The 55222-nt window shown below is 45.4% G+C and carries 68 protein-coding genes, 8 tRNA genes, 2 rRNA genes and 2 other annotated features (1 of these 80 cut by a window edge); of the genes, 75 read left to right on the forward strand and 3 right to left on the reverse strand.

The features are described from left to right. From BM003_RS13740 to rpsI, 74 genes are all read left to right on the forward strand, one after another. Positions 1-273 (forward strand): 23S ribosomal RNA (locus tag BM003_RS13740); the annotation flags it as partial. A gap of 71 nt (positions 274-344) precedes the next feature. After that, positions 345-461, forward strand: a 5S ribosomal RNA gene (gene rrf / locus BM003_RS13745). 5 nt (positions 462-466) lie between these two features. Next, a tRNA-Val gene (locus BM003_RS13750) sits at positions 467-539 on the forward strand. A 7-nt stretch (positions 540-546) separates the two neighbouring features. Continuing rightward, positions 547-619: transfer RNA gene (locus BM003_RS13755), tRNA-Thr, on the forward strand. A gap of 9 nt (positions 620-628) precedes the next feature. Further along, a tRNA-Lys gene (locus tag BM003_RS13760) sits at positions 629-703 on the forward strand. A gap of 15 nt (positions 704-718) precedes the next feature. Continuing rightward, positions 719-793: transfer RNA gene (locus BM003_RS13765), tRNA-Gly, on the forward strand. Between the two features lie 14 nt (positions 794-807). Beyond that, positions 808-896: transfer RNA gene (locus BM003_RS13770), tRNA-Leu, on the forward strand. A gap of 13 nt (positions 897-909) precedes the next feature. Next, positions 910-986, forward strand: a tRNA-Arg gene (locus BM003_RS13775). Positions 987-990: 4 nt separating this feature from the next. Then, positions 991-1064, forward strand: a tRNA-Pro gene (locus tag BM003_RS13780). A gap of 85 nt (positions 1065-1149) precedes the next feature. Then, positions 1150-1222: transfer RNA gene (locus tag BM003_RS13785), tRNA-Ala, on the forward strand. Positions 1223-1458: 236 nt separating this feature from the next. Further along, positions 1459-1917 carry a CtsR family transcriptional regulator gene (locus BM003_RS13790; protein ID WP_093674053.1) on the forward strand — a complete coding sequence of 153 codons (459 nt, stop codon included), beginning with the start codon at positions 1459-1461 and terminating at the stop codon, positions 1915-1917. A gap of 353 nt (positions 1918-2270) precedes the next feature. After that, on the forward strand, positions 2271-4721 hold the full coding sequence (gene clpC / locus BM003_RS13795) for an ATP-dependent protease ATP-binding subunit ClpC (RefSeq protein ID WP_093674055.1): 2451 nt from the start codon (positions 2271-2273) through the stop codon (positions 4719-4721). A 122-nt stretch (positions 4722-4843) separates the two neighbouring features. Next, positions 4844-6253, forward strand: a complete 1410-nt coding sequence (gene radA, locus BM003_RS13800) for a DNA repair protein RadA (protein WP_093674057.1) — start codon at positions 4844-4846, stop codon at positions 6251-6253. Positions 6254-6369: 116 nt separating this feature from the next. Then, positions 6370-7476, forward strand: coding sequence for a PIN/TRAM domain-containing protein (locus BM003_RS13805; protein ID WP_093674059.1), 1107 nt, complete (start codon positions 6370-6372; stop codon positions 7474-7476). A 42-nt stretch (positions 7477-7518) separates the two neighbouring features. Next, positions 7519-8208, forward strand: coding sequence for a 2-C-methyl-D-erythritol 4-phosphate cytidylyltransferase (gene ispD / locus BM003_RS13810; RefSeq protein WP_093674061.1), 690 nt, complete (start codon positions 7519-7521; stop codon positions 8206-8208). Positions 8209-8211: 3 nt separating this feature from the next. Beyond that, positions 8212-8694 (forward strand): 2-C-methyl-D-erythritol 2,4-cyclodiphosphate synthase, encoded by a 483-nt coding sequence (gene ispF, locus BM003_RS13815; RefSeq protein ID WP_093674063.1) that lies wholly within the window; start codon positions 8212-8214, stop codon positions 8692-8694. 120 nt (positions 8695-8814) lie between these two features. Further along, entirely contained in the window at positions 8815-10296 is a 1482-nt protein-coding gene (gene gltX / locus BM003_RS13820) for a glutamate--tRNA ligase (protein ID WP_093674065.1), read from the forward strand. A 64-nt stretch (positions 10297-10360) separates the two neighbouring features. After that, positions 10361-10578 (forward strand) — a binding site (T-box leader). Between the two features lie 102 nt (positions 10579-10680). Continuing rightward, entirely contained in the window at positions 10681-11328 is a 648-nt protein-coding gene (gene epsC, locus BM003_RS13825; RefSeq protein ID WP_425441054.1) for a serine O-acetyltransferase EpsC, read from the forward strand. Between the two features lie 5 nt (positions 11329-11333). After that, a complete protein-coding gene (cysS, locus tag BM003_RS13830) occupies positions 11334-12734 on the forward strand; it encodes a cysteine--tRNA ligase (RefSeq protein WP_093674069.1) in 1401 nt (466 codons plus the stop codon). Next, positions 12731-13153: a Mini-ribonuclease 3 gene (locus tag BM003_RS13835; protein WP_093674071.1), complete on the forward strand. Its 423-nt coding sequence runs from the start codon at positions 12731-12733 to the stop codon at positions 13151-13153. The genes cysS and BM003_RS13835 overlap by 4 nt, the downstream gene beginning before the upstream one ends. Beyond that, a complete protein-coding gene (rlmB, locus tag BM003_RS13840; RefSeq protein WP_093674073.1) occupies positions 13153-13890 on the forward strand; it encodes a 23S rRNA (guanosine(2251)-2'-O)-methyltransferase RlmB in 738 nt (245 codons plus the stop codon). Before BM003_RS13835 ends, rlmB begins: the two co-directional genes overlap by 1 nt. Positions 13891-13896: 6 nt before the next feature. Continuing rightward, positions 13897-14406, forward strand: a complete 510-nt coding sequence (locus BM003_RS13845; RefSeq protein ID WP_093674075.1) for an NYN domain-containing protein — start codon at positions 13897-13899, stop codon at positions 14404-14406. A gap of 76 nt (positions 14407-14482) precedes the next feature. After that, positions 14483-15130: an RNA polymerase sporulation sigma factor SigH gene (sigH, locus tag BM003_RS13850; protein ID WP_093674077.1), complete on the forward strand. Its 648-nt coding sequence runs from the start codon at positions 14483-14485 to the stop codon at positions 15128-15130. A gap of 312 nt (positions 15131-15442) precedes the next feature. Next, entirely contained in the window at positions 15443-15640 is a 198-nt protein-coding gene (secE, locus tag BM003_RS13855; RefSeq protein WP_093674079.1) for a preprotein translocase subunit SecE, read from the forward strand. A gap of 56 nt (positions 15641-15696) precedes the next feature. Then, positions 15697-16233, forward strand: coding sequence for a transcription termination/antitermination protein NusG (gene nusG, locus BM003_RS13860; RefSeq protein ID WP_093674081.1), 537 nt, complete (start codon positions 15697-15699; stop codon positions 16231-16233). A gap of 201 nt (positions 16234-16434) precedes the next feature. Continuing rightward, positions 16435-16860: a 50S ribosomal protein L11 gene (rplK, locus tag BM003_RS13865; RefSeq protein ID WP_093674083.1), complete on the forward strand. Its 426-nt coding sequence runs from the start codon at positions 16435-16437 to the stop codon at positions 16858-16860. Positions 16861-16965: 105 nt separating this feature from the next. Then, positions 16966-17658: a 50S ribosomal protein L1 gene (gene rplA / locus BM003_RS13870; protein WP_093674085.1), complete on the forward strand. Its 693-nt coding sequence runs from the start codon at positions 16966-16968 to the stop codon at positions 17656-17658. A 63-nt stretch (positions 17659-17721) separates the two neighbouring features. Beyond that, positions 17722-17867, forward strand: a sequence feature (ribosomal protein L10 leader region). A gap of 56 nt (positions 17868-17923) precedes the next feature. Continuing rightward, positions 17924-18427, forward strand: coding sequence for a 50S ribosomal protein L10 (gene rplJ / locus BM003_RS13875; protein WP_093674087.1), 504 nt, complete (start codon positions 17924-17926; stop codon positions 18425-18427). A 117-nt stretch (positions 18428-18544) separates the two neighbouring features. Continuing rightward, positions 18545-18907, forward strand: coding sequence for a 50S ribosomal protein L7/L12 (gene rplL, locus BM003_RS13880; protein ID WP_093674089.1), 363 nt, complete (start codon positions 18545-18547; stop codon positions 18905-18907). 109 nt (positions 18908-19016) lie between these two features. Beyond that, a complete protein-coding gene (locus BM003_RS13885; RefSeq protein WP_093674091.1) occupies positions 19017-19613 on the forward strand; it encodes a class I SAM-dependent methyltransferase in 597 nt (198 codons plus the stop codon). Between the two features lie 168 nt (positions 19614-19781). Continuing rightward, positions 19782-23303, forward strand: coding sequence for a DNA-directed RNA polymerase subunit beta (gene rpoB, locus BM003_RS13890; protein ID WP_093674093.1), 3522 nt, complete (start codon positions 19782-19784; stop codon positions 23301-23303). Between the two features lie 164 nt (positions 23304-23467). Continuing rightward, on the forward strand, positions 23468-27094 hold the full coding sequence (rpoC, locus tag BM003_RS13895; protein ID WP_093674095.1) for a DNA-directed RNA polymerase subunit beta': 3627 nt from the start codon (positions 23468-23470) through the stop codon (positions 27092-27094). Positions 27095-27178: 84 nt separating this feature from the next. Beyond that, positions 27179-27430: a 50S ribosomal protein L7ae-like protein gene (locus BM003_RS13900; protein WP_093674097.1), complete on the forward strand. Its 252-nt coding sequence runs from the start codon at positions 27179-27181 to the stop codon at positions 27428-27430. A gap of 98 nt (positions 27431-27528) precedes the next feature. Then, the gene (gene rpsL / locus BM003_RS13905; RefSeq protein ID WP_093674099.1) at positions 27529-27942 is read left to right on the forward strand and encodes a 30S ribosomal protein S12; all 414 of its coding nucleotides are present in this window, start codon (positions 27529-27531) and stop codon (positions 27940-27942) included. Positions 27943-27970: 28 nt separating this feature from the next. Next, positions 27971-28441 (forward strand): 30S ribosomal protein S7, encoded by a 471-nt coding sequence (gene rpsG / locus BM003_RS13910; protein ID WP_093674101.1) that lies wholly within the window; start codon positions 27971-27973, stop codon positions 28439-28441. Between the two features lie 105 nt (positions 28442-28546). Then, positions 28547-30625, forward strand: a complete 2079-nt coding sequence (gene fusA, locus BM003_RS13915) for an elongation factor G (protein ID WP_093674103.1) — start codon at positions 28547-28549, stop codon at positions 30623-30625. 144 nt (positions 30626-30769) lie between these two features. Next, a complete protein-coding gene (tuf, locus tag BM003_RS13920) occupies positions 30770-31957 on the forward strand; it encodes an elongation factor Tu (protein WP_093674105.1) in 1188 nt (395 codons plus the stop codon). Positions 31958-32253: 296 nt separating this feature from the next. Then, positions 32254-32562: a 30S ribosomal protein S10 gene (gene rpsJ / locus BM003_RS13925; RefSeq protein ID WP_010024543.1), complete on the forward strand. Its 309-nt coding sequence runs from the start codon at positions 32254-32256 to the stop codon at positions 32560-32562. A gap of 30 nt (positions 32563-32592) precedes the next feature. Then, positions 32593-33231: a 50S ribosomal protein L3 gene (gene rplC, locus BM003_RS13930; RefSeq protein ID WP_093674107.1), complete on the forward strand. Its 639-nt coding sequence runs from the start codon at positions 32593-32595 to the stop codon at positions 33229-33231. A 17-nt stretch (positions 33232-33248) separates the two neighbouring features. Next, on the forward strand, positions 33249-33872 hold the full coding sequence (gene rplD, locus BM003_RS13935) for a 50S ribosomal protein L4 (protein WP_093674109.1): 624 nt from the start codon (positions 33249-33251) through the stop codon (positions 33870-33872). Then, positions 33872-34162 (forward strand): 50S ribosomal protein L23, encoded by a 291-nt coding sequence (gene rplW, locus BM003_RS13940; RefSeq protein ID WP_093674111.1) that lies wholly within the window; start codon positions 33872-33874, stop codon positions 34160-34162. The genes rplD and rplW overlap by 1 nt, the downstream gene beginning before the upstream one ends. Before the next feature lie 28 nt (positions 34163-34190). Then, positions 34191-35024 carry a 50S ribosomal protein L2 gene (gene rplB, locus BM003_RS13945; protein WP_093674113.1) on the forward strand — a complete coding sequence of 278 codons (834 nt, stop codon included), beginning with the start codon at positions 34191-34193 and terminating at the stop codon, positions 35022-35024. A gap of 42 nt (positions 35025-35066) precedes the next feature. Continuing rightward, positions 35067-35348 carry a 30S ribosomal protein S19 gene (gene rpsS / locus BM003_RS13950; protein WP_093674115.1) on the forward strand — a complete coding sequence of 94 codons (282 nt, stop codon included), beginning with the start codon at positions 35067-35069 and terminating at the stop codon, positions 35346-35348. 18 nt (positions 35349-35366) lie between these two features. After that, on the forward strand, positions 35367-35708 hold the full coding sequence (gene rplV / locus BM003_RS13955; protein WP_093674117.1) for a 50S ribosomal protein L22: 342 nt from the start codon (positions 35367-35369) through the stop codon (positions 35706-35708). Positions 35709-35711: 3 nt separating this feature from the next. Then, positions 35712-36371, forward strand: a complete 660-nt coding sequence (rpsC, locus tag BM003_RS13960; RefSeq protein ID WP_093674119.1) for a 30S ribosomal protein S3 — start codon at positions 35712-35714, stop codon at positions 36369-36371. A gap of 2 nt (positions 36372-36373) precedes the next feature. Beyond that, a complete protein-coding gene (rplP, locus tag BM003_RS13965; protein WP_093674121.1) occupies positions 36374-36808 on the forward strand; it encodes a 50S ribosomal protein L16 in 435 nt (144 codons plus the stop codon). Continuing rightward, a complete protein-coding gene (gene rpmC, locus BM003_RS13970) occupies positions 36798-37001 on the forward strand; it encodes a 50S ribosomal protein L29 (protein WP_093674123.1) in 204 nt (67 codons plus the stop codon). Before rplP ends, rpmC begins: the two co-directional genes overlap by 11 nt. 17 nt (positions 37002-37018) lie before the next feature. Then, positions 37019-37291 (forward strand): 30S ribosomal protein S17, encoded by a 273-nt coding sequence (gene rpsQ / locus BM003_RS13975; RefSeq protein WP_093674125.1) that lies wholly within the window; start codon positions 37019-37021, stop codon positions 37289-37291. Positions 37292-37332: 41 nt separating this feature from the next. After that, positions 37333-37701, forward strand: a complete 369-nt coding sequence (gene rplN, locus BM003_RS13980; RefSeq protein WP_093674127.1) for a 50S ribosomal protein L14 — start codon at positions 37333-37335, stop codon at positions 37699-37701. Between the two features lie 44 nt (positions 37702-37745). Continuing rightward, positions 37746-38054 carry a 50S ribosomal protein L24 gene (gene rplX / locus BM003_RS13985; RefSeq protein WP_093674188.1) on the forward strand — a complete coding sequence of 103 codons (309 nt, stop codon included), beginning with the start codon at positions 37746-37748 and terminating at the stop codon, positions 38052-38054. Positions 38055-38083: 29 nt separating this feature from the next. Then, on the forward strand, positions 38084-38626 hold the full coding sequence (gene rplE, locus BM003_RS13990; RefSeq protein WP_093674129.1) for a 50S ribosomal protein L5: 543 nt from the start codon (positions 38084-38086) through the stop codon (positions 38624-38626). Between the two features lie 20 nt (positions 38627-38646). Further along, complete coding sequence (locus BM003_RS13995; protein ID WP_093674131.1) at positions 38647-38832, forward strand: type Z 30S ribosomal protein S14; 186 nt, start codon at positions 38647-38649, stop codon at positions 38830-38832. Positions 38833-38865: 33 nt separating this feature from the next. After that, entirely contained in the window at positions 38866-39264 is a 399-nt protein-coding gene (gene rpsH, locus BM003_RS14000; RefSeq protein WP_093674133.1) for a 30S ribosomal protein S8, read from the forward strand. A gap of 27 nt (positions 39265-39291) precedes the next feature. Continuing rightward, a complete protein-coding gene (gene rplF, locus BM003_RS14005; RefSeq protein WP_093674135.1) occupies positions 39292-39828 on the forward strand; it encodes a 50S ribosomal protein L6 in 537 nt (178 codons plus the stop codon). A 38-nt stretch (positions 39829-39866) separates the two neighbouring features. Next, positions 39867-40229: a 50S ribosomal protein L18 gene (rplR, locus tag BM003_RS14010; RefSeq protein WP_093674137.1), complete on the forward strand. Its 363-nt coding sequence runs from the start codon at positions 39867-39869 to the stop codon at positions 40227-40229. Between the two features lie 18 nt (positions 40230-40247). After that, complete coding sequence (gene rpsE, locus BM003_RS14015) at positions 40248-40748, forward strand: 30S ribosomal protein S5 (RefSeq protein ID WP_093674139.1); 501 nt, start codon at positions 40248-40250, stop codon at positions 40746-40748. Between the two features lie 13 nt (positions 40749-40761). Next, on the forward strand, positions 40762-40950 hold the full coding sequence (rpmD, locus tag BM003_RS14020) for a 50S ribosomal protein L30 (protein ID WP_093674141.1): 189 nt from the start codon (positions 40762-40764) through the stop codon (positions 40948-40950). Positions 40951-40984: 34 nt separating this feature from the next. Then, a complete protein-coding gene (rplO, locus tag BM003_RS14025; RefSeq protein ID WP_093674143.1) occupies positions 40985-41425 on the forward strand; it encodes a 50S ribosomal protein L15 in 441 nt (146 codons plus the stop codon). Continuing rightward, on the forward strand, positions 41425-42714 hold the full coding sequence (gene secY / locus BM003_RS14030) for a preprotein translocase subunit SecY (protein WP_093674145.1): 1290 nt from the start codon (positions 41425-41427) through the stop codon (positions 42712-42714). Before rplO ends, secY begins: the two co-directional genes overlap by 1 nt. A 34-nt stretch (positions 42715-42748) precedes the next feature. Continuing rightward, the gene (locus BM003_RS14035; RefSeq protein WP_093674147.1) at positions 42749-43402 is read left to right on the forward strand and encodes an adenylate kinase; all 654 of its coding nucleotides are present in this window, start codon (positions 42749-42751) and stop codon (positions 43400-43402) included. After that, positions 43399-44148: a type I methionyl aminopeptidase gene (gene map / locus BM003_RS14040; RefSeq protein WP_093674149.1), complete on the forward strand. Its 750-nt coding sequence runs from the start codon at positions 43399-43401 to the stop codon at positions 44146-44148. The genes BM003_RS14035 and map overlap by 4 nt, the downstream gene beginning before the upstream one ends. 16 nt (positions 44149-44164) lie before the next feature. Continuing rightward, positions 44165-44488, forward strand: a complete 324-nt coding sequence (locus tag BM003_RS14045) for a KOW domain-containing RNA-binding protein (protein WP_093674151.1) — start codon at positions 44165-44167, stop codon at positions 44486-44488. Continuing rightward, positions 44481-44699 (forward strand): translation initiation factor IF-1, encoded by a 219-nt coding sequence (gene infA / locus BM003_RS14050; RefSeq protein ID WP_010024579.1) that lies wholly within the window; start codon positions 44481-44483, stop codon positions 44697-44699. The genes BM003_RS14045 and infA overlap by 8 nt, the downstream gene beginning before the upstream one ends. Before the next feature lie 31 nt (positions 44700-44730). Next, entirely contained in the window at positions 44731-44844 is a 114-nt protein-coding gene (gene rpmJ / locus BM003_RS14055; RefSeq protein WP_023511434.1) for a 50S ribosomal protein L36, read from the forward strand. Positions 44845-44863: 19 nt separating this feature from the next. After that, on the forward strand, positions 44864-45229 hold the full coding sequence (gene rpsM, locus BM003_RS14060) for a 30S ribosomal protein S13 (protein ID WP_023511433.1): 366 nt from the start codon (positions 44864-44866) through the stop codon (positions 45227-45229). Positions 45230-45250: 21 nt separating this feature from the next. Further along, positions 45251-45643, forward strand: coding sequence for a 30S ribosomal protein S11 (rpsK, locus tag BM003_RS14065; protein ID WP_093674153.1), 393 nt, complete (start codon positions 45251-45253; stop codon positions 45641-45643). Positions 45644-45802: 159 nt separating this feature from the next. Then, positions 45803-46747 carry a DNA-directed RNA polymerase subunit alpha gene (locus tag BM003_RS14070; protein ID WP_093674155.1) on the forward strand — a complete coding sequence of 315 codons (945 nt, stop codon included), beginning with the start codon at positions 45803-45805 and terminating at the stop codon, positions 46745-46747. A gap of 81 nt (positions 46748-46828) precedes the next feature. Further along, positions 46829-47206 carry a 50S ribosomal protein L17 gene (gene rplQ, locus BM003_RS14075; protein ID WP_093674157.1) on the forward strand — a complete coding sequence of 126 codons (378 nt, stop codon included), beginning with the start codon at positions 46829-46831 and terminating at the stop codon, positions 47204-47206. Positions 47207-47517: 311 nt separating this feature from the next. Continuing rightward, positions 47518-48357, forward strand: a complete 840-nt coding sequence (locus tag BM003_RS14080; RefSeq protein WP_093674159.1) for an energy-coupling factor ABC transporter ATP-binding protein — start codon at positions 47518-47520, stop codon at positions 48355-48357. Then, positions 48333-49205, forward strand: coding sequence for an energy-coupling factor ABC transporter ATP-binding protein (locus BM003_RS14085; protein ID WP_093674161.1), 873 nt, complete (start codon positions 48333-48335; stop codon positions 49203-49205). The genes BM003_RS14080 and BM003_RS14085 overlap by 25 nt, the downstream gene beginning before the upstream one ends. Continuing rightward, complete coding sequence (locus BM003_RS14090) at positions 49195-49992, forward strand: energy-coupling factor transporter transmembrane component T family protein (protein ID WP_245734289.1); 798 nt, start codon at positions 49195-49197, stop codon at positions 49990-49992. The genes BM003_RS14085 and BM003_RS14090 overlap by 11 nt, the downstream gene beginning before the upstream one ends. A gap of 18 nt (positions 49993-50010) precedes the next feature. Continuing rightward, complete coding sequence (gene truA / locus BM003_RS14095) at positions 50011-50751, forward strand: tRNA pseudouridine(38-40) synthase TruA (RefSeq protein ID WP_093674165.1); 741 nt, start codon at positions 50011-50013, stop codon at positions 50749-50751. Positions 50752-50988: 237 nt separating this feature from the next. Further along, positions 50989-51426, forward strand: coding sequence for a 50S ribosomal protein L13 (gene rplM, locus BM003_RS14100; protein ID WP_093674167.1), 438 nt, complete (start codon positions 50989-50991; stop codon positions 51424-51426). Between the two features lie 20 nt (positions 51427-51446). After that, entirely contained in the window at positions 51447-51839 is a 393-nt protein-coding gene (rpsI, locus tag BM003_RS14105) for a 30S ribosomal protein S9 (protein ID WP_093674169.1), read from the forward strand. Between the two features lie 583 nt (positions 51840-52422). On the opposite strand, the gene BM003_RS14110 is transcribed toward rpsI, so the two are convergent. Beyond that, positions 52423-52758 (reverse strand): YolD-like family protein, encoded by a 336-nt coding sequence (locus BM003_RS14110; RefSeq protein ID WP_093674170.1) that lies wholly within the window; start codon positions 52756-52758, stop codon positions 52423-52425. Further along, positions 52755-52931, reverse strand: a complete 177-nt coding sequence (locus BM003_RS17715) for a hypothetical protein (protein ID WP_177184801.1) — start codon at positions 52929-52931, stop codon at positions 52755-52757. The genes BM003_RS14110 and BM003_RS17715 overlap by 4 nt, the downstream gene beginning before the upstream one ends. Positions 52932-53122: 191 nt before the next feature. Between BM003_RS17715 and BM003_RS14115 the strand changes: the two genes are divergently transcribed. Beyond that, the gene (locus BM003_RS14115; protein ID WP_093674172.1) at positions 53123-53554 is read left to right on the forward strand and encodes a DUF2383 domain-containing protein; all 432 of its coding nucleotides are present in this window, start codon (positions 53123-53125) and stop codon (positions 53552-53554) included. Positions 53555-53598: 44 nt separating this feature from the next. Here BM003_RS14115 and BM003_RS14120 read toward each other — a convergent pair whose 3' ends face one another. Beyond that, a protein-coding gene (locus BM003_RS14120) for a hypothetical protein (RefSeq protein WP_093674174.1) crosses the window boundary here: on the reverse strand, positions 53599-55222 show its end. It continues 2111 nt past the right edge of the window; the window shows 1624 of its 3735 coding nt (coding positions 2112-3735); the start codon falls outside the window, past its right edge — the gene reads right to left on this strand; it ends in the stop codon at positions 53599-53601.

Genomic DNA, 55222 nt, shown 5'->3' on the forward strand with positions numbered 1-55222 from the left:
AGGAAATTTGAGAAGAGCTGTCCTTAGTACGAGAGGACCGGGATGGACACACCGCTGGTGTACCAGTTGTTCCGCCAGGAGCATACGCTGGGTAGCTATGTGTGGACGGGATAAGTGCTGAAAGCATCTAAGCATGAAGCCCCCTTCAAGATGAGATTTCCCATGATTTTAAATCAGTAAGACCCCTTAGAGATGATGAGGTTGATAGGTCTGGAGTGGAAGCACGGTGACGTGTGAAGCGGACAGATACTAATCGGTCGAGGGCTTAACCCAGAACTTTGGATGAATTGACAATGCTTATACTTTCGTTACCGGTTTTGAAGGCTCATGTGAGCCGGTTTTAGTCTGGCGGTCATAGCGAAGAGGTCACACCCGTTCCCATCCCGAACACGGTCGTTAAGCTCTTCTGTGCCGATGGTAATTGGGGGCTGTCCCCCTGTGAGAGTAGGTCACTGCCAGGCCTTATGGAGGATTAGCTCAGCTGGGAGAGCGTCTGCCTTACAAGCAGAGGGTCATAGGTTCGAGCCCTATATCCTCCATTTTTATGCCGGTCTAGCTCAATTGGTAGAGCAACTGAATCGTAATCAGTAGGTTGGGGGTTCAAGTCCTCTGACCGGCACTGTAACATGAGCCACTAGCTCAGGGGTAGAGCATCTGACTTTTAATCAGAGGGTCGAAGGTTCAAATCCTTCGTGGCTCACCATTTGTTTATTACTATGCGGAAGTAGTTCAGTGATAGAACATCACCTTGCCATGGTGGGGGTCGCGGGTTTGAATCCCGTCTTCCGCTCCATTATTTTTATATATGCCGGGATGGCGAAATTGGCAGACGCACAGGACTTAAAATCCTGCGGTAGGTGACTACCGTGCCGGTTCGAGTCCGGCTCTCGGCACCATTTTTAGTTTTTTGCGCCCTTAGCTCAATTGGATAGAGCGTCTGACTACGGATCAGAAGGTTGGGGATTCGACTTCTCTAGGGCGCACCATTATCGGGAAGTGGCTCAGCTTGGTAGAGCACCACGTTCGGGACGTGGGGGTCGCAGGTTCAAATCCTGTCTTCCCGATTGATATTACAAAACAATCGAGGTTTTCTCGTGGCTTTTTGTATCGTTCGTCAACGATAGTCTTGATCGTTGTGCGCATTTAAATGGGGCCTTAGCTCAGCTGGGAGAGCGCCTGCTTTGCACGCAGGAGGTCAGCGGTTCGATCCCGCTAGGCTCCACTTAATCGATAGTTCAAATCGACTGAGCGTTTGTCGATTATAAACAGTGTTTTTGATCATTGATCAAGAACACTGTTTTTTTGCATAATATTTTTTTGTGGTACAGAAAACATCTTGAAATCCCCTTTCTGGTGATCGTCAATTAAGCCGGTTGATTATTTATTTAAAATCGTTCATAATGAGTTTATAGTCAAAGTTAGTCAAAGTCAGTCAAAGTCAGGGAGAGAGGTGCCCCGATGAGAAATATTTCAGATATTATTGAGAAATATATAAAAGAGATACTTGATTCCAGCGATATTATTAAACTTAAGCGAAGTGAATTAGCCGAGAAATTCCAATGCGTTCCTTCACAGATTAATTATGTTTTGAAGACACGATTCTCAATTGAGCGAGGATATGTGGTAGAGAGCAAGCGCGGCGGAGGCGGCTACATTCAAGTGATCAAAGTTCGTCCGGTCACCGATGCCGAACTCATTGATGAAATGATCGGGTTAATTGGTTATAAGGTCACGCAGAACATGGCGGAATCCATTATTATTCATTTGCTTGAAGAGGATGTGATCAGTGACAGGGAAGCACGATTGATGCTAACGGTTATTGACCATACTGTTCTTGACATAGATATCCCTTTAAGAGATGAACTGCGCGCGAATCTTATGAGAGCGATGCTGCAATCACTCACATACAGCAGATAGAGTGGACGATGCTGATTGTGCATTTCGATACGATCTTGAAGTCCTCATCTTGGTAAATGCTTGCCTGATCGGATATAATAAGATATTAAATCTAGCTTGGATCTTTGAGACGAGGCATCGGCTTTAAATATCTTAATACCTGTTCAAAGAGGATTTGAAAAACTTATGCCGAATATAATTAATATTGATGGCATCTGAATAGTTAGCAAGCAGGTATTGAGGTTTTGGAAAACAGGTGGAGGATGATCAAAAAAACCGCTATTTGAATAGTGTACAGGTAAAAGGTTTTTTTGAAGTATTATAAATTGATTAAGGCCAGTGAATAGAGACAGCAACTAAAGGAGGCCACTATTATGATGTTTGGACGATTTACAGAACGTGCTCAGAAGGTACTCGCACTTTCTCAAGAAGAAGCGATGCGTCTCGGGCATAATAATATCGGAACAGAACATATTCTGCTCGGCCTCGTGCGTGAAGGTGACGGTATTGCTGCCAAGGCGCTGCTTGCTTTAAATCTGGATCCTGAAAAAATCCAAAAAGAAGTAGAAGCTCTGATTGGTCGTGGCAGTGACGATGTACAAACGCCTCACTATACACCGCGTGCGAAACGCGTGATTGAACTCTCGATGGATGAAGCGAGAAAAATTGGGCACTCTTACGTGGGCACTGAGCATATTTTACTTGGACTTATCCGCGAAGGAGAGGGCGTTGCAGCTCGTGTTCTTAATAATCTTGGCGTCAGCCTGAATAAGGCGCGTCAGCAAGTACTGCAGCTTCTTGGAAGCCATGAGGCAACATCCGGGAATGCTCAAGGCCGAAATTCCGCACATGCGAGCACACCGACACTGGACAGCTTGGCACGCGACTTGACAGCGATGGCAAGTGAGGGTTCGCTTGATCCGGTCATCGGACGAAGCAAAGAAATCGAACGTGTTATAGAAGTGCTCAGCCGTCGAACAAAGAATAATCCTGTTCTGATCGGCGAACCAGGTGTTGGTAAAACGGCGGTTGCCGAGGGCCTCGCACAAGAAATCGTGAATAACGAAGTACCTGAAATTCTTAGGGAAAAGCGTGTCATGACTTTGGATATGGGTACGGTTGTTGCAGGAACAAAGTATCGAGGCGAATTTGAGGATCGACTGAAGAAGGTTATGGACGAAATCCGCCAGGCAGGCAATGTCATTCTGTTCATTGATGAACTGCACACATTGATTGGAGCAGGGGGCGCTGAAGGTGCCATTGATGCTTCTAACATCTTAAAGCCGTCGCTGTCACGCGGTGAACTGCAATGTATCGGCGCAACAACTCTGGATGAATATCGTAAATATATTGAAAAAGATGCTGCTCTAGAAAGACGGTTCCAGCCTATTAAAGTCAAAGAACCAACGACAGAACAGTCAGTACAGATTTTAAAAGGGTTGCGTGACCGCTATGAAGCTCACCACAGGGTTAAAATTACCGATGAGGCGATTAGCGAAGCAGTACGTCTCTCAGATCGCTACATTTCCGATCGTTTTCTTCCGGATAAGGCGATTGATTTAATCGATGAGGCGGCTTCCAAAGTCCGGCTGCGCTCTTATACGGCCCCGCCAAATCTTAAGGAGCTTGAGCAGAGACTGGAAACAGTCAAAAAAGAAAAAGATGCGGCGGTACAAAGCCAAGAATTCGAGAAGGCCGCGTCGCTTCGTGATCATGAACAAAAATTAAAAGAACAAGTCGATATATGCAAGAAAGAATGGAAAGAAAAACAAGGCAAAGAAAATACACAGGTACTTCCGGATGATGTAGCGCTCGTCGTTGCGAACTGGACGGGTGTACCGGTTATTAAGCTTGAACAGAAAGAAAGCGCACGGCTGCTGAACATGGAATCCATCCTTCATGAGCGTGTTATTGGTCAAAATGAAGCGATCAATGCCATATCGCATGCCATACGAAGAGCGCGTGCCGGGTTGAAAGATCCTAAACGACCGATCGGCTCCTTTATTTTCCTAGGCCCAACCGGTGTCGGAAAAACCGAACTTGCACGAGCAGTCGCAGAGACATTATTTGGTGATGAAGAATCAATCATTCGAATTGATATGTCGGAGTATATGGAGAAGCACACCACTTCTCGTTTGGTAGGGTCGCCTCCAGGCTATGTCGGTCACGAAGAAGGCGGGCAATTGACTGAAAAAGTCCGTCAAAAGCCTTATTCAGTGATTCTGTTTGATGAAATTGAAAAAGCACACCCTGATGTCTTTAACATTTTACTTCAGGTGCTTGATGACGGGAGATTAACCGACTCAAAGGGAAGAACTGTAGATTTTCGCAATACGGCGATCATCATGACGTCGAACGTTGGCGCAAGTCAGTTAAAGAAGAATAAGTATGTGGGCTTCTCAGTAGGTGAAGAGGGACATGAATATAAGGCAATGAAAGAAAAGGTAATGGGCGAATTAAAACGAGCGTTTCGTCCGGAGTTTCTTAACCGAATTGACGAGATCATTGTTTTCCACGAACTGAAGAAAGATCAGCTGATGGAGATTGTGACTCTGCTGGCGAACCAATTGAAAAATCGTTTATCAAACCAGGGCATTGTCATTGAACTGACGGATGCGGCAAAAGCGCAGATCGTTGAGGAAGGCTACGATCCTGAGTATGGTGCCCGACCGCTTCGCCGCGCCCTGCAAAGACGGGTGGAAGATAAGTTATCTGAGGAGCTGCTTAAAGGGAACATCAAGAAGGGTACAAATGTCGTCATTGATTACAGCGACGGTGAGTACACGGTGAATCAGACGGAAGCAGAAGCCGTCTTGAAATCTTGATTTTTAAGCATTAAAACGATTTGTGATGATTTTAAAGAAGCCAAAGTTTTTTTTAAGCCTTGGCTTCTTTACTTATTTAGAAGCAGCAACATCTATAAATCTACAATTGGGTAGGTGATCGAATGGCAAAACTGAAAACAGTATTTCTCTGTCAAGAATGTGGTTATGAAAGTCCGAAATGGATGGGACGCTGTCCGGGTTGCCAAAACTGGAACACATTAGTTGAAGAGACGGTTCGTCCGCCTTCACCTGTTCTGGGTCAATCTAAAGGTCTTGTGAGCAAGCCGTCGCGGCTGACAGATGTTGTTCTGGAGGAAGAACCGCGGATTAAGACGGGAATGGTTGAACTCAATCGCGTGCTTGGCGGTGGTGTGGTTCCCGCCTCACTGACGCTCGTTGGCGGTGATCCGGGGATCGGCAAATCAACGCTGCTGCTTCAGACCTCCGATCAGCTTGCGCGTGCAGGGCATAATGTGCTCTATATATCCGGCGAAGAATCAGTACGGCAAACGAAGATGAGAGCGACACGTCTAGGTGTCACGTCGGATGCCCTTTATGTGCTTGCCGAAACCGATATTCGTCAAATTGAAAATCATATAGAAAGTGTTCATCCGGAAATTATGGTGATCGATTCAATCCAGACGATCTACAATTCGGATCTTTCTTCCGCCCCCGGAAGTATCTCTCAGGTTAAGGAATGTACCGCCTATCTCTTGCGCCTTGCCAAGCAGCAGGGAATCGCCATTTTTATTGTCGGGCATGTTACAAAAAACGGCGCCCTAGCAGGACCAAGGACACTTGAGCATATGGTAGATACTGTATTATATTTTGAAGGAGAGCGTCATCATACATTTCGTATTCTTAGGGCGGTTAAAAACCGCTTTGGTTCTACGAATGAAATGGGTGTGTTTGAAATGAAGGAGGGGGGACTCGTCGAGGTCGCAAATCCTTCGGAAATTTTTCTTCAAGAACGCGCTAAAGGAGCGGCGGGTTCAGCGGTAACAGCATCTATTGAAGGCACACGCCCGCTTTTGGTTGAGGTTCAGGCTCTGGTAACACCTACCAGTTTTGGGAATGCGCGACGAATGGCGGCAGGCCTAGATAATCACCGTGTGTCGTTGCTCATGGCTGTCTTGGAAAAACGGGTAGGACTTTTGCTGCAAAATCAGGATGCTTATGTTAATGTCGTTGGAGGAGTGAAACTGGATGAACCAGCAGTCGATCTTGCCGTTGCAATTAGCATCGCATCCAGTTTTAATGACTGTCCGACTCAAGTGGCTGATGCGTTTATCGGTGAGGTAGGTTTGACGGGGGAAGTTAGACGTGTCTCCCGAATCGAGCAGCGCGTGAATGAAGCATCCAAGCTTGGCTTTACACGGATTTTTGTACCCTCGAAAAATTTAGGCGGTTGGTCGCCTCCCGATGGCGTATCATTAATTGGTGTCGAATCGCTTTCTCAGGCGATTCGACTGGCACTCGGATCTAAAAAGGAAGCGATGCCTGCAACTGATTTTTTTCCTTCCGAAATCTAACAAAAACCGAATTTAGAAGGAATTAATGAACGAAATAATGGAAAAGGAACAAAATGGCAAAAAGTAAGTTTTGATTTTGGCATTTTGTCTATAATGTTTGAAGGAGGTGATTGGAAATGATAAAACGGGTTATCCAGCTATTCTTTGTTTTAATCGGTGGAACGCTAGGTTTTGTCTATATACCAAAAATAATAGTTCTATTGAATCTAGGAAGTGGAGTTCCGGGATGGATCAGTTCGCCGTTTATCGGCATGGCAATTGGCGCTGTAATCATGGCATTTTTATCCTTTTGGTTTGTGGACTCATTAGTGAACTTAATTAAAACCTTTGAGGATCGAATAATTAAGGCGCCTGTGACAGATGTTTTGTTTGGTACGGTAGGGCTTGGGTTCGGACTGATGATCGCATTCTTGATCCAGTTGCCATTCACACGCCTGCCGTATACTGGCATCAGCACAATTCTTTCGATTTTTCTCTATATCTTCTTGGGTTATTTCTTTTTTCAAGTCGGTTTTAAAAAACGAGATGAACTGATCAGCTTATTTCGGCTGCCGTCCAAATCAAAGGATAGGAAAAAGGAAGCAACATCTGATATTTCCCAGGCAACGGACTACATTCCGTACAAAATTTTTGACACCAGCGTGATCATTGACGGGCGAATCGCCGATATTTGTCAAACCCGATTTCTTGAAGGAACGATGGTTATTCCGCATTTTGTTCTTGAAGAACTGCAGCACATTGCTGATTCATCTGACGTTCTGAAACGAAATCGAGGACGCCGAGGTTTGGATATCTTGAATAAGATTCAGAAAGACCACTCGATTCATGTGGATCTTTATGAAGGGGATTATGACGACATTACCGAAGTGGACAGCAAACTGGTTCGTCTTGCAAAGGAAATCGGCGGTATTGTTGTGACCAACGATTTTAATTTGAATAAAGTTTGTGAATTTCAGAAAGTACCTGTTTTAAACATTAATGATTTGGCGAACGCTGTGAAACCGGTGGTTCTTCCGGGTGAAGAACTGCGTGTTCAGGTGATAAAAGACGGTAAAGAGCAAAATCAAGGTGTCGGCTATCTTGACGATGGGACGATGATTGTGGTAGAAGAAGGACATAGGTATATAGGCAAGACGATTGACGTCATCATTACTAGTGTTTTGCAGACATCTGCAGGCCGAATGATCTTTGCTAAGCCTAAATTGCTTGAGAAGGCGCTGTGATTAAATAAGCAGGCAGTCTTCTGAGTGCGGGGGCAATATCAGATGGACTATCAAGTAGTTGTCCTTGCCGCGGGTCAAGGCAGGCGGATGGGTGCTGGGGAAAATAAAGTGCTGCTCGATTTAGCAGGCGCCCCGGTCATTGTCCATACACTGCGCGTTTTTGAAACAGATCCGTCGTGCAAGGGGATTGTTCTTGTCACTCGGGGGGATGAGCAAGATCAATTCCACGAGCTGATTGACAAGTACCGAATAACAAAAGTGCGGACATTTGCCAAGGGCGGCAGCGAACGCCAAGAGAGTGTTCGCTTGGGATTGGAAGCGGTAAAATTAGCTCCTGATGATATCGTGTTGATTCATGACGGAGCGCGTCCGTTCATCACTCGTGAGAGTATTACCAGAGTAGCAAAAGCCGCTGCAGAATATGGGGCCTCATTATTAGCCGTTCCAGTTAAGGACACGATCAAACAAGCGACAGGTTTAAAAGTAGAGAGAACATTAGAGCGAAAAAGCTTGTGGGCGGCCCAAACCCCACAGGCTTTTCGATTGTCCGTAATCCAAGAGGCACATCAGAAAAGCGTGGAAACACAGTTCATGGGTACAGATGATGTGTCATTGGTTGAGCGGCTTGAGATGCCGGTTCAGATTGTTGAAGGAAGCTATCGTAATATCAAACTGACAACCCCTGAAGACCTGGTCATCGCTCAACTTTTTATCGAGAGAGAGGAGGAGTAGCTAATGAGAATTGGTCATGGCTTTGACGTCCACGAGTTTGCCGAGAATCGTGATTTGATCATTGGTGGTGTAACGATCCCCTATGAATTAGGATTGATCGGACATTCGGACGCAGACGTGCTGCTTCACGCGATTAGCGACGCGTTGCTGGGCGCTGTCGCGGAAGGAGACATCGGCAAGCACTTTCCAGATACGGATGAAGCCTATAAGGATGCGGATTCCAAGAAGCTGCTTGAAGAGGTTGTTGCCATCATCCGTGCCAAGGGTTTTGAGATTAGCAATGTCGACAGTGTTGTCATTGCCCAAAAACCGAAGCTTGCGCCATATATTTCGGAAATGTGCCGTGTGATTGCGGAAATCCTGAATATAGAGGTAGGACAAGTTAATGTGAAGGCGACGACAACCGAGAAGCTCGGCTTTACAGGGCGTGGTGAGGGAATTGCCGCGGAAGCCATTTGCCTGTTGGAGAAAACAGAGCGAAAATGAACTGCGAGCAAAGCAGCTTTGGCAATAGATTCAAGTTCTGCAAATTTTAACGTATTTAGTGAACAACCTTTTCGTAGAACGTGTTAAAATAAAAAAGAATAACAGAAAGTGGTGAATGCGTTGACAGAAGAAGTCAGGGTACGCTATGCGCCGAGTCCGACAGGTTTCCTGCACATCGGGAACGCGCGTACCGCAATTTTTAACTATCTATTTGCTCGTCACGCCGGCGGCAAATTCATTATCCGTATTGAGGACACCGATCAGAAACGTAATGTTGAAGGTGGAGAAGAAAGCCAGCTGACATTTTTGAAATGGCTCGGTCTTGAATGGGACGAGAGTGTCGATGTCGGCGGTGAATATGGTCCATATCGTCAAATGGAACGTCTGGATATTTATAAAAAATATTGGAAAGAACTTCTGGACAAGGGTCTCGCTTATAAATGCTACTGCACGCCTGAGGAACTTAAAGCAGAACGTGAAGAACAGATGGCAAGCGGCCATACACCTGGATACTCAGGAAAATGTCGACATCTGTCCGAAGAACAAATCGCTCACTATGAGGCTGAGGGGCGCAAGCCGACACTACGTTTCCGCATTCCTGGCGATCAGAAAATTGAATTTGACGATATTGTTAAAGGTCATGTGACTTTTGACTCGAGTGCCGTCAGTGATTTTGTGATCGTCAAGCAGAATGGCGTTCCGACGTATAATTTTGCTGTTGTGATCGATGATCATTTGATGAAGATGACTCATGTTCTTCGCGGGGAGGAACATATTTCAAATACACCAAAACAAATCCTCATGTTCCGTGCTTTTGGATGGGAGCCGCCGACGTTCGGTCATATGACTTTGATCGTCAACGAAAACCATAAAAAGCTGAGCAAGCGGGATAACAGTATTGTTCAGTTCATTGAGCAGTACAAGAACATGGGCTTTCTCCCTGAAGCACTGTTTAACTTCATTACGCTGCTTGGATGGTCGCCAAAAGGAGAAGAAGAAATCTTCTCCCGCGAAGAATTTATCAAACTCTTTGACGCTGACCGGTTGAGCAAATCGCCTGCGATGTTTGATAAATCGAAGCTTGAATGGATGAACGGACAATATATTAAGAAAATGTCTAAAGAAGACTACGTTCAGATGACGCTTCCTTATATGGTTAACGCTGGACTTATCCCGGCTGAAATGACCGATGAGCAGCGTGATTGGGCGACGCGTGTTGTGCTCTTGTATCAAGAACAACTACACTTTGGCGCGGATATTGTCAATTTATGCGATATGTTCTTTAATAAGGACGTTGTGAAGACCGATCTGACGAAGGATGAGCAGAAAATTCTTGAAGGCGAACAAGTGAAGGACGTTCTTTCTGTGTTCGATCGTGAATTAAGGGCTCTGACAGAATGGACAGCAGAAGCGATTGCACCTAAAATAAAAGTTACCCAGAAGGAAACAAAACAGCGCGGTTGGAAGCTGTATATGCCGATACGCGTGATCGCAACGGGCTCAGCACATGGGCCGGAACTCCCTGAGGCGCTGGAATTGCTCGGAAGAGATCTTGTATTGAAAAGATTGGAAAATTACCTTTCAACGGAACAGACCGTCTAATTTGTACAGGTGACTATGCGGTACTGACTGAGTGGATTTTTTTGAGAACGCGCATAATGTGTAGTAGAAAACGATGAAGAGGTTGAGTAAGTATTTGTGTCTCCCATAGCAGAGAGAACGGTCGTTAGGCTGAAAACCGTTTGGGAAGCAAATGACCGAATTGCCCCTCTGAGTTGATCGCTGAACGGAGATCAGTAGGCGAAAACGGTAGCCGCCGTTATCGGCGTATGAGTGGAGAATTTTCTCAAGCAAAGTGGAACCGCGTCAAAAGGCGTCTTTGTGTCAGTCGACACAAAGACGCCTTTTTGAACAACAATGACGTAGGCTTGTCGTTTACTTAAATCAGAATGTCGAAAATGAAGGAGGCGGAGTTCTGTGAGCGGCATTATTGCAGAGGATCTGAACAACGTGTTTGATCAAGATCCTGCAGCAAGAAGCAAGTGGGAAGTAATTATGACGTATTCTGGATTGCATGCGATCTGGTCGCATCGAGTCGCCCACTGGTTATGGAAGAAAAAGCGCTATTTTCTCGCTCGAGCTTTGTCACAATGTTCCCGTTTTTTTACAGGGATTGAAATACATCCGGGTGCTACGATTGGCAGACGCTTCTTTATGGATCACGGAATGGGTATTGTTATTGGTGAAACCTGTGAAATCGGTAATGATGTGACGCTCTTTCAGGGAGTGACTCTTGGCGGTACCGGCAAAGAAAAAGGGAAAAGACATCCGACCGTGGGCAACGATGTGTTGATCTCGGCGGGAGCGAAGGTGCTTGGCTCAATCACTATTGGAGATCATTCCAAAATTGGTGCCGGCTCAGTAGTTCTGCATGATGTCCCGCCGGATTCGACAGTTGTCGGTGTCCCTGGTCGCGTCGTGAGACAGAATGGAATAAGAGTGCACCATCATGATCTGAATCATGCAGACCTTCCGGATCCGGTCGCTGAAAAAATGCAGCAATTGGAGCGGGAAATTAATGCTTTACACATGAAAATACAGGAATTAAATACGTTACAAAAAGAGAAGGAGTGATCGAAATGACGTTAAAAGTGTATAACACGCTTACGAGAAAAAAGGAACCGTTTCATCCCATTGAAGAGAAAAAGGTTCGAATGTATGTGTGCGGACCTACAGTTTATAATTATATCCATATTGGAAACGCGCGGCCTGCGGTCGTTTTCGACACGGTTCGCAGGTATTTTGAATATCGCGGGTATATAGTAAAGTATGTGTCAAATTTTACTGACGTCGATGACCGCTTAATCAATGCTTCGAAAGAACGCCACATCTCGGTACCTGAAATCGCCGATCAGTTTATTAAAGCATACAAAGAAGATACTGGGGCGCTTAATGTTAAGACAGCAACAGTACACCCGAGAGCGACAGAAACGATGCCGGAAATCATTACATTTATCAGTAAATTGGTGGACAGCGGGTACGCCTATGCGTCCCATGGCGATGTGTATTTCAGAACGCGAAAATTTAAAGAATACGGGAAACTGTCCCATCAGTCCATTGATGATCTGAAGTCGGGAGCTCGTATTGATATCGGTGAAAGCAAAGAGGATCCATTGGATTTTGCCTTGTGGAAAGCAGCAAAACCCGGTGAAATTAAATGGGCGAGTCCATGGGGCGATGGACGACCAGGCTGGCATATTGAGTGCTCGGCGATGGTCGAAAAGTATTTAGGCGACACTATCGACATTCACGCCGGCGGGACAGATTTGACATTTCCGCATCATGAAAATGAAATTGCGCAGTCGGAAGCGCTGCACCATAAGACAATGGCCCATTACTGGCTCCATAATGGGCACATTCAGATAAATCATGAGAAAATGTCCAAATCAATCGGCAATGTGATTCTTGTTCACGATCTAATTAAAAAGTTTGATCCGCAAGTGGTCCGCTTTTTCATTCTGTCGGTTCAGTATCGTCACCCGATTAATTTCAGTGATGCACTATTGAACGATGCGGTGCAAGCTTTTGGCCGATTAGCGACAACGCATTATAACTTGAATCATCGACTGAGCCAAATGACGAATTCTGCTGGAATTAATGAAGCTCTTGTCGAAAACTATCGGAAACCATTTGTCGAAGCGATGGACGATGATTTTAATACGGCCAATGCGATCGCCGTACTTTTTGATATCGCGCGTGACGCCAATATTGCCCTTCAAAATGAAAATGCCTTGGAAAAAGACCTTAGTGCCTATGTGCAGGCTTTGACCGAACTGTCAGGCGTGCTCGGGTTGAAACTTGCAGTCGATACGGACAGTATATTGGATACCGAGGTAGATGCTCTGATCAAGAAACGCGAAACGGCGAGACAGAACAAAGACTTTGCTGTTGCCGACAGCATTCGCGATGAATTGAAAAATGCTGGCATTATTTTGGAAGACACGCCGCAGGGCGTACGCTGGAAAAGGGGACAGGAATGAGAATAAGTGGAACCAAAACCGATCCTAACCTGCTGAACAGCCTTGCGCTCGCCTATATGGGAGATGCGGTGATTGAGGTCTATGTGCGCCAAGCGATTATCTCTATGTCCGGTGTAACGAAACCTCATGCGCTCCATGTTCAGGCGGTAGACTATGTATCCGCAAAATCGCAATCCAGATTTCTTCATGAATTGATGGATGAAGAGTTTCTGACTGAAGATGAGCTGACTATTGTCAGACGGGGACGCAACGCGAAATCTCATTCAGTACCAAGGAACACCGATGTTCAAACGTATAATTTTAGTACCGGATTTGAAGCGTTAATTGGCGCGTTATTTTTTAATGACGAGCAAGAACGGATTGACGAGATTATGGAAAAAATGTTTGTTAACCATCCGGTCGAAGGGAGCGGTCATTAATGAGTGATGAATGGATCGTCGGACGGCATCCCGTTTCAGAAGCCATCAGATCGGGAAGAGAAATAAATAAAGTTTGGCTGAATAAAGAAGGCAGAGGCCTAGGCGATTTGTTGGATCTAATTAAGTCCAATGGTATCTCCGTTCAGTTTGTACCCAAACAGAAACTGGATCAATTGTCTAAATCTGCGCAGCATCAAGGAGTGGTGGCTTCCATAGCCGCCTATCGCTATGCGGAGTTGGACGACCTGTTCGCGCTTGCGGAAAGTCGAGGCGAACAACCATTTTTCATGATGTTGGATAATATCGAGGATCCGCATAATTTAGGGTCAATTTTAAGAACTGCGGATGCGTCAGGCTGTCACGGAGTGATTATTCCGAAACGACATTCTGTCGGATTGACTTCGGTAGTCGCTAAGGCATCAACGGGCGCAATTGAATATGTCCCTGTCGCGCGTGTGTCTAATCTGGCAAGTACCATGGATGTTTTGAAGAAGAGAGGTATCTGGTTTGCCGGTACCGCGGCGGATGGCAGTGAGGACTATCGCTCAGCGGATTTTTCGATACCTATCTGCCTCGTTATTGGTAATGAGGGTGCCGGTATCTCCCAACTTGTGCGCAAGAAGTGCGATTTTCTGATCAGCCTGCCGATGCGGGGCAAGGTAACATCTTTGAATGCCTCGGTAGCCGCCAGTCTATTGATGTATGAGGTGCTCAGGCACCGTGAGAAGCAAGGGTGACGTGCGATGAACGATATTCTGATTGTCGACGGCTACAATGTCATAGGGGCTTGGACCGAGCTGAAGGAACTTCAAAAAAATGACTTCGAAAGTGCTCGAAATTTGCTGATTGATAAGTTATCGGAGTATCAGGCAGTCACCGGCTGGCGCGTGATTTTAATTTTCGACGCCTATCTGATTCCCGGCAAGGAGACGAAGACGAAGAAGTCAAAAATTGAAGTCATCTATACCAAAAAAAGCGAGAAAGCGGATCAGAAAATCGAAGGACTGATTAAAAAACTGCAAAATGTTAAGACACGAATCCACGTTGCAACATCGGACATGGCGGAACAATGGGCAGTTTTTTCTCAAGGTGCTCTGAGAAAGCCTTCTCGCGAATTGATTGAAGAAATCGGCAATATTGAACGTGAAATCAAGAAAAGCACGACAAATGAACGAGCGCCGTCGTCAATCACAAAAATTTATCTTGATGAAGCGATACGAGAAAAATTGGAACAGATGCGGAGAGGTTTTTGAATATTCTTGACGATTTAAAAAATTGTAATGTATAATATTCTAACAAAAGGCATCCTAGTGCTCGGGGGGATTAAAGATGATTGGTAATCCGGTTAAGGCAAACGCTGCATTTGTTTCACTAGATGACACAGAATTATTGAAAGCGGTTCATGAAGGCAATAACCAAGCCCTGGAGTATCTCATTTTTAAATATAAGAATTTTGTGCGCGCCAAAGCAAAAGCTTATTTTCTTGTTGGGGCGGATCGCGAAGACATCATTCAGGAAGGAATGATCGGACTTTTTAAAGCGATCCGAGACTACCGGGGAGACAAGTTGGCTTCGTTTAAGGCATTCGCGGAGTTATGCATTACACGTCAGATGATTACTGCCGTCAAGACGGCGACCCGTCAAAAACACATTCCGCTTAACTCGTACGTGTCACTCGATAAACCGATCTATGACGAAGAATCAGAACGGACATTGATGGATGTGGTATGCGAAGCGGAATCAAACAACCCCGAGCAAATGCTGATCAGCCGCGAGGAATACGATGATATTGAAGAGAAGCTCTCGCGCGTTTTAAGTGATTTAGAGCGCAAGGTACTTAGGCAGTATCTTGACGGCAGGACGTATCAGGAAATCTCTGTTGATTTAAAGCGGCATGTCAAATCAATTGACAATGCGTTGCAACGTGTAAAACGAAAACTGGAACACAGCATGCATCTGGAAGAATTCAGCATATGATCAACTGAGCGCGTGATTCGTGTATTATTGACAAGCTGCAGAGCTTTGTGATAAATTGTATCTAGTATATGATGAACAACAAGAAAGGCGGATTAGCGCCTTTCTTTCTTTTACTTGCAGAAAAATGCAGCGCCCATCTCCGATTAGACAACGATCTGGAGTGAGACTGCATGTCCCAGACCCGCAACGCAACTAATTATTCAGAAGATGACCGGGGACATGAGATGCAGGTTGAATCCCATAAATCGTGTTGGAATTGCAAGACATATACGAATAGACACTGAAATAATCTGATTAGCGGAGGTAACACCTATGGCGGGCATTATCAAGGGAACCGGAAAATTTTTCCGAGACATTGTCACTGAATCGAAAAAAGTCACTTGGCCAACACGTAAAGAACTAGTGAAGTACACGGTAACTGTAATTGTGACCGTTGTCTTTTTGACGCTCTTTTTCGTTGTTATTGATCTGGGGATCTCCCAGCTTCTGCGTGTGATTACAAATCAATGATTGTTTTCCCGTGCTAATTGGTAACGGACAAGGCAATCATTTGGAGGAAAAACGATATGGAGAAGAACTGGTATGTTGTTCACACATACTCGGGTTACGAAAACAAAGTAAAAACAAACCTTGAGAAAAGGGTTGAATCCATGGGTATGGCGGATAAGATTTTCCGTATTCTTGTGCCTATGGAAGAAGAAACAGAGATTAAGAATGGTCAAAAGAAAACAGCCATGAAGAAAGTGTTTCCTGGCTACGTGCTAACGGAAATGGTGATGACCGATGATTCTTGGTATGTTGTGCGCAATACACCGGGAGTTACAGGCTTTGTCGGATCAACAGGTTCCGGTTCTAAGCCAATTCCGCTTCTACAAGAAGAAGTTGACTCAATTCTTAAACAAATGGGTCTTAAAGAGCGAGTCAGCGATCTTACCTTCGAACTTAAAGAGCAGGTCAAAGTTAAAGAAGGACCATTTGCCGACTTTATTGGAAGCGTTGAGAGCATTGATGAAGAGAAAGCCAAACTGAAAGTACATGTGAATATGTTCGGACGTGAAACACCGCTTGAACTCGACTTTAATCAAGTTAAAAAGCTCGACTAAGGGTCCTAATTTAGGAATGATCGCAAAAAGTTGTTTGATCAAACCTTGCAATTTGCGTTTGCCGATTGTATAATCTTGATGTTTGTATGATTTTATCCGATCTCACCATCGCAAGTCACACGAAGTGCAAGAAGCCATAGAGGTAATGTAGGAGTGGGAGGGGAAAACCCGTACCACAAATTGTTGTAGGGAGGTGCTCTCATGGCAAAGAAAGTAATCAAGCTAGTTAAACTGCAGATTCCAGCAGGCAAAGCAAATCCGGCTCCGCCAGTTGGTCCGGCATTGGGCCAGGCGGGCGTTAACATTATGGGCTTTTGTAAAGAATTTAACGCCCAGACATCTGATCAGGCAGGTCTGATTATTCCGGTTGTTATTTCTGTTTATGAAGACCGTTCATTTACGTTTATTACCAAAACACCGCCAGCCGCTGTTCTACTTAAGAAAGAAGCTGGTATTCAATCCGGTTCAGGCACGCCGAACACGAAAAAGGTTGCGACAATTAAACGCGACAAGGTCCGCGCGATTGCCGAAATGAAGATGCCTGATCTGAATGCGGCAAATGTTGAATCTGCGATGCGCATGGTTGAAGGAACCGCGCGCAGCATGGGTATCGTTGTCGAAGATTGATCGGTTACAGGGCGAATAAAGCAACTGTTTGATTCGCATGTTTTTTTGTTTATGGTTGGTGGGAGGTCATATGCAAACCGTTAATACCACGAAGGAGGATTTCTAATGGCTAAAAGAGGTAAAAAGTATCAAGAACAGGCTAAAGCGGTTGATCGCGCAAAAGCGTATAGCGTTGAAGAAGCAGTTAGCTTGGTAAAGAAAATCGCTTCTGCTGGATTTGATGAATCCGTCGATGTCGCTGTCCGTTTGGGCGTCGATACACGTAAAAACGACCAGCAGGTTCGTGGCGCTGTTGTACTGCCAAATGGTACGGGCAAAACGCAACGAGTACTCGTTTTCGCCAAGGGTGAAAAAGCGAAGGAAGCAGAAGCGGCCGGAGCGGATTACGTTGGTGAAGCTGAATACGTTGAGAAGATCAACGGTGGCTGGTTTGACTTCGATGTCGTTGTTGCGACACCGGATATGATGGCTCAGGTTGGTCGTCTGGGACGTGTTCTCGGACCTAAAGGTTTGATGCCAAACCCGAAAACGGGCACGGTAACTTTCGATGTTGAAAAGGCAGTTAAAGAAATTAAAGCAGGTAAAGTTGAATACCGCGCTCAGAAAGACGGAAACGTTCACGTGCCGATCGGTAAAGTTTCTTTTGAAGATGAGAAATTGGTTGAAAACTTTAAGGTGTTGGTTGAAACACTTATTAAAGTAAAACCAGCCGCGGCGAAAGGTACCTACCTAAAGAACATTGCTGTGTCATCAACAATGGGACCTGGCGTTAAGGTAGCAGTTGCATCTGTAAAATAATAACCCGGCATTGAATCATTAGGTTGACATACTACAGTAAAATCAATATAATGTTTCATGTTGTGTAAATTAAATGATTAGCCGTAGACAGCAGGGGCATCATTAGTGCTTAATTAATCCCAGCCGAGGTTTAGCAAGTTCTTGATAACTTTTTGTTTGATAGATCAAGCCCTCGTGTCTTCTGGATCGAGGGCTTTTTTGATGGGCCTAAAAGTGGGGGAAATACTGATACGGATATAACGCGAAAGAGGAGGTGCGAAGAATCATGAGTAACGAGAAAATTATAGAAGGAAAAAAGAAAATTGTTGATGAAATTTCCGGTAAATTAAAAGATAGCGTGGCAACGATTGTTGTCAACTATCGCGGCCTTTCCGTTGCGGAAGTTACGGAACTGCGTCAACAATTGAGAGAAGCAGGCGTTGACTATAAAGTGTACAAGAACACTTTTGCTCGTCGTGCGACAGCAATTGCTGGTCTTTCCGAACTCGATGATGCTTTGAAGGGACCTACAGCCGTTTCATTCAGCAAAGACGACGTTATTGCTCCGGCGAAAGTACTGTACAATTTCGCTAAAGATCATGAGGCTCTTGAAATCAAGGCAGGCGTTATCGAAGGCAAACTGACTTCTGCTGATGAAATCAAAGCTCTTGCCGAACTGCCATCCAGAGAAGGTCTTCTTTCAATGCTGGCCAACGTTCTGCAGGCTCCGATCCGCAACTTGGCATTGGGCGTCAAAGCCGTTGCCGAGAAGAAAGAACAAGAAGCTTAATCTTGAAGAAGTCATTTGAAGAAAGACACAAAGGGATGAGGACATTACTACTCTCCTTTTCACTGACTTTCTGAACATCACTAAAAGAAAAACGAAAAATGAGGAGGATTATATACAATGACTAAGGAAGAAATCATTGGTGCAGTTAAGGAAATGTCCGTTCTTGAATTGAACGATCTCGTTAAAGCAATCGAAGAAGAATTTGGTGTAACGGCAGCAGCTCAAGTTGCCGTTCAAGCAGGCGCTGGTGCTGCCGCAGCTGAAGAACAAACAGAATTTGATGTTATTCTTGCTGATGCAGGCGCTCAGAAGATTAAAGTTATCAAAGTTGTTCGCGAAATCACAGGTCTTGGTCTGAAAGATGCAAAAGCATTGGTTGACGGTGCTCCAAGCCCTGTAAAAGAAGGCGCTGCTAAGGAAGAAGCCGAAGAACTTAAAGGCAAACTTGAAGAAGTTGGCGCAAAAGTAGAACTGAAATAAGTTCTAGAAAAGGCCCGCGCTTGCGCGGGCCTTTTCTTTTTAAATAAAAATACATCTTGTGACATGCAAACGGCCGCCTATTTTTCTTCTGTTGAAGGGGATGAATCTTATGACTGAACACTATTATTCGGAGCACCCCCATGTGGAAAGCCATCCATATTCCTTAAGAGCGGTACTACGACAGCATGACTTCCTATTTACGACGGATGCGGGAGTTTTTTCAAAGAACGCAATCGATTTTGGATCTGCATTACTCATCGAAACTTTTCGTGAACCTGCAATTTCAGGTGGTTTTTTGGACATGGGGTGCGGGTATGGTCCAATAGGAATTGCCCTGTCAAAATCTTTTCCGCAGCGAGCTGTGACGATGGTTGATATTAACGAACGTGCCGTAGCCCTGGCGAAGAAAAACGCCTTGGAAAATCAAGTTGAACCGGTTGTCCTGCAGAGTTCACTATTTGAACAGGTGTCGGGCAGCTACGCCGTGATTGTCACCAATCCGCCGATTCGCGCCGGAAAACAAGTGGTCCATCAGATTTTCAGAGATGCCCATCATTATTTAAAAGAAAAAGGCGAACTCTGGACAGTCATACAAAAAAAACAAGGCGCGCCATCTGCTTTGAAGATGCTTCAATCACTCTATGGGCGCGTTGATATTGCAGCAAAGAAAAAAGGCTACTCTATTTTTTGTGCAAGAAAAGATTGACAATGAATATTGTGTATGATATTATGTCTCAATGCTAACATTGATCTTTTTGTCGGTATAGGGATCCCTATTTTTGGGAAAACTAATCACATAATTTTTGGACTGCGGTAAGCTTAGAAGTATGGTTTGCCGGTTTTTTCAATATGCTTGATTTGAGGGGTGAAATAGTTGACAGGTCAACTCGTACAATACGGACGCCACCGCCAACGCAGGAGCTACGCTCGGATTAAAGAAGTGCTGGAACTCCCTAATCTTATTGAAATTCAGACCGCCTCCTATCAGTGGTTCCTTGACGAAGGAATCAGAGAAATGTTTCAAGATATTTCTCCGGTGGAAGATTTTACGGGAAATCTTATTTTGGAATTTGTCGACTATAGTTTGGGTGAACCAAAGTATTCAGTTGATGAATCAAAATCGCGTGATGTGACGTATGCCGCGCCGCTTCGTGTTAAAGTTCGGCTAATCAATAAAGAAACAGGCGAAGTGAAGGAACAGGAAGTGTTTATGGGTGACTTCCCATTGATGACAGAATCCGGAACCTTCATTATCAACGGAGCGGAACGAGTTATTGTTTCTCAGCTGGTTCGTTCACCGAGCGTTTACTTTAATGATAAAGTCGACAAAAATGGTAAAAAAGGCTTCGGTGCTACGGTTATACCTAACCGCGGGGCATGGCTTGAATATGAGACGGATGCAAAAGATGTCGTCTATGTAAGAATCGACCGTACAAGGAAAGTGCCAGTAACGGTTCTTTTGCGTTCTCTTGGATTCAGCACGGATCAGGAGATTATTGATCTCCTCGGTGAAGATGAATATCTAAGAAACACATTGGAAAAAGATAACACCGACAGTACAGACAAGGCGCTTGTTGAAATCTATGAACGTCTGCGTCCGGGCGAACCGCCGACTGTCGAAAACGCGAAAAGCTTACTTGAAGCTCGTTTCTTCGATCCGAAACGCTATGATTTGGCGAATGTCGGACGTTATAAAATGAATAAGAAACTTCATATCAAAAACAGACTGTTCAATCAGAGACTCGCTGAGAAACTTGTTGATCCGGAAACAGGAGAAATTGTGGCTGATGAAGGAACACTGCTCGACCGCCGGACACTCGACCGTCTTCTTCCGACGATTGAAAAGAAACTGGGCTTCGTCGACTATACACCTTCGGAAGGTGTGATTGCGGGACAAACGATCCGTGTTCAGAAAATCGACGTTTACTCACCTCTTGATGAAGATAAGGGTAAAGTGGTCAGTGTTATGGGCAATTGCGTGATTGACCGATCAATCAAGCACATTACACCAGCTGATATTCTTTCTTCAATCAACTATTTCTTTGACTTGCTTCACGGAATCGGCGACACCGACGACATTGACCACTTGGGCAACCGTAGGCTCCGTTCCGTCGGTGAATTGTTGCAGAACCAGTTCCGCATTGGCTTGTCGCGCATGGAGCGTGTGATTCGTGAACGCATGTCGATTCAGGACACAAACAGCATCACACCGCAAGCGCTGATCAATATCCGTCCGGTAATTGCGTCCATCAAGGAATTTTTTGGGAGCTCTCAGCTTTCGCAATTCATGGACCAGACCAACCCTCTGGCTGAACTAACACACAAACGAAGATTGTCAGCCCTCGGACCCGGCGGTTTGACTCGTGAACGTGCCGGCATGGAAGTGCGTGACGTCCACTATTCTCACTATGGCCGTATGTGCCCGATTGAAACACCTGAAGGTCCGAACATCGGCTTGATTAACTCATTATCGAGTTATGCGCGTGTGAATAAGTACGGGTTTATTGAAACGCCTTATCGCCGTGTTGATCCGGATACAGGGAAAGTAACCGAACACATTGATTACTTGACTGCTGACGAAGAAGATAATTATGTTGTTGCACAGGCAAACGCTGAACTTAGTGATGACGGTGAATTTATGGATGATCATATTCTTGCACGTTTCCGAAGTGAGAACTTGGTTGTTCATAAAGAACGTGTCGACTACATGGACGTATCACCAAAGCAAGTTGTGTCTGTCGCATCGGCATGCATTCCATTCCTTGCGAACGATGACTCTAACCGTGCGCTGATGGGAGCGAACATGCAGCGTCAGGCCGTGCCGCTTCTTCGTCCGGAAGCACCGCTTGTCGGAACGGGTATGGAATATGTATCAGCCCGCGATTCCGGTGCTGCGATCCGTTCAAAATTCCGTGGGCGTGTCGAATACGTGTCCGCACGTGTGATCAAGATCCGTACATTGGAAAACATTGACGGTCGCGACGTTGTAGGAGATGTTGTGTCTTATAAACTCTCCAAATTTGAACGTTCGAACCAAGGAATGTGCTACAATCAAAAACCAATTGTTAAGACTGGTAATGTTGTTTCCAAAGGTGAAATTATTGCCGACGGTCCTTCCATGGATATGGGCGAACTTGCATTGGGACGCAACGTACTGGTCGGATTCATGACATGGAACGGTTATAACTATGAAGATGCCGTTATCATGAATGAACGTCTGGTTAAGGATGATGTGTACACATCCATTCATATTGAGGAATACGAATCCGACGCTCGTGATACGAAGCTCGGACCTGAAGATATAACACGGGATATACCGAATGTCGGCGAAGATGCATTGAAGAACCTCGACGACCGCGGAATCATTCGTGTCGGTGCGGAAGTACGCGATGGTGATATTCTTGTCGGAAAAGTAACGCCAAAAGGGGTTACGGAACTTACTGCCGAAGAGCGTCTGCTCCATGCTATTTTTGGTGAAAAAGCGCGTGAAGTACGTGACACATCACTGAAGGTGCCGCATGGCGGCGGCGGCATTGTGCACGATGTCAAGATTTTCACACGGGAAGCGGGAGATGAACTGCCGCCGGGCGTAAATGAGCTTGTCCGCGTGTATATTGTTCAAAAGCGTAAGATTCACGAAGGAGATAAAATGGCCGGACGCCACGGAAACAAAGGTGTCATTTCTAAAATCCTTCCTGAAGAGGATATGCCGTTCCTGCCGAGCGGCCGTCCTTTGGACATCATGCTTAACCCGCTGGGTGTGCCTTCCCGTATGAATATTGGTCAGGTGCTTGAACTTCACCTGGGTATGGCTGCCCGTGAAATGGGCATTCACATTGCAACGCCAGTATTTGACGGTGCTCGTGAAGAGGATGTATGGAGCACCCTTGAAGAAGCCGGACTTTCCCGAGACGGCAAGACCGTTCTTTATGATGGTCGTTCCGGTGAGCCGTTTGATAACCGCGTATCGGTTGGCGTTATGTATATGATCAAACTAGCGCACATGGTTGACGACAAATTGCATGCGCGTTCAACCGGACCTTACTCGCTCGTTACACAGCAGCCGCTTGGCGGTAAAGCGCAATTCGGCGGTCAGCGATTTGGTGAAATGGAGGTTTGGGCGCTTGAAGCATATGGAGCAGCTCACACACTTCAAGAAATCCTTACTGTTAAATCGGACGACGTTGTTGGACGTGTGAAAACCTATGAATCCATTGTCAAAGGTGAGAATGTTCCTGAACCGGGTGTTCCTGAATCGTTTAAGGTACTCATCAAGGAACTGCAAAGCCTTGGTATGGATGTTAAGGTTTTGGATGGCGACCACTCAGAGATCGTCATTAAAGAGCTTGAGGATGAAGAAGAGACACTTGACGACAGCCTGAATGTACAAGTCTGAGTTCTATGAATCAACCTCTTATAGAAAGCGCGACGCATGAAGAAAGCGATTTTTGCCGCTATTCTCCCTGAGTGTCCGAACGGTTTTCTAACATACAACAACTCGGTGAACTAAAGCGATGGCACTTAATGCCAGACACTGAAAATATAAGGGAGGTTGCCCCCTTGCTGGATGTCAATAAATTTGAATTTATGAAGATTGGTTTAGCCTCACCTGATAAAATCAGGTCTTGGTCTCATGGCGAAGTGAAAAAGCCGGAGACAATTAACTATCGAACATTGAAACCGGAAAAGGACGGTCTGTTCTGTGAACGTATCTTCGGGCCGACCAAGGACTGGGAATGTCATTGCGGCAAATATAAACGCGTTCGTTACAAGGGCGTTGTTTGTGATCGCTGCGGTGTTGAAGTTACTCGGGCAAAGGTGCGCAGAGAGCGCATGGGCCATATTGAACTCGCAGCTCCTGTGTCCCATATCTGGTATTTTAAAGGCATTCCGAGCCGAATGGGTCTCTTGTTGGATATGTCTCCAAGAGCTTTGGAAGAAGTCATCTACTTTGCATCTTACGTAGTGACTGAACCCGGCGATACACCGCTGGAGAAAAAACAGCTTCTGTCTGAAAAAGAATATCGCGCTTACCGTGAAAAATATGGTAAAGCATTTAAAGCAGGCATGGGCGCTGAATCCATTAAAAAGCTTCTGCAGGATGTTGATTTAGACAAAGAATCAGAAACCTTGCAAGAAGAATTGAAAAGTGTTCAAGGGCAAAGAAGAACCCGCGCAGTGAAAAGGCTTGAAGTTGTTGAAGCCTTCCGCGAGTCCGGCAATGAACCTTCTTGGATGATACTGGATGTACTTCCTGTCATTCCGCCGGAACTGCGTCCAATGGTTCAACTTGACGGTGGACGTTTTGCAACCTCAGACTTAAACGATCTTTATCGGAGAGTCATAAACCGCAACAATCGTCTCAAACGTCTCCTTGAACTAGGAGCACCTAGTATTATTGTCCAAAACGAAAAACGAATGTTGCAGGAAGCGGTTGACTCGCTTATTGACAATGGTCGTCGCGGTCGTCCTGTTACCGGGCCGGGTAACAGACCTTTGAAGTCACTTTCACATATGTTGAAAGGTAAAAACGGACGTTTCCGTCAGAACTTGCTGGGAAAACGTGTCGACTATTCAGGGCGATCTGTTATCGCTGTGGGACCAACGCTGCAAATGTATCAATGCGGTCTGCCTAAAGAAATGGCTTTGGAACTTTTTAAGCCGTTCGTTATGAAAGAACTGGTTAGCCGCGGTGTTGCCAATAATATCAAAAGTGCAAAACGCAAAGTTGAAAAAATTCATCCGGACGTTTGGGGTGTCCTTGAAGATGTGATTAAGGAGCATCCGGTTCTGCTCAACCGCGCCCCTACATTGCACCGTCTTGGTATTCAGGCGTTTGAACCGAGGATTGTTGAAGGACGCGCGATCCGTCTTCATCCGCTCGTATGTACCGCATACAACGCAGACTTTGACGGCGACCAGATGGCCGTTCACGTGCCGCTGTCCGCAGAAGCACAGGCTGAAGCTCGTTTGCTGATGCTTGGCGCGCAAAACATTTTGAATCCTAAGGATGGCAAGCCAATTGTTACGCCTTCTCAAGATATGGTTTTGGGTAACTACTATCTGACACTTGAACGAAAAGGTGCCATCGGTGAAGGAAAAGTTTTCAAAAATAGCGAAGAAGTTATGATCGCTTATTACAACGGTTATGTTCATCTGCATTCGCGTATTGCGATTCCGGCGGCGTCGACACATAATCCGACATTTACGGAAGAACAAAATAAGGAATACTTGCTGACGACTCCCGGGAAATTGATTTTCAATCATGTACTCCCGCCGACATTCCCATATATTAATGAGCCGACAGACCACAATTTGCAGGTAGCGACTCCGGACAAATACTTTGTTCCAATGGGCTCGGATATTCCGAAAGAAATTGCATCGCGTGAAGAGATTTTACCGTTTAAAAAAGGCTATCTCGGGCACGTTATCGCAGAAGTATTTAAAAAATATAAAGTTACCGAAACGTCTAAGTTCCTTGACCGTTTGAAAGCTCTCGGTTTCCAGTATTCGACCAAAGCAGGTATTACGGTTGGTGTATCCGATGTTATCGTGCTTCCTGAGAAGCAAGAGATCTTGGATAATGCCGAAGAAAATGTACAAAAGGTAACCAAACAATTCCGCCGAGGCCTTATTACTGAAGACGAACGCTATGAGCGTATTGTCGGTATTTGGAGTGGCGCGAAAGACACGATTCAGTCCAAGTTGATGGACTCATTGGCAAAGACAAACCCAATCTTCATGATGAGTGATTCAGGAGCCCGAGGAAATGCTTCCAACTTTACTCAGCTTGCCGGTATGCGTGGTTTGATGGCCGATCCTTCTGGTCGTATCATTGAACTTCCAATTATCTCAAGCTTCCGTGAAGGGCTGACCGTGTTGGAATACTTTATTTCAACACACGGTGCTCGTAAGGGACTTGCCGACACCGCGCTTAAAACCGCGAACTCAGGCTATCTGACCCGACGTCTTGTCGACGTAGCGCAAGATGTAATCGTAAGGGAAGACGATTGTGGTACGGATCGCGGTATTGTCGTGCATGCGATCCGTGAAGGTAACGAAGAGATTGAAAGCCTGTATGACCGTTTGGTAGGCCGTACAGCAAATCAGACCGTTTACCATCCGGATACTGATGAAGTACTTGTTAAGAAGAATGAATTGATCAATGAAGACCTCGCAACGAAAATCGTTGAAGCGGGCATTACCGAGGTTGAAATTCGCACAGTATTTACTTGTGAAACCAGACACGGTGTCTGCAAGAAGTGTTACGGACGTAATTTGGCGACAGGGTCCGAAGTTGAAGTCGGTGAATCGGTTGGTATTATTGCCGCACAATCCATCGGCGAACCGGGTACACAGCTGACCATGCGTACGTTCCATACAGGCGGTGTTGCCGGAGACGACATCACCCAAGGTCTCCCTCGTATCCAAGAATTGTTCGAAGCCCGTAATCCAAAAGGGCAAGCGGTCATTTCTGAGATTGATGGAACGGTGACATCAGTAAGTGAATTAAAGGATAAACGCGAGCTTGTCGTTAAGGGTGCCATGGAAACCCGAACTTACACGGTACCGCTTAGTTCACGAATGAAAGTTGCCGAGGGAAATGAAGTTAAAGCCGGACAGCCGCTGATCAGCGGGTCTATCGATCCGAAAGAACTTCTGCATGTTGTAGGACTTCAAGGTGTACAGAATTATCTGCTTCGTGAAGTTCAGAAGGTTTATCGTATGCAAGGTGTGGAAATCGGCGATAAGCACGTTGAGGTTATGGTACGCCAAATGATGCGCAAGGTTCGCGTCATCGACAGCGGAGATACATCTGTTTTGCCAGGCGCACTTGTCGACATTCACCGCTTTAAAGACGATAACCGCGATGTACTGCTGCATCGTAAAATGCCGGCGACCGGACATCCGGCACTGCTTGGTATTACAAAAGCGGCTCTTGAGACAGATTCCTTCTTGTCCGCGGCTTCGTTCCAGGAAACGACTCGCGTACTAACTGATGCAGCCATTAAGGGGAAAGTCGATGAACTGCTTGGCTTGAAGGAAAATGTTATTATTGGCAAACTGATCCCTGCAGGAACAGGCATGCCAAGGTATCGCAATGTCGTTATAGAAACTGAAGACGGATCAGATTCAACGGTTGCCAATCCGCAACCTGCCCGAGCACTTATGAATCAAGAAAGTTGATTCAGCCATTGACAATGAACAATGGCTGGTGCTATTATGTCTTAGTGTTCTTTTACACTTTGTTACTTTGGAGGATTCTTTGAGATGTCTTATGAAAAAGTGACACAATCTAAGAACGAAGTCATTATTGGCACGAAACAGGCAATCAAGGCTTTAAAAGAGGACCGAGTTAAAGAGGTTGTCGTAGCTGAAGATGCCGATGTACGTGTTACCAATAAAGTACTGACACTTGCGGAAGAATTGAAAGTGCCTGTGAGCACAGTGGCCTCAATGAAGAAGTTAGGCCAAGCTTGCGGCATTGAAGTCGGAGCATCGGCTGTTGCGATAAAAAAATAATGTTTTTGCAAGAGCAATTCTTGCAAAAACAATTTTTTGCGCGAGAAAAGAACCGCCTGGATCAGTGGGTTTAGAAATTTGAAAGGAGGAACAGGTAAATGCCTACAATTAATCAATTAATTCGTCAAGGACGCAAGTCAAAAATCAGAAAGTCTACGGCGCCTGCGTTGAACAGAGGCTACAACAGTTTCAAAAAATCGTTGACTGATGATTTTGCTCCACAAAAGAGGGGCGTGTGTACTCGTGTTGGCACAATGACACCGAAGAAGCCAAACTCTGCGCTTCGTAAATATGCGCGTGTCCGTTTGTCAAACAACATCGAAGTCAACGCTTATATCCCGGGAATCGGTCACAACCTTCAGGAACACAGTGTTGTCCTGATTCGCGGTGGACGTGTGAAGGACCTTCCTGGTGTGCGTTATCATATCATTCGCGGCGCTTTGGATACGGCAAGCGTTGTTGATCGTAAGCAAAGCCGCTCGAAGTACGGCGCAAAGAAACCTAAGGCTTAATAACTACTAACTGGAAGGAGGAATTAACATGCCTAGAAAAGGCCCTGTCGAAAGACGAGATGTACTGCCTGATCCGCTCTATAATTCCAAATTGGTCACACGTTTGATCAACCGGATTATGGAAGATGGAAAAAAGGGAAAGGCTCAGACCATTCTGTATCAAGCGTTTGATCTGATTAAAGAACGTTCGAACCAAGAACCAATGGAAATTTTTGAGCAGGCATTAAAAAATGTTATGCCTGTCCTGGAAGTTAAAGCTCGCCGTGTCGGCGGATCTAACTATCAGGTACCGGTTGAAGTTCGTCCGGAACGCCGGACAACTTTAGGACTTCGCTACTTAGTTAATTATTCAAGACTTCGTGGGGAAAAGACGATGGTTGAACGGTTGGCTAACGAAATTATCGACGCATCTAACAATACAGGCGCATCGGTTAAGAAGCGCGAAGACATGCATAAAATGGCTGAAGCGAACAAAGCTTTCGCTCATTATCGCTGGTAATGAAAAAAATCGATGTTCAATTTGGAAGTTGGAAAGAGTCGAGACAATGCTCACGCTCTTTCTTCCTAACATTTTGAACATCAACAAAAGGAAGGAGAGAAAACCATGGCAAGGGAATTCTCCTTGGAAAAGACACGTAATATCGGTATTATGGCGCACATCGATGCCGGAAAGACGACAACAACCGAGCGTATTCTCTTCTATTCAGGCCGTATTCATAAGATTGGTGAAACCCATGAAGGTGCTTCACAAATGGACTGGATGGATCAGGAAAAGGAACGCGGAATTACAATTACATCCGCGGCGACAACCGCTCAATGGAAAAATCATCGAATTAACATCATCGATACCCCAGGGCACGTGGATTTTACCGTTGAAGTAGAACGTTCGCTTCGCGTGCTTGACGGTGCGGTAACCGTTCTTGATGCACAATCAGGTGTTGAGCCTCAAACAGAAACTGTTTGGCGTCAGGCGACAACTTATGGTGTACCGAGAATAGTGTTTGTTAATAAAATGGATAAGATCGGCGCTGATTTCCTCTATTCATGCAACACACTGCATGAACGTCTTCAAGCGAATGCTCACCCGATTCAATTGCCAATGGGTGCTGAAGACAATTATCTAGGCGAAATCGACTTAGTAAACATGCAAGCGTATGTTTATGAAGACGACCAAGGCTCCATTGTAGATGCGGAAGAGATTCCGGCTGAATACAAGGAACAAGCCGAAGAATACCATGAAAAACTCGTTGAAGCTGTTGCAGACGTAGACGACGATCTCATGGAAAAATATCTGAATGGCGACGAAATCTCTGTAGAAGAATTAAAAGCTGCAATTCGTAAAGCGACATGTGCGGTTAAATTCTATCCGGTACTGTGCGGTACCGCCTTTAAAAATAAAGGTGTGCAGCACGTATTGGATGCCTGCATTGATTATCTCCCTTCACCACTTGACGTTCCAGCGATCAAAGGTACGGTGCCGGATTCAGGTGAAGAAGAGACACGTCCGGCTGATGACAATGCGCCGTTCGCAGCATTAGCATTTAAAGTAATGACAGATCCATTTGTTGGTAAGCTGACATTCTTCCGAGTTTACTCAGGATCGATCGAAGCGGGTTCTTATGTACAGAACTCAACGAAAGACAATCGTGAACGTATGGGACGTATTCTTCAGATGCATGCCAACCACCGCAGCGAAATCAAAAAGGTTTACTCTGGCGATATCGCCGCTGCAGTTGGCCTGAAAAATACAACAACCGGAGATACGCTGTGCGATGAGGATCACCTCATTGTTCTCGAATCGATGGAATTCCCTGACCCGGTTATCCACGTTGCCATTGAACCAAAATCGAAAGCTGACCAGGATAAGATGGGCATCGCCCTTGCGAAACTGGCTGAAGAAGATCCAACCTTCAAGACTCATACGGATGAAGAGACCGGCCAAACCATCATTGGTGGTATGGGTGAGCTTCACCTCGATATTATCGTTGACCGTATGCGCCGTGAGTTCAAGGTTGACGCGAATGTCGGCAACCCACAAGTTGCTTATCGCGAAACGTTGACCAAGGCAGGAAGAGCTGAAGGTAAATTTATTCGTCAGTCCGGTGGTCGTGGTCAGTACGGTCACGTTTGGATCGAATTCGAACCTCAAAAAGAGGGCGAAGGATTCGTATTTGAAAACAAAATCGTCGGTGGTGTGGTTCCTCGTGAATACATTCCTGCGGTTGAAGCGGGTCTGAAAGATGCGCTCCAAAACGGATTGCTCGCCGGGTATCCATTAATTGACGTGAAAGCAAGTCTTGTTGATGGATCCTATCACGATGTCGATTCCAGTGAAATGGCGTTTAAGATTGCGGCTTCAATGGCACTGAAAGCTTCAAAGAGTGTCTGCGCTCCGGTAATTCTTGAACCGATCATGAAAGTCGAAGTCAGCATGCCTGAAGAATATTTGGGAGATATTATGGGTGATATCACAAGCCGTCGTGGACGCGTTGACGGCATGGAAGCGCGACAAGGCGTTCAAGTTGTCAGCTCCCATGTTCCGCTCGCTGAAATGTTCGGCTATGCGACGAACCTCCGTTCCGCAACCCAAGGACGCGGAACATTCACAATGCAATTCGATCACTACGAAGCAGTGCCGAAGAGCGTTAGTGAAGAGATTATCAAGAAGGCAACCGGCGAATAACGATTTAACGGTTATTCAGCTTGCTGAATTTATTGTCACACCAATTGTTTTATTGTAAGCTAGGAAAGATGGCACAAGCTTGCCGACTTTCTTACTGCATATAAATTAAACTTTCTAATGAATTAAAGGAGGATTATACAATCCATGGCTAAAGAACATTATGAACGTACAAAACCCCATGTTAACATCGGTACAATTGGTCACGTTGACCACGGTAAAACAACTCTGACAGCTGCTATTACAACTGTATTGGCTAAATCAGGTAAAGCTCAGGCTCGCGCTTACGATTCCATCGATGGTGCTCCTGAAGAACGTGAACGCGGAATCACAATTTCGACTGCACACGTTGAATATGAAACAGATACACGTCACTATGCGCACGTTGACTGCCCAGGACACGCCGATTATGTAAAGAACATGATCACTGGTGCTGCTCAAATGGACGGAGCGATCCTCGTTGTTTCCGCAGTGGACGGCCCAATGCCACAGACTCGTGAACACATCCTTCTTGCTAACCAAGTAGGTGTTCCTGCGATCGTTGTCTTCCTGAACAAAACAGACCAGGTTGATGACCCAGAATTGCTTGAACTCGTTGAAATGGAAGTTCGTGATCTTCTTAGCGAATATGACTACCCAGGTGACGATGTTCCTGTAATCAGCGGTTCCGCGTTGAAAGCATTGCAAGGCGATGCTACAGAAGAACAACATATTCTCGACTTGATGGCAGCTGTAGATGAATACATCCCAACTCCTGTTCGTGAAAATGACAAGCCATTCATGATGCCTGTCGAAGACGTATTCTCGATCACAGGTCGTGGTACGGTTGCAACCGGACGTGTTGAACGTGGTACGGTTAAAATCGGTGACGAAGTTGAAATCCTTGGTTTGACAGATGCTCCTAAGAAGTCCATTGTAACGGGCGTTGAAATGTTCCGTAAGACACTTGACTTCGCTGAAGCAGGCGACAACATCGGCGCTTTGCTCCGTGGTGTTGACCGTGAAGGCGTTGAACGTGGCCAGGTTTTGATTAAACCAGGTACCGTAACTGCTCACAAGAAATTCAAGGCCCAAGTTTACGTTCTGAAAAAAGAAGAAGGTGGACGTCATACACCATTCTTCACAAACTATCGTCCGCAATTCTATTTCAGGACAACGGATGTTACAGGAACCATTAATCTTCCTGAAGGAACTGAAATGGTAATGCCTGGCGACAACGTTGAAATGGATGTTGATCTGCTCGCTCCGATCGCTATCGAACAGGGAACGAAATTCTCTATTCGTGAAGGCGGCCGTACAGTAGGCGCCGGCTCCGTATCTGAAATCGTTGAATAATAGTTGATAAAGAAGAGCTCTCCTCGTTGAGAGCTCTTTTTTTATTTTCTATAAATAAATAGTATTTTCGTTTGCTCTTTCGTAAAAAACTCTTTATAATGTATAAGTCACTGAAAAAAGTGATGGTTCGCCTTGCTTTGTACCTATGTTTTAGGTATAATAGTGAAGTTGGTTTTTTGGCAATGATGCGGAAGGTTGCAGATACACCCGGCTCCTTTGCCAAGGCGGGCTATCTGGAAATTTTCGTGGAGCAAGTCTATTTTTGAAAAATGGACGAAAAAAGGAGGGAATACTTCATGGCAAAGCAAAAGATTCGCATTCGTTTAAAGGCATATGATCACCGTATTTTGGATCAATCCGCTGAAAAAATTGTAGAAACGGCAAAACGTTCAGGTGCAAAGGTGTCCGGACCGATTCCGCTTCCTACCGAAAAATCGATTTATACGATTTTACGTGCGGTACACAAATACAAAGATTCACGTGAACAATTCGAAATGCGTACTCACAAACGCTTAGTTGATATCGTTGAGCCTACACCGCAAACGGTAGATTCACTGATGAGATTGGATCTGCCTTCAGGTGTCGACATTGAAATCAAATTATAATTTATCTAGGACAAATAGGAGGTGTTACGGATGAGCAAAGGAATCTTAGGCAAAAAGATCGGCATGACTCAGATTTTTGCTGAAAACGGTGATGTCATTCCTGTTACGGTTGTCGATGTATCCGACAATGTCGTTCTTCAAAAGAAGACGGTTGAAACGGATGGCTACGAAGCCGTACAGATCGGTTTTGATAATGCAAAAGCTTCTCGAATTACCAAACCGGCAAAGGGACACGCTGAAAAAGCGAAAGCCGAACCTAAGCGCTTCATTAAAGAACTCCGTAATGTAAATTTAGACGATTACGAACTGGGCAAAGAAGTAACAGCTGACACGTTCAAAGCAGGAGAAGTTGTTGACGTAACTGGTACTTCGAAAGGTAAAGGTTACCAAGGCCCAATCAAGAGAAACAACCAATCACGCGGACCGATGACTCACGGTTCCCGTTACCACCGTCGTCCCGGTTCTATGGGTGTTATTGATCCGGCTCACGTGTTCAAAGGCAAAAAGCTGGCGGGCCGTATGGGTGGCGAGACAGTTACTGTTGAAAACCTTGTGATTGCAAAAGTAGATCCGGAACGCAAACTGATTCTTATCAGTGGTAATGTGCCGGGCGCTAAGAAAAGCTACATTGTTATAAAATCTGCACTTAAAGCAAAAGAAGCTAAATAAGAAGGGAGGACGCTTCCATGCCAAAATTAACTGTATTTGATCAGAAAGGCGCTGAAGTTGGAGCTGTTGAATTGGCAGACGCTGTATTCGGCATCACACCAAACGAACATGTTGTTTATCAAGCAGTTGTCATGCAACAGGCTTCACAACGCCAAGGAACACACGCTGTAAAAAATCGTTCTGCAGTACGCGGCGGTGGCCGCAAGCCGTGGAAACAAAAAGGAACCGGTCGCGCTCGTCAGGGCTCGATTCGCTCACCACAGTGGGTTGGCGGTGGTACGGTATTCGGGCCTACACCACGCAGCTACTCATACAAATTGCCTAAGAAAGTGCGCAGACTTGCTATTAAGTCGGTACTATCCGGCAAAGTTGGAGACAACGATCTGATTGTATTAGATGCACTGACGATTGAAGCTCCGAAAACAAAAGAAATTATTGCCCTGTTGAACAATCTTTCCGTATCAGAAAAGGCACTGATTGTAACTAGTGATGTTAATGAAACAGCTGTTTTGTCGTCCCGTAATATCCCTGGTGTAAAGGTGCTTGCCGCAAACGAAGTCAATGTACTTGACGTTGTTGCGCATAACAAACTCATTGTCACTCAAGAAGCTGCAGCAAAGCTTGGGGAGGTGCTTGGATAATGAAAGATCCTCGCGATATTATAAAGCGCCCCGTGCTGACTGAACGCACGACGGATCAGATGGCAGACAAGAAATACACTTTCGATGTTGATACGAAGGCAAACAAGTCTGAGATCAAACGCGCGGTGGAAGCTATCTTTGATGTTAAAGTCGTTAAGGTCAATACGATGAACGTAAAAGGTAAGCCAAAACGTTACGGCCGCTATTCAGGCTATACAAATAACCGCAAAAAAGCGATTGTCACTTTGACGCCGGAAAGCAAAGAACTTAACTTTTACGAAGGCGAATAAGGAATAATAAAGAAGGAGGTTACTGATCGTGCCACTTAAAAAGTATAAACCGACATCCAACGGTCGCAGAAACATGACATCTTTGGATTTCGCAGAAATCACAACAGATACGCCGGAAAAATCATTGCTGAAGTCGCTGCCTAAGAAGGCCGGCCGAAACAATCAAGGCAGACTGACGGTTCGTCACCAAGGCGGCGGCCACAAACGTCAATATCGTGTTATTGACTTCAAACGCAATAAGGATGGCGTGCCAGGTAAAATCGCAACGATCGAATATGATCCGAACCGTACTGCCAACATCGCACTCATTCACTATGCGGATGGAGAAAAACGTTACATCCTTGCTCCTAAGGGTATTAAAGTTGGGACACAAATTATGTCTGGCGTCGATGCTGACATTAAAGTCGGAAATGCGCTTCCTCTGAAGAACATTCCGGTAGGTACCACGATTCACAATATTGAATTGAAACCGGGAAAGGGCGGACAACTTGTTCGTTCTGCAGGAACTTCTGCTCAAATTCTTGGTAAAGAAGGCAAATACGTGCTGATCCGTCTTGTTTCCGGCGAAGTACGCATGGTCCTTGAGACTTGCCGCGCAACTATTGGTCAGGTTGGAAATTTGGAACACGAACTTGTTTCTGTTGGTAAAGCAGGACGCTCACGTTGGAAAGGCATTCGCCCAACAGTCCGCGGTTCTGTAATGAACCCGAACGATCACCCGCATGGTGGTGGTGAAGGTAAAGCTCCAGTCGGACGCAAGTCGCCAATGTCACCATGGGGCAAGCCGACGATGGGTTACAAAACACGCAGCAAGAAAAATGCTTCTGAACAGTTCATTGTTAGACACCGTAAAAAGAAATAATAGTTGCCGGATAGATATTTTATTTTGGAAGGAGGCCTACTCATGAGCCGAAGCCTGAAAAAAGGGCCTTTTGTCGATGATCACTTGATGACAAAAGTTGTCCGTTTAAATGATAAAGACGAAAAAAGAGTTATTAAAACATGGTCCCGCAGATCGACCATTTTCCCTGAATTTATCGGTCATACCATTGCTGTCTATGACGGACGCAAGCATGTTCCGGTGTACGTTACAGAAGACATGGTAGGACATAAACTTGGAGAATTTGCTCCGACAAGAACTTATCGCGGACATATTTCTTCTGATAAGAAAACAAGTGCACGCTAACGAAAGGAGGAACTTTTGATGCAAGCAAAAGCTGTCGCTAAACAAATTCGTATTGCTCCTCGTAAGGCGCGTCTTGTTATCGATCTTATCAGGGGCAAGGACGTTGGTTACGCTATTGCTGTGTTGAAGAATACACAGAGATCAGCGTCACCAATTATTGAAAAAGTTTTAAAATCCGCTATTGCCAATGCGGAACACAATTATGACATGGATACAGAAACGTTGTATGTTGAGCAGGCGTTTGTCGATGAGGGAGCAACACTGAAACGCTTCCGCCCGCGTGCCCAAGGCCGTGCGAGCAAGATTAACAAACGGACCAGCCACATTACAATTATTGTATCGGAAAAGAAGGAGGGATAACGCGTGGGTCAAAAAATTAATCCTATTGGATTCAGAGTCGGAGTCATTCGCGACTGGGAATCTAAATGGTATGCTGACAAAGAATATGCGGAATATCTTCATGAAGATATCAAAATCCGTCAATATATCGAAAAGAAGCTGAAGGATGCTGCCGTTTCCGGTATTGAACTGGAACGTGCTGCGAACCGGATTAATGTAACGATCAAGACAGCGAAACCAGGTATGGTCATTGGTAAAGGCGGTTCCGAAGTTGAAAACCTTCGAAAAGCATTAAATGATCTTACCGGCAAACGCGTCCACGTTAATATTTTTGAAATCAAGCAAGCTGATCTTGATGCAAAGCTTGTTGCTGAAAATATTGCTCGCCAGCTGGAAGGCCGTATCTCATGGAGACGCGCGCAAAAGCAGACACTGCAAAGAGCAATGAGAGCGGGCGCAAAGGGAATTAAGACACAATGCGCAGGCCGTCTTGGTGGTGCCGACATGGCGCGTACAGAGGATTACAGTGAAGGTACTGTTCCGCTTCATACGCTGCGTGCCGACATTGATTACGGTACTGCTGAAGCAGCGACTACCTATGGTAGAATCGGTGTAAAAGTATGGATTTATCGCGGAGAAGTACTTCCGACGAAAGGAACGACAAATAAGAAAGGAGGCAAATAATTATGTTAATGCCTAAACGTACAAAGTATCGTAGACAGCATCGAGGAAGAATGCGTGGTCAGACAAAAGGCGGCGCTTCGGTAACGTTCGGCGAATACGGCTTGCAGGCACTTGAATCCGCATGGATCAGCAGCCGTCAAATTGAAGCTGCTCGTGTTGCTATGACACGTTTTATGAAACGTGGCGGAAAAGTATGGATTAAGATTTTCCCACAAAAATCATATACAAAGAAACCTCTTGATGTCCGAATGGGTTCTGGTAAAGGTGCTCCTGAAGGATGGGTAGCTGTTGTAAAACCCGGCCGTGTATTATTTGAAGTCGGTGGCATTAGTGAAGAAGTGGCAAACGAGGCTTTAAGACTTGCAAGCCATAAATTGCCTATTAAAACGAAAATCGTGAAACGCGAAGAAGTGGGTGGTGACGCAAATGAAGGCTGAGGATATTCGTAATTTGACCACTGCTGAAGTTGAAAAAAACGTTAAGTCTTTGAAAGAAGAATTATTTAATCTGCGTTTCCAGCTCGCTACCGGACAATTGGAAAATCCGGCTCGCATTCGTGAAGTCCGCAAATCCATTGCTCGCGCAAAGACGATTTTGCGTGAACGTGAATTGAATGTTCAAAACGGCTGAGAAGGAGGTTATCGCAAATGGCAGAAGAAACACGCAAGAACGCACGTAAAGTTCTGGTTGGTCGTGTTGTCTCAGACAAAATGGAAAAAACCATTACTGTACTTGTTGAGACTTACAAAAACCACCGTCTCTATGGAAAGCATGTGAAGTATTCCAAGAGATTCAAAGCGCATGATGAAAATAATCAAGCTAAAGTCGGCGATATCGTTGAAATCATTGAAACTCGCCCACTTTCTAAAGATAAACGTTTTCGTCTTGTGAAGATCGTTGAGGAATCCGTTATTATCTGATCTGTCGAGCATGTTCGAAGATCGAAGGGAGGTTGTACTTTATGATTCAGCAGGAAAGCCGTTTGAAAGTTGCCGACAACTCAGGTGCCCGTGAAGTTCTTACCATCAAAGTGTTGGGCGGATCCGGCCGCAAGACCGCTAATATTGGTGATCTTATCGTTGCTACGGTTAAACAAGCAACACCAGGTGGCGTTGTTAAGAAGGGCGAAGTTGTTCGAGCTGTCGTTGTTCGCACAAAACATGGCGTAAGACGTAATGATGGTTCTTACATCCGTTTTGACGAAAACGCCGTTGTATTAATTAAAGAAGACAAAAGTCCTCGCGGCACGCGTATCTTTGGGCCGGTTGCCCGTGAATTGCGTGACGGACAATTTATGAAAATCGTGTCTCTCGCACCGGAAGTATTGTAATTCTGAATGGTCAGGAAAAGGAGGTGGCATTTAACATGGCAAAATTGCATGTGAAAAAAGGCGACAAGGTTCAAGTCATTTCCGGTAAGGATAAAGGCAAACAAGGTGTGATCCTTGCAGCTTATCCGGCAAAGGAACGAGTGCTTGTTGAAGGTGTAAATATCATCAAGAAACATTCAAAACCAAGCCAGGCAGCTCCGCAAGGCGGTATCCTCGAACATGAGGCGCCTGTTCACGTATCAAATGTTATGCTGCTTGATCCAAAAACAAATGAACCTACACGCGTAGGTAGCAAGATAGTAGACGGAAAAAAAGTTCGTGTATCTAAAAAATCAGGCGAAATTATTGAGTAAGCCGATTGTCTGTGAAAGGAGGTAAACACATGAGCCGTTTTAAAGAGAAGTATGACAAGGAAGTTGTCCCGGCTTTAATTGAAAAGTTTAACTATACATCTGTTATGCAGGTACCAGCAATCCAAAAAGTAGTCATTAATATGGGTGTTGGTGAAGCTGTTCATAACTCTAAGGTTCTTGATAGCGCGGTAGAAGATTTGACTGCATTGTCAGGCCAGAAACCGGTTATCACACGTGCCAAAAAATCAATCGCTGCATTCAAGCTTCGTGAAGGTGTTGCAATTGGTACAAAGGTAACGCTTAGAAAAGATCGTATGTATGATTTTCTTGATAAGCTGGTTACTGTTGCCCTTCCCCGTGTACGTGATTTCCGTGGCGTTTCAAAGAAAGCATTTGACGGCCGCGGCAACTATACACTGGGTATCCGCGAACAATTGATTTTCCCTGAAATTGATTATGATAAAATCGATAAAGTACGCGGTATGGACATCGTTATTGTAACGTCTGCCAACACTGATGAAGAAGCAGCAGAGTTGCTTGCGCTGCTAGGCATGCCGTTCGTTAAAAAATAATCGCAAGGAGGATATGAATTTTGGCAAAAAAATCAATGCTTGTCTCATCACATCGCCCAAAAAAATTCAAAGTGCAGGAATACACACGCTGTGAACGCTGCGGACGTCCTCATTCGGTTCTTAGGAAATTCAAATTATGCAGAATTTGTTTTCGCGAACTTGCCCATAAAGGACAAATCCCAGGTGTTAGAAAAGCTAGTTGGTAAAATTTTAAGTGATAGGGAAGGAGGTCGATTTGCATGGTCATGACAGATCCGATTGCAGATATGCTGACCCGCATTCGTAACGCCAATATTGTTCGTCACGAACAAATTGAGTTGCCAGGTTCCAGAATCAAGAAGGAAATTGCTGAGATCCTGAAACGCGAAGGATTCATTAAAGAAGTTGAGTATATTGAAGATAACAAACAAGGTGTGCTTCGACTGATTCTGAAATACAGCGGTAGCAAAGAACGCGTTATTTCTGGATTGAAAAGAATTAGCAAGCCAGGTCTTCGCGTTTATGCGAAGGCTGACGAGGTGCCGAAAGTTCTTGGCGGTCTCGGTATTGCGCTTGTGTCAACATCAAAAGGTATTATTACGGACAAAGAAGCACGTCAACAAAAAGTTGGCGGAGAAGTGCTTGCATACATTTGGTAATCAGTAAACAAGATTGGAGGTGTCTTAATGTCTCGTATAGGATTAAGACCGACAGCCATTCCTGATGGTGTGACGGTTACGATTGATGCCCAGACTGTAACGGTCAAGGGTCCTAAGGGTGAATTATCCCGGAAATTCCATCCGGATATGATCATCAAACAGGAAAACAATGAAGTGAAAGTTGAACGACCTGACGATTCAAACCAGCACCGCGCTTTGCACGGTACGACAAGTAGTTTGATTAGCAATATGGTCGAAGGCGTGACGAAGGGTTTCGTTAAGAATTTGGAACTTGTCGGCGTCGGATACCGTGCTAACAAACAAGGCAATAACTTGGTTCTGAATGTCGGCTACTCTCATCCGGTAGAAATCGTTCCTGAAGAAGGAATTGAACTCGCTGTTGAAGGCAATAACAAGATTTCCGTTACTGGAATCGACAAACAGCGTGTCGGCGAAGTTGCCGCAAATATTCGTTCCGTTCGCGCTCCTGAACCTTATAAAGGCAAGGGAATTCGCTATGAAGGCGAAAAAGTGCGTCGTAAGGAAGGTAAAACAGGTAAGTAATTTTATTCAACTTTTGCTAGAAAGGAGCGACCGACTGTATGATTACCAAAAAAGACAAGAACGCGCTTCGTCAGAAGAGACATCTTCATGTACGCCACCGCATCGTGGGTACTGCAGAACGTCCGCGTTTGAACGTTTTTCGTTCTTCCAAGAATATTTATGCTCAGTTAATTGATGACGCGAAGGGTGTAACTATTGTTTCCTCTTCATCGATTGACAAAGCATTTGATCTTGAAAAAGGCAGCGATGTTGCAGCAGCTAAGAAAGTTGGCGCAATGATCGGCGAACGTGCCATTGAAAAAGGAATCAGTGCGGTAGTATTTGACCGCAGTGGTTACATCTATCACGGACGTGTCAAGGCTGTAGCTGAAGGCGCCCGAGAAGCAGGACTTAAATTTTAACATTAAGGAGGGGAATCCATGGCTAATAATGATCGCAATAAATCAGAATTTGAAGAACGCGTCGTAACGATTAACCGCGTAGCGAAAGTAGTTAAAGGCGGACGCAGGTTCCGTTTTTCAGCGCTGGTTGTTGTTGGCGACAAAAAAGGTAATGTAGGTTATGGTCAGGGAAAAGCTCACGAAGTGCCTGAAGCCATTCGCAAAGCGATTGAGGACGCAAAGAAGAATGTATTCAATGTTCCGATCGTGAACACAACCATTCCTCATCAAATAACGGGTCATTCAGGAGCTGGCAGCGTATTGCTTAAACCAGCTTCCGAAGGTACCGGAATCATTGCCGGCGGCCCTGTCCGCGCCGTACTCGAATTGTCAGGACTGGGTGACATTCTTTCTAAGTCTCTCGGATCCAACAATCCGATTAACATGGTTCGCGCAACCGTTGAAGGCTTGCAAAGCCTGAAACGCGTTGAACAAGTGGCAAAGCTGCGTGGCAAATCAGTAGAAGAACTGCTCGGATAAGGAGGGAACAGGATTGGCTAAAAAATTGGAAATTACCCTCAAACATAGTGTGATCGGACGTCCTGAATCACAACGCGTGACGGTAAGAACGCTTGGCCTTAGAAAAACTTATCAAACAGTTGTGCAAGATGATAATCCGGCAATTCGCGGCATGATCAATAAGGTATCCCACCTTTTGGCAGTACGCGAACTTAATGATTGATTGTGAACGAAATTGAGAATAAGGAGGTGCCAAGATGAAACTCCATGAATTGAAACCAGCTGAAGGTTCTCGGTTTACCCGCAAGAGAGTAGGACGCGGCTACGGTTCAGGACTTGGCAAAACATCTGGTCGAGGACAAAAAGGACAGAAATCCCGTTCAGGCGGCAGGGTACGTCTCGGTTTTGAAGGCGGACAGAATCCATTGCTTCAGAGATTGCCAAAGAAGGGCTTTAAAAACCCTACTCGCAAAATCTATGCAGTGATTAACGTTGACAAACTGAATCGTTTCGAAGACGGAACAGAAATTACTCCGGAACTGTTGCTTGAAACTCGAGTAATCCGGAAATTGAATGATGGCGTTAAAGTTTTGGGTGAAGGCAAGCTTGAAACGAAATTGACAGTTAAGGCGCATAAATTCTCTGCTTCTGCCAAAGAAGCAATTGAAGCTGCCGGCGGAAACATTGAGGTGATTTGATGTTTCAAGTGCTTTCCAGTATGTGGCGAGAAGCCGAAATTCGCCGAAAAATAGTATTCACACTGCTTATGCTCATTATATTTCGGATCGGGACATTCATTCCCGTTCCGGATATTAATACAGAGCTGATCAATTTCAGCGATTCAAGTGCCTTCGGCTTGTTTAACACCTTTGGTGGCGGCGCATTGGAGAATTTCTCTATTTTCTCCATGGGCATTATGCCATACATCACGGCATCGATTATTGTGCAGCTGCTGCAAATGGATGTTGTGCCAAAGCTGACAGAATGGTCGAAACAAGGGGAAATGGGAAGGCGCAAGCTGAATCAACTGACTAGGTATGGGACGATTGTTTTAGGATTTATCGAAGCACTCGGACTTTCCTACACGTTCAGTAACAATTACCAAGGGTTGGTTAGCAATCCAACCATCTGGACCTTTCTGATCATTGCATTGGTACTGACAACTGGTACGGCTTTTCTCGTATGGCTGGGTGATCAGATTACCGCTTATGGCGTAGGCAACGGCATTTCCATTATTATCTTTGCTGGAATTGTTGCCCGTATCCCTACTGCTGTCAGCCAAATTTACGCTCAGCGGTTTGCTTCGTCAACCAACACATTTATGGAAGTACTTGGATTGCTTGCCATTGTCTTTATTGTTTTGCTTATTGTTGTTGGAACCATCTTTGTACAGCAAGGGATGCGAAAGATTCCGATTCAATATGCGAAACGGACAATTGGAACGAAGACATACAGTGTGGAACCAACACATTTGCCAATTAAGGTGAATGCTGCCGGTGTCATTCCAGTAATCTTCGCAATTTCACTGATGATTACACCGCCAACGATTGCTCGCTTTTTTCCGCAGAATAATGTGACCGCGTGGATTATTCGCGTGTTCGACTATTCAACGGTTTACGGAATGATCATTTACGCGGCATTGATCATTGCCTTTACCTATTTCTATACGTTTGTTCAGGTTAATCCTGAGAAAATGGCGAAAAATCTTGGTGAGCAGGGCGGTTATATTCCAGGAATTCGTCCTGGAAAGAGTACGGAGAATTACATTACTAAAATTCTCTATCGCCTGACTTTCCTCGGTGCCATTTTCCTTTCAGTTATATCATTGCTTCCGATCGTGTTTGGCGAGTTAGGCGATTTGCCGACAAGCGCCAGAATAGGCGGAACGAGTTTGCTGATTGTTGTCGGGGTTGCGCTTGATACAATGAAACGTATTGAAAGCCAATTGATTAAGAAAAACTATCAAGGCTTTATTAGAAAAAGGTAAGGCTGCTTGCAGTGAACGAGTCAGGAGGAATACAATGAACCTTATTTTAATGGGACTGCCTGGTGCTGGTAAGGGTACACAGGCAGAGCAAATTGTTGATAAGTTCGGTTATCCTCATATTTCAACAGGTGACATGTTTCGTGCGGCAATTAAGGGCGGCACACCATTAGGAAAAAAAGCGAAGTCTTTTATTGATCAAGGCGCGCTTGTTCCTGATGAAGTGACGATCGGTATTGTTAATGAACGCTTGTCCGAGAGCGATACGGATAAAGGCTTTCTTCTGGACGGTTTTCCGCGGACGGTTGAGCAGGCAGAAGCGCTTGATCAGATGATGTCGGAAAAAGGAAAGAAGATTGATGCAGTTCTTTATATTCGTGTTGATCCTGAGAAACTGCTTACTCGACTTACGGGCCGCAGAATCTGTTCCGAGTGCGGAGCGACATACCATTTGACGTTTAATCCTCCTGCGAAAGAGGGCGTTTGCGACAAGTGTGGCGGCGCTTTGAACCAACGCGCGGATGACAACGAAGCAACGGTACATGAACGACTGCAAGTAAATATGAGCCAACAGCAACCACTGCTCGACTTTTATGAAGCGAAGGGATCTTTGAAAACAATTAATGGAGATCAGCAGATCACTGATGTTTTCCAGGAAGTTTCAGAGATCTTGGGCGTTCTCACAAAGTGATCACGCGGAAGACGATTGAGGAATTGAGCAGAATCCGCATAGCAGGGAAAATAGTGGCTCAAACATTGAAAAGCTTGAGCCAGGCTATTCGTCCCGGTATATCGACGATTGAACTCGATACGCTGGCAGAGCGCTTGATAAGGAGTGCTGGAGCTGAACCATCGTTCAAAGGATATGATGGTTTTTCAAACAGTATCTGTACGTCCGTCAACGATCAGTTGGCCCATGGTATTCCTGGTTCCTATGTTTTGCAGGACGGAGACATTATCAGTATCGATATTGGTGCCAAGTATGAAGACTTTCATGCAGACTCCGCCTGGACTTTCCCCGTGGGCATGATTTCTGAAACGACCCGAAGGCTTTTGGAAACGACGGAAGAATCGCTTTACAAGGGAATTGATGAAGCAAAGCCTGGAACGCGGCTATCTAATATCTCCCATGCGGTTCAAAGATATGCTGAGTCAAATGGATTTTCTGTCGTACGTGAATTGACCGGTCATGGTGTTGGACATGATCTTCATGAAGCGCCGGATGTGCCAAATTACGGTCGGCCCGGTCGGGGTCCGATATTGAAACCTGGAATGGTGCTGGCGATTGAACCTTTGGTTAACGAAGGCAGTCGTGATATCTGGATGGTTGGAGACGATGATTGGACTCTGATGACTCAGGATGGAAGAAATTGTGCTCATTATGAACACACGATCGTGATTACGGAAAATGGAAATGAAATCTTGACAAAGCAATAAGTGAAGGTGATGATTGATGGGTAGTGATCAAGCCCCTTTACCTGTTCCCGGTCAGCTCGTCCGCGTGCTGAAGGGAAAAGAATCGGGTTCTTATTTTGTCATTGTGCGGCTTATCGATCATCGTTTTGTTGAAATTGCGGATGGTGACAAGAGAAAGTTTGACAATGCGAAGAAGAAGAACATCAGCCATCTTGAACTTCAATCATATATATCTGTCGAAGTACAGAAAAGTCTGCGCGACATTGGACGCGTAACAAACGGAAAGCTGCGTTTCGCTATCGCACATTATTTGGATGGAGAAATCAGTAACAAGAGGAAGGGTGAGTCAGCCGATGGCTAAGGAAGATGTCATTGAAGTTGAAGGCACCGTTATCGAACCACTGCCAAATGCAATGTTTCGTGTGGAATTGGAGAATGGCCATAAGATTTTAGCTCATGTATCCGGGAAGATTCGTATGCACTTTATTCGTATCTTACCGGGAGATAAAGTAACGGTCGAGTTGTCGCCATATGATGTGTCACGCGGCCGCATTACGTTCAGGCATAAATAATTGCTCTGCGGTGTATAAGGAGGGTTCAATAATGAAAGTAAGACCATCAGTAAAGAAAATTTGTGAAAAATGTAAGATTGTCCGCCGTAAAGGTGTTGTCATGGTGATTTGTGAAAATCCAAAACATAAACAAAGACAAGGTTAAAAAGGAGGTGCTCTGACGTATGGCTCGTATTGCAGGTATCGACATTCCAAGAGAAAAACGCGTGGTTATTTCTCTAACTTACATCTTCGGAATTGGCCCGGCAACAGCTAAGAAAATTTTGGCTGAGGCTAACGTTTCCGAAGACACACGTGTGCGTGACCTGACTGAAGAAGAACAGACACGCATTCGTGAAGTGGTTGACCACTATCGCGTTGAAGGCGATCTTCGCCGCGAAGTTTCTCTGAATATCAAGAGACTTATTGAAATTGGTTCATATAGAGGCATCCGCCACCGCAGAGGTCTGCCGGTTCGCGGACAAAACACAAAAAACAACTCACGTACGCGTAAAGGTCCAAAGCGTACGATGGCTGGCAAAAAGAAATAAGTAAAGGAGGGTTAAACATTTATGGCAAAAGCACAACAACGTACGCGTAAACGCCGGGTTAAAAGAAATGTCGAAAACGGGGTGGCACATATCCGTTCGACATTCAATAACACAATTGTGACCATTACTGATCCGCACGGAAATGCGATTTCTTGGGCAAGTGCAGGCGGCCTTGGTTTCAAAGGCTCTAGGAAATCCACTCCTTTCGCGGCTCAAACTGCAGCGGAAGCGGCAGGTAAAAACGCAATGGACAGCGGTATGAAGAGTGTTGAAGTATCCGTCAAAGGACCAGGTGCCGGTCGTGAAGCCGCAATTCGTGCGCTTCAGGCAGTTGGACTTGAAGTGACCACAATCCGCGACGTTACTCCGGTTCCTCACAACGGTTGCCGTCCTCCGAAACGTCGTCGCGTTTGATTGTATAGCTCGCTATTAATCTGTTAATAATGCAACTATGACTAAACGTGTACACCGATCTGAGAAGCACGCCGTAAGCCCTATGAAGTGGGTAATTAAACACTTTGGCCAACGCGCGCTGACCAAAGTATCGACGTTTTGAAGGAGGGTTTATATTTGATGATTGAGATCGAAAAGCCAAAGATCGACACGGTTGAAATAGCAGACGACGGAAGTTACGGGAAGTTTGTTGTTGAACCGCTCGAACGTGGATACGGCACGACTCTGGGTAATTCTTTACGTCGAATTTTACTTTCATCCCTCCCAGGCGCGGCTGTAACAACGGTACAGTTTGACACTGTGCTTCATGAATTTTCTACCATTGAAGGCGTTGTGGAAGATGTAACGGCAATCATCCTGAATATCAAAAAGCTTTGCTTGAAGCTTTATTCGGATGAAGAGAAGACATTGGAAATTGACGTTCAGAGAGCCGGGAAAGTAACAGCTGCCGATATTGTTCACGACAGTGACGTGGAAATACTGAATCCTGAATTGGAAATTGCGACGCTTGACGAAGGCGCCCACTTCCATGTGAGAATGATTGCTAAGAAAGGTCGCGGTTATGTACCTGCTGAAGGAAACAAATCCGAAGATCTGCCTATTGCTGTTATTCCGATTGATTCAATTTACACACCGGTCACACGTGTGAACTATCAAGTGGAGAAGACCAGAGTCGGTCAGGTGGCTAACTACGATAAGCTGACGCTTGATGTCTGGACAGATGGAAGCATCCGTCCGGAAGAGGCAATTGCTTTGGGTGCCAAAATTCTGACTGAACATCTTAATATCTTTGTCGGTTTGACTGATCAAGCGCAAAAAGCTGAGATCATGATCGAGAAAGAAGAGGACAAGAAAGAAAAAGTTCTTGAAATGACGATTGAAGAGCTTGATCTTTCTGTAAGGTCTTACAATTGTTTGAAACGCGCCGGAATCAATACAGTTCAAGAACTGACCCAGAAGAGTGAAGAAGACATGATGAAGGTTCGGAATCTTGGACGTAAGTCTCTTGAAGAAGTTGAAGAAAAGCTGCATGACCTTGGCCTTGGGCTGAGAATCGAAGAGTAACCAGTTAGTAGACAAGGGATTATTTTTCTTTTTTGCGCAAAAAAGAAAGATTCAAGGCAGGAATAAAGGAGGTACAAGTAAATGGCATATGCAAAATTGGGCCGGGATTCAGCTGCGAGGAAGGCGCTGTTCCGCGATCTAGCGACCGACTTGATTATTAACGAACGCATTCAGACAACGCATTCCAAAGCAAAAGCGCTTCGGCCGATCGTTGAAAAGATGATTACGTTGGCAAAACGTGGTGATCTGCATGCTCGCCGTCAGGTTGCAGCTTTTGTCCGCAATGAAATTGTGGATCTGGAAGCGGCTAAGGAAGAGCGTCAGGATGCGGTTCAAAAACTGTTTGATGATGTTGCAAAGCGTTATGCAGAGCGTCAGGGCGGATACACACGTATTCTTAAAGTTGGCCCTCGCAAAGGCGACGGCGCCGAAATGGCAATCATTGAGCTGGTTAAATAATCAGTGTTTTACGAGAGGCAGGAGCCGGGTTCGCATGAGCTTGGATTTCTGCCTTTTTTTATACTATAAGAAAGTTTAAAATTCAGTGGATTATAGTATAAGTGGTCCGACAATAAGAGACCTTTCGCTAAAGATGCACACGTTCTGCGAAAGTTTTTAAAAGTACAGTTGTCCGTTATACTTGTTTTTGAGGGCGTCTATAATGCGTTAAGCGAGTAATTTGAGAAGAGAAGAGAGGCGGATAGCCAGTCTATTCGTTTGTACATAGAAGAATAGTCGGCATGCGCGTTCGAGAGGAGTGGAGGCATTAAATGGAGAAAATCATTGAAGTGAGCGATTTATCTTATCGCTATTCTGACGAGCATCCATTCGTGTTAAAAGATATCAATTTTACGGTAAATAAAGGTGAATGGCTGTCAATAGTCGGGCATAACGGTTCGGGGAAATCAACCCTGGCAAAATGTCTAAACGGACTGATCCTGCCGCAAAAAGGGACTGTGAAGGTCGGAGGTTACACGACTTCGGATGAAGAGGCCATATGGGAAGTGCGGCGATTAGTCGGGATGGTTTTTCAAAATCCGGACAACCAATTTGTCGGTGCAACCGTACAGGATGATGTCGCATTTGGTATGGAGAATCATGGCGTATCGCGCGAAGTCATGAAGGAGCGCTTGTCTGAAGCACTGCGTCTTGTCAAAATGGATGATTTCGCAAAGAGCGAGCCTTACCGTCTTTCCGGCGGACAGAAACAGCGTGTCGCGATCGCAGGAATTGTGGCGCTTCAGCCATTAATTATTATCATGGATGAGGCAACGTCAATGCTCGATCCCGAGGGGCGTAAGGAAATTATCCAGACGGTGCGTGCGTTGAATAAAAAGCATCATCTGACCGTAATTTCGATCACTCACGACCTTGAAGAGGCCATTCATTCCGATCGTCTGCTTGTCATGAACGAAGGGAAAATGATCCGTGAAGGAAAGCCGCGTGATCTATTCAAATCGACTGACTTACTTAGAAAAGTAGGGTTGGATTTGCCTTTCACGGTGAAAATGCGTAACGAACTGCGTGCAAAAGGTGTCCCCTTATCGGACACTGCATTATTCCAGGAAGAGTTGGTGGATGAACTATGGACATTACATTCGAGCAAGTAACTCATGTGTATGGCCGAAAGACCCCATTTGAGAAACGAGCCCTTAATAATGTCAGCATTCACATTCCATCTGGTTCGTTTACATCAATTATCGGTCACACAGGATCGGGCAAGTCGACGCTTGTACAACATATTAATGGAATTCTAAAGCCTTCTGCAGGGAGAATTACAGTAGGCGATTTTGTCATTCGCGCGAATGAAAAGAAGCAAAATCTTAAAGCGTTGCGGGAAAAAGTAGGTTTTGTTTTCCAGTACCCGGAACACCAATTGTTTGAAGAGACAATTATTAAAGATGTATGTTTCGGTCCAATGAATTTCGGTGTTTCCGAAGCAGAGGCGACAAAACGTGCGGAAGAGTGCCTGCAGCTCGTCGGACTCCCTTCGCAGCTCTGGCATCGTTCGCCTTTTGATCTTAGCGGCGGGCAGATGCGCCGCGTCGCCATCGCCGGTGTGCTTGCTGTTCGTCCTCAGGTGATTATACTGGATGAACCGACCGCGGGGCTCGATCCAATGGGGAGAGAAGAGATTCTCTCATTGTTTAAAGATCTTCATGAACGTTTAAATCTGACGATTGTCATGGTGACACATAACATGAGTGATGCGGCAAACTATTCGGATCAAGTCATCGTCATGGATGGCGGAAAGCCGCTCATGGCAGGGGCGCCGGAGAGAATATTTTCACAGGTGGATCAGCTGCGAAAAGTCGGTCTCGATATTCCCGAAACGATGGAGTTTCTCAATAGGTTACTTGATCGAGTGGGAAAAAAGGAGACGATTCCTGCCTTTACGATTAATGAGGCTGCGGATGCGGTTATCAAAATTTTGGGTGGGGTGAAGGATCATGTTTAATCTTGTCATCGGCCAGTATGTGCCGCTCGACTCTTACGTACATCGTCTTGATCCCCGTTCGAAGCTAATCAGTGTGTTCCTTTTTGTCATTATTGTCTTTCTCGCGAATAACTGGTTGACAAACGCGCTTATGGTTCTGTTTTGTCTCGCGGGCATCTTGCTTTCAAAAATGCACTTTTCATTTATTTACAGAGGTTTGCGTTCTGTATTTATCATTGTATTGATCACTTTTCTATTGAACCTATTTCTTGCGTCCGGGGGAACTGTTCTCTTCAGCTGGGGCTGGCTGCACGTGACCACTAATGGTTTGTTTCAGTCAATCTTTATTGCCATTCGTATTCTGGTAATCATTGTTGTTACGACACTGCTCACATTGACCACATCGCCAATCGAAATCACCGATGGCATGGAGAGCCTGCTCAAACCATTGAAGAAACTAAAAATGCCGGTTCACGAATTCGCGTTGATGATGTCAATATCCCTGCGCTTTATACCGACCTTGCTTGAAGAAACTGAGAAAATAATTAAAGCGCAGGCGGCAAGAGGTTCGGATTTTACAAGCGGATCGCTGAAAAGTCGGATCAAGGCCATTGTTCCGTTGCTGGTGCCGTTGTTCGTTGGCGCATTTAAACGGGCGGAGGATCTGGCGATGGCCATGGAAGCGAGAGGCTATCATGGTGATGTTGGGCGTACCAAGCTGCATCAACTAAGCTGGACCTGGCGCGACACGTTACTTCTCGCAGCAATCGTTCTGCTCGCGCTTCTGTTGCTGCTGGTTCGAAACTAAGATAATGCGGGTGGAATCATGACAAAGATAAAATGTACAGTAGCTTATGACGGTTCGCGGTTTCATGGCTATCAAGTGCAGCCGGGAAAGCGAACGGTACAGAGTGAGATACAGGCGGCTCTTGCTCGAATGCATCATGGTCAACTCGTGAAAATTGTCGCGTCAGGGCGGACAGATGCCGGTGTCCACGCGCACGGGCAAGTTTTTCACTTTGAGACGCCGCTACGTGTTCCCGAAGATCGTTGGGCTGTTGCCTTAAATAGTCTCCTTCCAGACGACATCTACATCCGTCAGGCAGAAGCAGTGGCGGATCAGTTTCACGCCCGATATGATGTGAAAAAGAAGGAGTATCGTTACCGTTTGCTCGTGCGGGCGGAACCGGATCTGTTCCGCAGGGCATTTACCACCCATATAAAACAACCGCTTGACCTGGATGCGATGAATCAAGCGGCAGAAGCGATCATTGGTACACATGATTTTAGTTGTTTTTGCGCTGCGAACACCGAGGTGAACGATAAGGTGCGAACGATCTATCATTTATCCGTTCAGCAGGAGAAGGATGATGAGACGGTAATTCGTGTTGTCGGCAGCGGATTTTTATATCAGATGGTACGCATTATAACAGGTACTTTGCTAGATGTAGGCACGCATAAATTAGATCCAAATCAAGTAGCGGTGATCATTGCCGGACGTGACCGGCAGGCAGCATCGGCGACTGCTCCGCCTCAAGGGTTGACACTGTGGCAAGTGACTTATTGAAAAATAATGGAATGATCAACAAATTGCTTGGACAGCTTGACATTAGGCCAAGAGTATTATAAGATATACTTCGGCATTTCTAATTTGACCACTATTAGCCCCAAAGATATTGGCTCAATTAGATGACTGAAACGGTGAGAGAGTCACGACAGTTTTGACTCTCATCTCAGGTGCGGTTGTGGGTCGCGCATGAGACAAGACTATCAATGTTTGATTTGCTTAGAGGAGGAAATAAACGTGCGTACAACTTTTATGGCCAACGCGGCTAATGTTGAGCGCAAATGGCTCGTTGTCGATGCCGAAGGCCAAACGCTTGGTCGCTTGGCAAGTGAAGTGGCAGCCATTCTGCGCGGGAAAACAAAACCGACTTTTACACCACATGTTGATTGTGGCGACAATGTCATCATTATCAATGCAAACAAAATCGAATTAACCGGCAAGAAATTGCTGACGAAAAAATACATTCACCACTCCGGTTTCCCAGGTGGTATCAAAGCACGCTCCGCACAAGATATGCGTGCAACACGCGCGCGTGACATGCTTGAAAGAACAATCAAGGGCATGCTGCCGCACAACAGTCTCGGAAGAAAAAGTTTCTTGAAACTTCATGTCTATGAAGGCGCGGAACATCCGCATGCCGCACAACAACCGGAAGCTTATACGCTTCGCGGTTGATCAGGGAGGGAAAATAGATCATGGCACAAGTTCAATACTACGGCACTGGACGCCGTAAAAGCTCTATCGCTCGCGTAAGGCTCGTACCGGGCGAAGGCAAAGTTGTCATCAACGGCCGCAGCGCCGATGAATTCTTTAATCTTGAAACACTGCGCACGATTCTGAAGCAACCGCTCGTTGCTACAGAAACCGAAGGCAGATATGATGTTCTTGTTACTGTAGAAGGCGGCGGCTTCACAGGCCAAGCCGGAGCAATCCGTCACGGCGTTGCCCGCGCATTGCTGGAAGCTGATCCTGAATACCGCGCTGTTCTGAAGAAAGCCGGATTCCTGACACGTGACCCAAGAATGAAAGAACGTAAGAAATACGGACTCAAAGGCGCACGTCGCGCACCACAGTTCTCAAAACGCTGATCTATCAACGTTCAAAGGCTCTCAACCTCATCAGTTGGGAGCCTTTTTTGATGCTGAAAAATAGGCCCGTGACGATATTTTGACCATATTTATTTTGATTTTGCATTTTTCATGTAGTCTTCGTACTTTCCGGCTTCCTCGATTTTCACTTTTTCGGCTACATGCGTGTAGATGTTCATTGTCGTTTCCATTCGCCGATGACCAAGAATTTTTTGAGCGGTTTTAACATCAGCTTTTGCAGCTGAATGGAGTAAAAAACAGCCGTGAACCCATAAGATTATACGGTTTTTGGCTGTTTCTATTTGTCGTCAACTTGTAGTGGAATAGAGCTTTTTAACCTACCCTAAGAAGATTTTGATTTTTTTTGAGCGTTAGAAAGTCTTGCCAATGTTACGTTTTAATGGCTATTTACACGAATGGAGTGTCTTTGTTAACTGGTGCATCACTTAATTTAGTTACAGATTTGGTTCGTGTTTACAGATAGTCAAATGCATAGTTTTGAACTTCTTTATGTTTCCATTTCATGTGCCCCCTCCTAAAAAATCGTTTCCCCAATTTTTTTGTGGAATTTTAATAAAGGGACCTATCTCACGTCCATAACATCTTCAAAATCATAATGCCATTTAAGGCCATACATGTCGCTTACCGTCAGCCTTCTATATACTAAATCAATCCGGTTGATGTAGCAGATCTTTTGCTTAATAAATCCGTCTTTATAATAGGACAGATCAACCGGCTTATGGTTCTGTGTCGCTTCTTTCAGTGTGCGATTGATTGCCTCAAGTTCGTCTTCAGCGAGAATGGGCCGGTCAATCTTATCTAAATTCTTATATCCTTCTCTAATTGCTGCCACATGCTCCGGCAACATCATTCTGCTTGATTCCCAGCGCATATTCGATCCTTCTGTTAATTTGTTCATCTGCCTAGACCACCTTGTGAATAGGGTATACCGTTCAGTTTCTCGATCGTGTTTACAATTTCCTGCTTGCCATGTCCGGTGCGCTGTGCTAAAAGATCTAAATCAAGCTTGCGACCGGCAATTCGATCATTCGTCATGATTTGCCGCAGTTTCCGCTCGAAATCAGAGAGCATAAGCATCATTCCTTTATCAAAATGTTTGCGAACGTTTATTCTTATTATACTTTATTTAGGAATGTATGTTCTATTTAATTTATGAGAAATTTTTCCATAGATAACCCATCACTATTTTCAAATTACAATGAACCAGGCAGCATAATGAATTCATTTTATAGGAAATACTAGGAGTGAAGGGGTGTGAAGTGATGCAAAATGAAGAATTGAGCACGTTGAATAAGCTGCTGAAGGGTTTGTATATGGGTGTTCATGCCTATGATCACTTTATTGAAAAAGCTAAGGGAATTGAACTGAAACAAAAATTCCAAGCGATTCAGCACGAAATCAGGGAACAGGCGCTGCGCATCATCGAACGAATTCAGGCTATTGGCGGGACACCGATTGAAAGTGAAGGCATCATCGGCGCCATTCAAAGTTATATCGTCAAATTAAGGATTCCAGATGAGGATGAGCAAATCATTCAGAAGGCGATTGAAGGGGAACAGCTCGGTATTGAAATGACGGAAAAGACGGTGCGCGGGGATCTTTCGGCAGAAAGTGAGCAGATTGTCAGGCGGGTACTCGATCAGGATCGCGAGCATGTGCGCAAACTGCAGGAAATGATTGGACAAGCGGTTTAAGGTATGAAAAAAGCTCCCGATGGATTCCAATCGGGAGCTTTAAACTATCTCCATGCCCTGAGATAGTGTTTAACTTTTTGTACGAGGGATTCTCGCGGCGGAAGGCTAAGCTTTACGCGACGCAGCTTATCTTGCCGGGTCCACTCGGCGACGCTCGCAATCGCGATCAAGGTGAACCCGCCAATCACTAGATAGAACCACCATGGCAGCTCAATCCACATATGCCGACGATTGTAGAGCAGGCTGATGATCAAAGCGGCGATACTCGAGAAGAAGTACGATTTATACTTTAAAAGGAATCCGGCGATGGTGCCGATCAATGCCACGATTGCGAACGTGAGCAATGTCCCGGTCTCGCCAATCATTAACGCGAGCAGCATCAGACGCAGATAGATGAGTCCCACGGTAATCCATTCCAGCATCCTAGTGTTTCGGTTAATGATCCAGAGTTTGCGGCAGGATATGGAGATAACCGCGAGCAACGCCGCAGAGAACAAAACGTGATTGATAAATGGAAGCAATGGACTTTTTTGCAGCACTAAAGCGATCGGCCAGAGGAATGTGACGAGTGCGCTGTTCATCCATAGTTTTCTTTCTAGAGCGTGAATACTCCGATACGCGGCAAGGCCGCAATAAACAGCGACCAAGCACGCGGCACCGAGCTTGCCAAAATAGATGGCGTGCGCGTTCATGTATCCATAAAAAGCGAACACATAGATAAAAGCAGTGATGAGTTCATAATTAAATGAGAATGAACGCCTTTTTTTATCACGCTCAAATAACGGCGTGCGCATGCTTAGGGAAAGTGCGAACAAGACTAGAGATGAAGTCAAAAGACTGGCTGTTTTAATCATGAATGGAGCTTCGCCAAGATTGATCCAAAGAAGCACAGACAGGAACAGCATGGGCAGGAAGGTCAAATCCCTATACTGATACACATAGAAGAAGACGAGCAGAACTAAGGAAGCGCCGATTCCGATCAGCGTAACCAAGATCCCTAACGGATCCCATGCGGCAGAGACAGCGGTCAACGCGGTGAGCGACAGGAGAATGAATACGGCCGGATGCAGCACTTTTCGCCACGGTTCCTTACTGAATAGCCAGCAAAGGATTGCGGCAAGTGCGGTCAATGCGAAAGCGTATACTGATGTCTCGGTCATATGCAACACTTCCTGAATGCGCAGTCCCCAGAGAAAAATCAATGCAAAAACGATTGTGCTGAATACATATTTTTGCAGCAGCTTAACTGCGGTCCAAGTGAACCATGCGAATCCGGCAAGCGGAATGATCATCCAATAAAAGGGATCGAGAAAGGCGGTTGGCGCAGCAAGTCCGAGAAAAATAAGTGTCGGATAGAAGGCTGTTTTCCTCCAAGAGCCATTAGCCTTCAGATAAAAAAGGAACAGGAGCACCGCAGTCACTGAGACGCATTGCCAGAAACTGATTCCCGAAATAAGAAAATAGCGGCGAAGGTTCTCGAGCAGACCGAGAACAAGTAGGGCAGAAGCGCAAAAGGAAACCAGTCGTGCGATTTTGCTTCGTGTCTTGTAACAGTAATACATATAGGATGCGGCGGGAAGCACGGATACTAACGGGAGTACCGGCATGTCGAAAAAACTGTTCCATATGAGCGCCACACTCATAAGCATGAATAGGTGCGTCATCCAA

The organism is Sporolactobacillus nakayamae (assembly GCF_900113325.1).
GTDB lineage: Bacteria > Bacillota > Bacilli > Bacillales > Sporolactobacillaceae > Sporolactobacillus > Sporolactobacillus nakayamae.

Excerpts from the sequence above, each read along its gene's own strand:
- rpmC (WP_093674123.1), top strand. The coding sequence starts at position 36,798 with ATGAAGGCTGAGGATATTCGTAATTTGACCACTGCTGAAGTTGAAAAA.
- sigH (WP_093674077.1), top strand. The coding sequence starts at position 14,483 with ATGATTGGTAATCCGGTTAAGGCAAACGCTGCATTTGTTTCACTAGAT.
- rplL (WP_093674089.1), top strand. The coding sequence starts at position 18,545 with ATGACTAAGGAAGAAATCATTGGTGCAGTTAAGGAAATGTCCGTTCTT.
- nusG (WP_093674081.1), top strand. The coding sequence starts at position 15,697 with ATGGAGAAGAACTGGTATGTTGTTCACACATACTCGGGTTACGAAAAC.
- BM003_RS13835 (WP_093674071.1), top strand. The coding sequence starts at position 12,731 with ATGAGAATAAGTGGAACCAAAACCGATCCTAACCTGCTGAACAGCCTT.
- fusA (WP_093674103.1), top strand. The coding sequence starts at position 28,547 with ATGGCAAGGGAATTCTCCTTGGAAAAGACACGTAATATCGGTATTATG.
- BM003_RS14080 (WP_093674159.1), top strand. The coding sequence starts at position 47,518 with ATGGAGAAAATCATTGAAGTGAGCGATTTATCTTATCGCTATTCTGAC.
- rpsS (WP_093674115.1), top strand. The coding sequence starts at position 35,067 with ATGAGCCGAAGCCTGAAAAAAGGGCCTTTTGTCGATGATCACTTGATG.
- BM003_RS14070 (WP_093674155.1), top strand. The coding sequence starts at position 45,803 with ATGATTGAGATCGAAAAGCCAAAGATCGACACGGTTGAAATAGCAGAC.
- tuf (WP_093674105.1), top strand. The coding sequence starts at position 30,770 with ATGGCTAAAGAACATTATGAACGTACAAAACCCCATGTTAACATCGGT.
- rpsE (WP_093674139.1), top strand. The coding sequence starts at position 40,248 with ATGGCTAATAATGATCGCAATAAATCAGAATTTGAAGAACGCGTCGTA.
- BM003_RS14115 (WP_093674172.1), top strand. The coding sequence starts at position 53,123 with ATGCAAAATGAAGAATTGAGCACGTTGAATAAGCTGCTGAAGGGTTTG.
- rplD (WP_093674109.1), top strand. The coding sequence starts at position 33,249 with ATGCCAAAATTAACTGTATTTGATCAGAAAGGCGCTGAAGTTGGAGCT.
- BM003_RS13900 (WP_093674097.1), top strand. The coding sequence starts at position 27,179 with ATGTCTTATGAAAAAGTGACACAATCTAAGAACGAAGTCATTATTGGC.
- ispF (WP_093674063.1), top strand. The coding sequence starts at position 8,212 with ATGAGAATTGGTCATGGCTTTGACGTCCACGAGTTTGCCGAGAATCGT.
- rplR (WP_093674137.1), top strand. The coding sequence starts at position 39,867 with ATGATTACCAAAAAAGACAAGAACGCGCTTCGTCAGAAGAGACATCTT.
- rpsL (WP_093674099.1), top strand. The coding sequence starts at position 27,529 with ATGCCTACAATTAATCAATTAATTCGTCAAGGACGCAAGTCAAAAATC.
- BM003_RS14035 (WP_093674147.1), top strand. The coding sequence starts at position 42,749 with ATGAACCTTATTTTAATGGGACTGCCTGGTGCTGGTAAGGGTACACAG.
- rplJ (WP_093674087.1), top strand. The coding sequence starts at position 17,924 with ATGAGTAACGAGAAAATTATAGAAGGAAAAAAGAAAATTGTTGATGAA.
- rpsK (WP_093674153.1), top strand. The coding sequence starts at position 45,251 with ATGGCAAAAGCACAACAACGTACGCGTAAACGCCGGGTTAAAAGAAAT.
- BM003_RS14110 (WP_093674170.1), bottom strand. The coding sequence starts at position 52,758 with ATGAACAAATTAACAGAAGGATCGAATATGCGCTGGGAATCAAGCAGA.
- rpsQ (WP_093674125.1), top strand. The coding sequence starts at position 37,019 with ATGGCAGAAGAAACACGCAAGAACGCACGTAAAGTTCTGGTTGGTCGT.
- radA (WP_093674057.1), top strand. The coding sequence starts at position 4,844 with ATGGCAAAACTGAAAACAGTATTTCTCTGTCAAGAATGTGGTTATGAA.
- rplQ (WP_093674157.1), top strand. The coding sequence starts at position 46,829 with ATGGCATATGCAAAATTGGGCCGGGATTCAGCTGCGAGGAAGGCGCTG.
- rplP (WP_093674121.1), top strand. The coding sequence starts at position 36,374 with ATGTTAATGCCTAAACGTACAAAGTATCGTAGACAGCATCGAGGAAGA.
- rpsJ (WP_010024543.1), top strand. The coding sequence starts at position 32,254 with ATGGCAAAGCAAAAGATTCGCATTCGTTTAAAGGCATATGATCACCGT.
- rplW (WP_093674111.1), top strand. The coding sequence starts at position 33,872 with ATGAAAGATCCTCGCGATATTATAAAGCGCCCCGTGCTGACTGAACGC.
- BM003_RS14045 (WP_093674151.1), top strand. The coding sequence starts at position 44,165 with ATGGGTAGTGATCAAGCCCCTTTACCTGTTCCCGGTCAGCTCGTCCGC.
- BM003_RS13805 (WP_093674059.1), top strand. The coding sequence starts at position 6,370 with ATGATAAAACGGGTTATCCAGCTATTCTTTGTTTTAATCGGTGGAACG.
- truA (WP_093674165.1), top strand. The coding sequence starts at position 50,011 with ATGACAAAGATAAAATGTACAGTAGCTTATGACGGTTCGCGGTTTCAT.
- BM003_RS13845 (WP_093674075.1), top strand. The coding sequence starts at position 13,897 with ATGAACGATATTCTGATTGTCGACGGCTACAATGTCATAGGGGCTTGG.
- rplA (WP_093674085.1), top strand. The coding sequence starts at position 16,966 with ATGGCTAAAAGAGGTAAAAAGTATCAAGAACAGGCTAAAGCGGTTGAT.
- infA (WP_010024579.1), top strand. The coding sequence starts at position 44,481 with ATGGCTAAGGAAGATGTCATTGAAGTTGAAGGCACCGTTATCGAACCA.
- rplO (WP_093674143.1), top strand. The coding sequence starts at position 40,985 with ATGAAACTCCATGAATTGAAACCAGCTGAAGGTTCTCGGTTTACCCGC.
- cysS (WP_093674069.1), top strand. The coding sequence starts at position 11,334 with ATGACGTTAAAAGTGTATAACACGCTTACGAGAAAAAAGGAACCGTTT.
- BM003_RS14085 (WP_093674161.1), top strand. The coding sequence starts at position 48,333 with ATGGACATTACATTCGAGCAAGTAACTCATGTGTATGGCCGAAAGACC.
- rplC (WP_093674107.1), top strand. The coding sequence starts at position 32,593 with ATGAGCAAAGGAATCTTAGGCAAAAAGATCGGCATGACTCAGATTTTT.
- ispD (WP_093674061.1), top strand. The coding sequence starts at position 7,519 with ATGGACTATCAAGTAGTTGTCCTTGCCGCGGGTCAAGGCAGGCGGATG.
- rpmJ (WP_023511434.1), top strand. The coding sequence starts at position 44,731 with ATGAAAGTAAGACCATCAGTAAAGAAAATTTGTGAAAAATGTAAGATT.
- rplN (WP_093674127.1), top strand. The coding sequence starts at position 37,333 with ATGATTCAGCAGGAAAGCCGTTTGAAAGTTGCCGACAACTCAGGTGCC.
- secY (WP_093674145.1), top strand. The coding sequence starts at position 41,425 with ATGTTTCAAGTGCTTTCCAGTATGTGGCGAGAAGCCGAAATTCGCCGA.
- rpsM (WP_023511433.1), top strand. The coding sequence starts at position 44,864 with ATGGCTCGTATTGCAGGTATCGACATTCCAAGAGAAAAACGCGTGGTT.
- BM003_RS17715 (WP_177184801.1), bottom strand. The coding sequence starts at position 52,931 with ATGCTCTCTGATTTCGAGCGGAAACTGCGGCAAATCATGACGAATGAT.
- rpsI (WP_093674169.1), top strand. The coding sequence starts at position 51,447 with ATGGCACAAGTTCAATACTACGGCACTGGACGCCGTAAAAGCTCTATC.
- rplE (WP_093674129.1), top strand. The coding sequence starts at position 38,084 with ATGAGCCGTTTTAAAGAGAAGTATGACAAGGAAGTTGTCCCGGCTTTA.
- rplK (WP_093674083.1), top strand. The coding sequence starts at position 16,435 with ATGGCAAAGAAAGTAATCAAGCTAGTTAAACTGCAGATTCCAGCAGGC.
- rpsH (WP_093674133.1), top strand. The coding sequence starts at position 38,866 with ATGGTCATGACAGATCCGATTGCAGATATGCTGACCCGCATTCGTAAC.
- clpC (WP_093674055.1), top strand. The coding sequence starts at position 2,271 with ATGATGTTTGGACGATTTACAGAACGTGCTCAGAAGGTACTCGCACTT.
- rlmB (WP_093674073.1), top strand. The coding sequence starts at position 13,153 with ATGAGTGATGAATGGATCGTCGGACGGCATCCCGTTTCAGAAGCCATC.
- secE (WP_093674079.1), top strand. The coding sequence starts at position 15,443 with ATGGCGGGCATTATCAAGGGAACCGGAAAATTTTTCCGAGACATTGTC.
- rplV (WP_093674117.1), top strand. The coding sequence starts at position 35,367 with ATGCAAGCAAAAGCTGTCGCTAAACAAATTCGTATTGCTCCTCGTAAG.
- BM003_RS13885 (WP_093674091.1), top strand. The coding sequence starts at position 19,017 with ATGACTGAACACTATTATTCGGAGCACCCCCATGTGGAAAGCCATCCA.
- rplF (WP_093674135.1), top strand. The coding sequence starts at position 39,292 with ATGTCTCGTATAGGATTAAGACCGACAGCCATTCCTGATGGTGTGACG.
- BM003_RS13790 (WP_093674053.1), top strand. The coding sequence starts at position 1,459 with ATGAGAAATATTTCAGATATTATTGAGAAATATATAAAAGAGATACTT.
- rpsG (WP_093674101.1), top strand. The coding sequence starts at position 27,971 with ATGCCTAGAAAAGGCCCTGTCGAAAGACGAGATGTACTGCCTGATCCG.